Source organism: Sphingomonas sp. SORGH_AS_0789, from assembly GCF_031453055.1.
Lineage (GTDB): Bacteria > Pseudomonadota > Alphaproteobacteria > Sphingomonadales > Sphingomonadaceae > Sphingomonas.
The window spans coordinates 3,508,067-3,565,737 of the sequence record NZ_JAVIYV010000001.1 but is presented as its reverse complement, the minus strand read 5'-3'; the positions used below and the strand labels follow the sequence as shown (position 1 = coordinate 3,565,737).

At 65.8% G+C, this 57,671-nt stretch carries 39 protein-coding genes and 1 pseudogene (1 of these 40 cut by a window edge); 31 read left to right on the top strand and 9 right to left on the bottom strand.

Annotated elements, in window-relative coordinates; translation table 11 throughout:
* Window positions 1-426 precede the first annotated feature (426 nt).
* Window positions 427-832, top strand: a pseudogene (locus QE360_RS19150) (transposase); the annotation flags it as partial.
* A gap of 183 nt (window positions 833-1,015) precedes the next feature.
* Here QE360_RS19150 and QE360_RS16095 read toward each other — a convergent pair.
* The 3 genes from QE360_RS16095 to QE360_RS16085 all read right to left on the bottom strand — a co-directional run bounded on the left by QE360_RS16095 (window position 1,016) and on the right by QE360_RS16085 (window position 7,541).
* Window positions 1,016-2,176, bottom strand: coding sequence for a serine hydrolase domain-containing protein (locus QE360_RS16095; RefSeq protein WP_309703170.1), 1,161 nt, complete (start codon window positions 2,174-2,176; stop codon window positions 1,016-1,018).
* Window positions 2,173-4,440 carry a penicillin acylase family protein gene (locus tag QE360_RS16090; protein WP_309703168.1) on the bottom strand — a complete coding sequence of 756 codons (2,268 nt, stop codon included), beginning with the start codon at window positions 4,438-4,440 and terminating at the stop codon, window positions 2,173-2,175. Before QE360_RS16090 ends, QE360_RS16095 begins: the two co-directional genes overlap by 4 nt.
* 149 nt (window positions 4,441-4,589) lie before the next feature.
* Window positions 4,590-7,541: a TonB-dependent receptor domain-containing protein gene (locus tag QE360_RS16085; protein ID WP_309703166.1), complete on the bottom strand. Its 2,952-nt coding sequence runs from the start codon at window positions 7,539-7,541 to the stop codon at window positions 4,590-4,592.
* A gap of 293 nt (window positions 7,542-7,834) precedes the next feature.
* Between QE360_RS16085 and QE360_RS16080 the strand changes: the two genes are divergently transcribed.
* The 7 genes from QE360_RS16080 to dacB all read left to right on the top strand — a co-directional run bounded on the left by QE360_RS16080 (window position 7,835) and on the right by dacB (window position 17,402).
* On the top strand, window positions 7,835-10,171 hold the full coding sequence (locus QE360_RS16080; RefSeq protein WP_309703164.1) for a penicillin acylase family protein: 2,337 nt from the start codon (window positions 7,835-7,837) through the stop codon (window positions 10,169-10,171).
* Complete coding sequence (locus QE360_RS16075; RefSeq protein WP_309703162.1) at window positions 10,168-11,754, top strand: amidohydrolase family protein; 1,587 nt, start codon at window positions 10,168-10,170, stop codon at window positions 11,752-11,754. The genes QE360_RS16080 and QE360_RS16075 overlap by 4 nt, the downstream gene beginning before the upstream one ends.
* A 71-nt stretch (window positions 11,755-11,825) precedes the next feature.
* Complete coding sequence (dgcN, locus tag QE360_RS16070) at window positions 11,826-12,872, top strand: N-acetyltransferase DgcN (RefSeq protein ID WP_309703160.1); 1,047 nt, start codon at window positions 11,826-11,828, stop codon at window positions 12,870-12,872.
* The gene (dgcA, locus tag QE360_RS16065) at window positions 12,830-13,828 is read left to right on the top strand and encodes an N-acetyl-D-Glu racemase DgcA (protein WP_309703158.1); all 999 of its coding nucleotides are present in this window, start codon (window positions 12,830-12,832) and stop codon (window positions 13,826-13,828) included. The genes dgcN and dgcA overlap by 43 nt, the downstream gene beginning before the upstream one ends.
* On the top strand, window positions 13,819-15,087 hold the full coding sequence (locus QE360_RS16060; protein WP_309703156.1) for a dicarboxylate/amino acid:cation symporter: 1,269 nt from the start codon (window positions 13,819-13,821) through the stop codon (window positions 15,085-15,087). The genes dgcA and QE360_RS16060 overlap by 10 nt, the downstream gene beginning before the upstream one ends.
* Before the next feature lie 9 nt (window positions 15,088-15,096).
* Window positions 15,097-15,981 (top strand): LysR family transcriptional regulator, encoded by an 885-nt coding sequence (locus QE360_RS16055; protein ID WP_307098271.1) that lies wholly within the window; start codon window positions 15,097-15,099, stop codon window positions 15,979-15,981.
* A complete protein-coding gene (dacB, locus tag QE360_RS16050) occupies window positions 15,978-17,402 on the top strand; it encodes a D-alanyl-D-alanine carboxypeptidase/D-alanyl-D-alanine-endopeptidase (protein ID WP_309703153.1) in 1,425 nt (474 codons plus the stop codon). Before QE360_RS16055 ends, dacB begins: the two co-directional genes overlap by 4 nt.
* 11 nt (window positions 17,403-17,413) lie before the next feature.
* On the opposite strand, the gene QE360_RS16045 is transcribed toward dacB, so the two are convergent.
* The 5 genes from QE360_RS16045 to dld all read right to left on the bottom strand — a co-directional run bounded on the left by QE360_RS16045 (window position 17,414) and on the right by dld (window position 22,693).
* The gene (locus QE360_RS16045) at window positions 17,414-17,557 is read right to left on the bottom strand and encodes a hypothetical protein (protein WP_309703150.1); all 144 of its coding nucleotides are present in this window, start codon (window positions 17,555-17,557) and stop codon (window positions 17,414-17,416) included.
* Window positions 17,554-18,438 (bottom strand): BadF/BadG/BcrA/BcrD ATPase family protein, encoded by an 885-nt coding sequence (locus tag QE360_RS16040; RefSeq protein ID WP_309703147.1) that lies wholly within the window; start codon window positions 18,436-18,438, stop codon window positions 17,554-17,556. The genes QE360_RS16045 and QE360_RS16040 overlap by 4 nt, the downstream gene beginning before the upstream one ends.
* A gap of 19 nt (window positions 18,439-18,457) precedes the next feature.
* A complete protein-coding gene (locus QE360_RS16035; RefSeq protein WP_309703146.1) occupies window positions 18,458-19,522 on the bottom strand; it encodes a beta-N-acetylglucosaminidase domain-containing protein in 1,065 nt (354 codons plus the stop codon).
* A complete protein-coding gene (locus QE360_RS16030) occupies window positions 19,513-20,691 on the bottom strand; it encodes a serine hydrolase (RefSeq protein ID WP_309703143.1) in 1,179 nt (392 codons plus the stop codon). Before QE360_RS16030 ends, QE360_RS16035 begins: the two co-directional genes overlap by 10 nt.
* 241 nt (window positions 20,692-20,932) lie before the next feature.
* Complete coding sequence (gene dld / locus QE360_RS16025; protein WP_309703141.1) at window positions 20,933-22,693, bottom strand: D-lactate dehydrogenase; 1,761 nt, start codon at window positions 22,691-22,693, stop codon at window positions 20,933-20,935.
* A gap of 116 nt (window positions 22,694-22,809) precedes the next feature.
* Between dld and QE360_RS16020 the strand changes: the two genes are divergently transcribed.
* From QE360_RS16020 to QE360_RS15910, 23 genes are all read left to right on the top strand, one after another.
* A complete protein-coding gene (locus QE360_RS16020; RefSeq protein WP_309703139.1) occupies window positions 22,810-23,667 on the top strand; it encodes a protein phosphatase 2C domain-containing protein in 858 nt (285 codons plus the stop codon).
* Window positions 23,649-24,767, top strand: a complete 1,119-nt coding sequence (locus tag QE360_RS16015; RefSeq protein ID WP_309703137.1) for an anhydro-N-acetylmuramic acid kinase — start codon at window positions 23,649-23,651, stop codon at window positions 24,765-24,767. The genes QE360_RS16020 and QE360_RS16015 overlap by 19 nt, the downstream gene beginning before the upstream one ends.
* A gap of 118 nt (window positions 24,768-24,885) precedes the next feature.
* On the top strand, window positions 24,886-27,624 hold the full coding sequence (locus tag QE360_RS16010; RefSeq protein ID WP_309703134.1) for a TonB-dependent receptor domain-containing protein: 2,739 nt from the start codon (window positions 24,886-24,888) through the stop codon (window positions 27,622-27,624).
* Window positions 27,625-27,723: 99 nt separating this feature from the next.
* Window positions 27,724-29,304, top strand: a complete 1,581-nt coding sequence (locus tag QE360_RS16005; protein WP_309703132.1) for a sodium:solute symporter — start codon at window positions 27,724-27,726, stop codon at window positions 29,302-29,304.
* Complete coding sequence (locus QE360_RS16000; RefSeq protein ID WP_309704205.1) at window positions 29,304-30,197, top strand: N-acetylmuramic acid 6-phosphate etherase; 894 nt, start codon at window positions 29,304-29,306, stop codon at window positions 30,195-30,197. The genes QE360_RS16005 and QE360_RS16000 overlap by 1 nt, the downstream gene beginning before the upstream one ends.
* 2 nt (window positions 30,198-30,199) lie before the next feature.
* On the top strand, window positions 30,200-30,928 hold the full coding sequence (locus QE360_RS15995) for a GntR family transcriptional regulator (protein WP_309703130.1): 729 nt from the start codon (window positions 30,200-30,202) through the stop codon (window positions 30,926-30,928).
* A 210-nt stretch (window positions 30,929-31,138) separates the two neighbouring features.
* Entirely contained in the window at window positions 31,139-32,104 is a 966-nt protein-coding gene (locus QE360_RS15990; RefSeq protein ID WP_309703129.1) for a LysR family transcriptional regulator, read from the top strand.
* 278 nt (window positions 32,105-32,382) lie between these two features.
* On the top strand, window positions 32,383-34,701 hold the full coding sequence (locus tag QE360_RS15985; RefSeq protein ID WP_309703127.1) for a TonB-dependent receptor: 2,319 nt from the start codon (window positions 32,383-32,385) through the stop codon (window positions 34,699-34,701).
* Between the two features lie 17 nt (window positions 34,702-34,718).
* On the top strand, window positions 34,719-36,503 hold the full coding sequence (locus QE360_RS15980) for an ATP-binding cassette domain-containing protein (RefSeq protein ID WP_309703125.1): 1,785 nt from the start codon (window positions 34,719-34,721) through the stop codon (window positions 36,501-36,503).
* Complete coding sequence (locus tag QE360_RS15975) at window positions 36,500-37,852, top strand: metallopeptidase TldD-related protein (protein WP_309703124.1); 1,353 nt, start codon at window positions 36,500-36,502, stop codon at window positions 37,850-37,852. Before QE360_RS15980 ends, QE360_RS15975 begins: the two co-directional genes overlap by 4 nt.
* The gene (locus tag QE360_RS15970; protein WP_309703122.1) at window positions 37,849-39,294 is read left to right on the top strand and encodes a metallopeptidase TldD-related protein; all 1,446 of its coding nucleotides are present in this window, start codon (window positions 37,849-37,851) and stop codon (window positions 39,292-39,294) included. Before QE360_RS15975 ends, QE360_RS15970 begins: the two co-directional genes overlap by 4 nt.
* 52 nt (window positions 39,295-39,346) lie before the next feature.
* A complete protein-coding gene (locus QE360_RS15965; protein WP_309703120.1) occupies window positions 39,347-39,694 on the top strand; it encodes a thioredoxin family protein in 348 nt (115 codons plus the stop codon).
* Complete coding sequence (locus QE360_RS15960; RefSeq protein ID WP_309703118.1) at window positions 39,691-40,299, top strand: hypothetical protein; 609 nt, start codon at window positions 39,691-39,693, stop codon at window positions 40,297-40,299. Before QE360_RS15965 ends, QE360_RS15960 begins: the two co-directional genes overlap by 4 nt.
* 273 nt (window positions 40,300-40,572) lie before the next feature.
* On the top strand, window positions 40,573-42,597 hold the full coding sequence (locus QE360_RS15955; RefSeq protein WP_309703116.1) for a glycoside hydrolase domain-containing protein: 2,025 nt from the start codon (window positions 40,573-40,575) through the stop codon (window positions 42,595-42,597).
* 91 nt (window positions 42,598-42,688) lie between these two features.
* Complete coding sequence (locus QE360_RS15950; protein ID WP_309703115.1) at window positions 42,689-45,208, top strand: TonB-dependent receptor domain-containing protein; 2,520 nt, start codon at window positions 42,689-42,691, stop codon at window positions 45,206-45,208.
* 5 nt (window positions 45,209-45,213) lie between these two features.
* Window positions 45,214-46,296 carry a YdcF family protein gene (locus QE360_RS15945; protein WP_309703113.1) on the top strand — a complete coding sequence of 361 codons (1,083 nt, stop codon included), beginning with the start codon at window positions 45,214-45,216 and terminating at the stop codon, window positions 46,294-46,296.
* Window positions 46,297-46,444: 148 nt separating this feature from the next.
* The gene (locus QE360_RS15940; RefSeq protein ID WP_309703111.1) at window positions 46,445-47,305 is read left to right on the top strand and encodes a substrate-binding domain-containing protein; all 861 of its coding nucleotides are present in this window, start codon (window positions 46,445-46,447) and stop codon (window positions 47,303-47,305) included.
* A gap of 211 nt (window positions 47,306-47,516) precedes the next feature.
* Window positions 47,517-48,602, top strand: a complete 1,086-nt coding sequence (locus QE360_RS15935; RefSeq protein WP_309703109.1) for an ROK family protein — start codon at window positions 47,517-47,519, stop codon at window positions 48,600-48,602.
* Between the two features lie 212 nt (window positions 48,603-48,814).
* The gene (locus QE360_RS15930; RefSeq protein WP_309703107.1) at window positions 48,815-49,777 is read left to right on the top strand and encodes an ROK family protein; all 963 of its coding nucleotides are present in this window, start codon (window positions 48,815-48,817) and stop codon (window positions 49,775-49,777) included.
* Window positions 49,770-51,146 carry a sugar porter family MFS transporter gene (locus tag QE360_RS15925; protein ID WP_309703105.1) on the top strand — a complete coding sequence of 459 codons (1,377 nt, stop codon included), beginning with the start codon at window positions 49,770-49,772 and terminating at the stop codon, window positions 51,144-51,146. Before QE360_RS15930 ends, QE360_RS15925 begins: the two co-directional genes overlap by 8 nt.
* Window positions 51,143-52,642 (top strand): glycoside hydrolase family 32 protein, encoded by a 1,500-nt coding sequence (locus QE360_RS15920; protein ID WP_309703103.1) that lies wholly within the window; start codon window positions 51,143-51,145, stop codon window positions 52,640-52,642. The genes QE360_RS15925 and QE360_RS15920 overlap by 4 nt, the downstream gene beginning before the upstream one ends.
* Before the next feature lie 106 nt (window positions 52,643-52,748).
* A complete protein-coding gene (locus QE360_RS15915; protein ID WP_309703102.1) occupies window positions 52,749-55,553 on the top strand; it encodes a TonB-dependent receptor in 2,805 nt (934 codons plus the stop codon).
* 126 nt (window positions 55,554-55,679) lie between these two features.
* Window positions 55,680-57,311 carry a glycoside hydrolase family 32 protein gene (locus QE360_RS15910; protein ID WP_309703100.1) on the top strand — a complete coding sequence of 544 codons (1,632 nt, stop codon included), beginning with the start codon at window positions 55,680-55,682 and terminating at the stop codon, window positions 57,309-57,311.
* Window positions 57,312-57,573: 262 nt separating this feature from the next.
* Here the strand turns inward: QE360_RS15910 and QE360_RS15905 are convergent, their stop codons facing one another.
* Window positions 57,574-57,671 carry the 3' end of an FAD-binding oxidoreductase gene (locus tag QE360_RS15905; protein WP_309703098.1) on the bottom strand. It continues 1,228 nt past the right edge of the window, so 98 of the gene's 1,326 nt are visible here — the last part of the coding sequence; its start codon lies beyond the right edge, outside the window; the stop codon is at window positions 57,574-57,576.

Here is a 57,671-nt window from a genome sequence, read left to right as displayed (position 1 = left end):
GATCCGGAGCGGGCCGAAGCAATGCTCACGCTACGAAGTGGCGATGCGGAAACCATATGCGCGTCAATGTCATATGTTAGTTAAATTCTGCTTATTGGTTTATCCTTTCCGTGGACGCGTGCAGTTGGATGTATCATGATTGCCAAGTGATTGGCTAAATACGATTTTTATTGATTGCTGTATATGATCTCATGAAATCGCGGTCTGATACCTTCCTTGAAATGGAAGAACGCCCGATGGGACGAGTTTGTCACGGGAATGACACATTAATTCATCCTACCCGAGAAGCGGTGCGGAAGGTCAAGATCAGTCCGCGACGCTGAGCCGAAAGCTGGGGGTCAACCCTTTGACATGCATCCCGTTTTTTAGACCGATCTGAGCAGGACTTTACCGGCCCTTTGAAATATACGGGCAAGGATCTGGGATCTGAGGAAGTCGTGGTATTCGGAAGAGCAGATCACTTTTGCGCTGAACCGGGCAGAAACCAGCACGCCGGTGATCAAGGTCATCCGCCCGATGGGGATTTCCGAGCAGACATTCTATCGCTGGAAAAAGGGGTACGGCGGGCTCGAGGCTGGTGGGTTGCGACGCGTGAGGTAACGCGAGGAGGAGAACCGGACGCTGAAACAGCCGTCGCGGACCTGAGTTTCGACAGGCATATCTCGCAGAATGTTCTGACAACAAAGCTCTGATGGCCGGACGGGCGCGGGACCGTCTCGCATGTTCGGGCGTCCCACGGCGGCATCCGCGCATCCTGCTGAGCGGGGAAGGATGGGGCGCGAACCACGAACGTGCTCACCCACTGTATCGGAAAGGCGGCCAGGATTGCCGCCGAATAAACGCCGGATGTTCCCCCCCTCAGACTGGATGAGACACTGGAGGGAACCTCATGCCTTAAGTGCCTCCTTGTGAAAGGCATATTGGCCGGGGAGGTTCGCGACGTCGCCCGCTTCCGATAATCTCGGCAAATGCGATGGCACATGTCGCACATCATGCGATGAGCGATCGTCCGGGATCAACCGACGTGGCGCTGGGGGGCCAGTCCATCGATCGCCGCCAGGATAGCGGTGTGGATCGCGATCCGCGCTTCGCCGATGCGCTTGTTGTCGCGGGTGGGGTTCACGCGATTGGTCAACAGAATGATGAAGGCATCGCGCTTGCGGTCGATATAGATGGACGTGCCGGTAAAGCCGGTATGGATCAGCGCGTCGGGTGAGGCGCGCGGCCCGGCAAAGCTACCGGAGGCATCGGGCATGTCCCATCCCAAAGCGCGCGAAGTGCCCGGCGGTTCGGCCTGGCGAGTGGTGAAGGCAGCGATGGTGGACGGCTTCAACAGGCCCTTGCCGTCGCGAAGATAGAGTTCCGCCAGCTTTGCGAGGTCCCGCGCGGTGGAGAATAGGCCAGCATGCCCGGAGACCCCGTCCAGCACATAGGCATTTTCGTCATGCACCTCGCCCCGGATCAGTCGGTGCCGGAATACCTTGTCCTGCTCGGTGGGCACGATCCTGGGCAGGTTGCGAGAGGACGGGTTGAAGCCGGTATCCTTCATTCCCAACGGTCCGAACACAGCGTCGTGCAGGAAGCGGTCGAGCGGCTTGCCCGATAGGCGCGCGACGATCTCGCCCATCAGGATCATGTTCTCGTCGCGATACTGATAGTGCGAACCGGGTGTCCATGCGACCGGCATATGATCGATCAGGGCGAGCAGCTCCTGCCGGTTGCGGCTATGCCGCCAGAGAAGATCCGTGGAGAACAAGCCCGAGCTGTGCCCTAGCAGGTGACGCACGGAAATCCGCTCATGCCCGGGCGTACCGGCGAAGGTCGGCAGATAGTCGATCACCGGCCGGTCGAGGTCCAGCAGCCCCCGGTCATAGAGCAACTCGGCCGCGGTCGTCGTACCGACGACCTTGGTCAGCGAGGCGAGATCGAAGATCGCATTGCGGGGCATGGGCGGCGCATCGGGCGCGGACGACATCCGCCCGAAGTTGCGCAGCGCCACCAGCCGACCATGGAGACCGATCGCGACGACCGCGCCTGGAAAGGCCTTGCCGACCCAGGATTGGATTTCATCAAAGGCTTCGGCGAAGCGTGGCGGCCGTGCCTGGGCAACGACAGCCTGGGCGAATATTGCCCCCACGGTCATCCCCTGCACGAAGCGCCGCCGGTCGATCGTCATGGGTGAAGCTCCGTCACCTGGCGAATATGTGCGTCGACCGCCTTCCTGCCAAATGGAAAGGGGCGGGGCCGACCGGCCACCCACGTCGCATAGCCGTCGCGGTAATGCGGGGAGCGCGGATCGATCGACTGGCCGGGCAGGGTCAGGATACAGCTCCGATCCCAATCGCCGACATCGCAGACCATCAGGACGCTCGCGCCGTGACTGACATGATAGTCGCGGGTGGCGACATAGCCGCGCGCCATCACGGTGAAGGTGTCGCCTCCGGACCGCCCGCCCTCGATGACGGGTAGCGCGGCGTCGATCGCGGGCAAGCCGGACAGGGGATGGCGAAGGACGACGCGGTGAATGTCACCCCAACGCCAGGCGGCCGGATCGGTGCCCAACGCCTCCGACGCCGTCTCCCAGGCCCGGCCGAGCGCCTTCGCCAGCAGAGCGTCGCGCGCTGCCTCAGGGTCGGGGCCGAAGCGCGTATCGGGATGAGTCAGCAGCGCGAGCATCGCTCGCGGATCGATCGATGTCACCAACTCGCGCGCCCTGTCGGGCACGATCGCGGCGAGGCAGGCTTTGCCGAGTTCGATCCACAGCATTTCGAACAAAGCGGCGGCGGCGCTGTCCGCACCCAGCCGGGCATCCCAGTCGCTGAGCATGGCTGCCGCCCGCCCCGCCATGCCGTCGAGCGCCTTCGGCAGCAACGGCAGAAGGGCCTGCGCGGGCAGCGAGAGATCGTCATGCTGTAACGCCACGCTGTCGGCGACGGAATGACGGTCGGCTTCACCGAGCACGTGCGCGACCCGGTCGTAGCGATAAGGCGCGTTCCAGGTGAAGCTCGTCATTCCCTTGGTCGACGACCATTCCGGTGGAAGATTGAACTGGTTGGCCGAGGCGAACCAGCCCTGCGCCGGATTGAGAAGCGTCGGCATCTGCTCGGCGGGAAGAATACCCTGCCAGTCATGGCGTCCGTCGCCCGGCACCGGCAGCAGGCCGTCAGCCTGGTTACGGATCGGAACATGGCCCAGTAACCGCCAGCCCGTGTTGCCGTCGATATCGGCATAATGGAAGTTGGTCGGTGCCACGTGCAGCCGGGCGGCCTCGGCGATTTCGTCCCAGTTCCCTGCCAGGTTGAGCGCGATGATGGCAAAGGTCATGTTGGCACCGGGAAGCAGCGAGGCCGACGCCATGGCCGTGGCACGCAGGCGGGAGGGATCGTGGAGCAGCACCGGCCCGTGTTCGGCATGGCGGAGCGTCACCGCCACGTCATTGGCGTCCTTCACGCGGATCGTTTCGGTCGCCCTTGCGAACCGCTTCCACTGGCCCCGATGGCGATAGCATTCGGGATCGTCCGGGTTCAGCTCCAGGATGTACAGATCCTCCTGATCGATATGCGAATTGGTCCGCCCGAACGCATAATGGTCGGTATGGCCCTGCATGATGCCAGGCATGCCGGGGCTCCCCGCGCCGATCACGTCGAAACCCGGGGCGGTGAGATGGGCAAGATGACGTGGGGAAAAGCCTCCGATACCGAGATGCGGATCATTGGCCAGGATCGGGCGACCGGTGGCCGACCGCGCAGACGAGATTGTCCAAGCATTGCTGCCATGCGCATCGCGGTCGAGGCGGTCCTCGACCGGGTCGTAACCGGCAGGTGAGGTGCCGCTCCACGGCAGCGGCTCTTCGGTCTCGCCCAAGATACCCAGATCGGCCTGAGAGACGGCTGCCAGATCGAGCCCCTCGGGTAGCTGGGGCGTGCGGTCCCCGGCCAGCGGTGCGACCAGCGTGTCGAGGTCTAGCAGGCCAAGCGTTGCGAGCCGGGCCCGCCGTATTTCGTCGGTAACGCTGCCCATGTCGCCACGGCGGACGCGGACCAGGTCGGCAATGTCCCACCGCAGCGGTTGCAGCTTCGGCACGTCATATTCCGGCGGCAATAGAGAGGGGTCGCCCTCCAGCTCGGCGATGCGGGCGTTGATCCCGTCGACATAGGCGCGGGCGCAAGCGAAAACGTCCGGGGGAAGCCCCGTCAGTTCGCTCTCGACGTCGCCGCGATAGAGGAGCAGGCGCGCGGTATGGTCATGGGGCACGAACCGCGCGCCGAACGCTTCCGCCAGCCGTCCCAGATCGCGCCGCAGCTGGAGATCGATCTGGAACAGCCGGTCGCGGGCGACGACATAGCCCTGACCGAAATACGCATCGGGGATCGAGGATGCGCGAATATGCGGCACGCCCCATTCGTCGTCGGCGATGGTTACGGATGCCCGCAGCGGCACGGCTTTCCTCCTTTCCTGGATCGGGCAGTTCGCTTCGTGCCGTCGTCGCGCCGCCCACCCTGCCGGCCTGATGGCGGCACCGGACGGGAGGGGGACGGCGGGGACGGATCACGGCGATCCCGCCGCCGTGAACGCTCCGCTGCGCCGGCTCAGCGGGTCTGGAACCGGATGCCGACCCGGAAAGCGCGGCCGAGCAGGTCTGAATAGGTGCTGTTCGCCGCAAGCCCGGTTTCCGGCAACAGGATCGGATCGCGATCCAGCAGGTTCGTGATGTTCAGGAACAGCTCGGCGCGACCTCCGCTATGCGTCTTGATCTTGGCGGTCAGGTTCAGGTCGAGATACATCGCGCCCGAAATGGAATTGTCGTCGATCGTCGGGAATTGCGAAACGGTCGCGGCGGGGCGCCCGGTCGGGCAGTTGCCATTGCAGACTATGTAGTTGTTGCCATAGGTCCCGCTGCTCACCCCGCGCGCCGTGCCGGTGACCGAGAAGCCGTCATCGTCATAGGCCAGGTTGAAGCGATAGATCCATTTGGGCGGACTGGTGCCGTTCAGTTGGCCGACGATGTCGACCGGCACCACGTTCGGCACGCCGCTGTCGGTGATGTTGTGGATATACCGCGTCGCCAGCCCGTGAAGCGTCACCGCGCCGGGGGCTTGACGGACGAGGTCGCTCAGCGGCACGCGGTAGTTGGCGTCGAAGTCGATGCCACGCACCCATTGTCGCGCGAAGTTGAACGGGCTGGCCCGGAAGAACAGCTCCCGGTCGCCCGAGGGATCGGGGCCATAGGCGGCACAGAAGTCCTTGCGCCCCTCATAGCAGCGATTGATGATGTCCTGTGCGAAGAATTGCCCGATCGCGTCTCTCAGCTTGATGTCGAAGCCGTCGACCGAGGCCGAGAAGCCGGGAAGGAAGCGGGGCTGGAGCACGACGCCGATCGAGATCGAATCGGCCTTTTCGGGCCGCAGATTGGGGTTGCCCGTCGTGATTTCGCGGAAGGTGACGGTGGTCCGCCCGGTCGCGGGATCGGTCAGCGTATTGGTCCGCGACGTGCCCGATGCGTACAGCTCGCTGAGATTGGGGGCACGGATGTCGCGTGAACGGGTGGCGCGGAAGCGGATGTCCGGAATGGGCTGCCACGTCGCGCCGAGCTTCCAGGTGGTGACGTAACCCGAGGTGGAATAGTTGGTCCCGCGAACCGCGCCGTTGAACTCCAGGCCGAGGCCCAGCGGGACCACCGTTTCGAGATAGGCTTCCTTGACGTGATAGCTGCCGAAGGTGGGCAGGAAATTGCCCACGGACCAGCCGGTCTGATATTGGCTGGGCACGAAGCCGGATACCGACTCCCGGCGATATTCGCCGCCTACCGCGACGCTGACGTCGCCCGCCCAGGTTGCGAACGGGGTCATCGACAGATTGGCACCGGCGACCGTCTGTTTCAGTTTCTGGTCGCGATAGGGATCGCCCAGGACATAGTCGATCGCGGCCGGATTCGCGACGCCGATGCCCAGCCGGTTGAGCGGCACGCAGCCATTGGTCGGCGCGGTCAGCGAGGATCGGCATACGATCGTGCCCGCTGCCACACCCAGCGCATTCCCCGCCGGTGCGGCGACCGCGTCGGTCGCTGCGGCCATGTTGGCGGTGTTCATGATATCGCGCAGCTGTTCATGCGCATTCGTTTCGCCATATTGGCCGTAGATGTTCCAGAAGGCCGTGTGGCCGAATGCCTGAAACTCACCCTCGCCGCCGATCGCGTAACGCTGAACGTCACGGCTGCTGTTGTTCTTTCGGTAGGGCAGGTCGACGGCGGTGCTGCCGACCGTCACCGAGGTGACGGCGGACCGCTCCGCCGAGGTGATGAGCCCGGCGGACACCGCATTGGCCAGGGCGGCCTGCAGATAGGGATTGGCCGCCGTGAGGGTGATGCCGGTCGTCGATTGCGGCCCGGCGTTGAACAGCGTCTTTTGCCAATTGTACGATGCCTCGGCGAACAGCGTCACGCCATTGGCGACTTCGTAGCTCAACCGGCCGAATGCGCCCCGGCGATCGTCGTCCGCATCCAGGCCGATATTGCGGCCCTGATCGTTGACGCGCCAGTCCCCGCCCTGGGTCAGCGAGGGGGCGGTGGCGCCGCCCGGCGCCGGGAAGCTGAGCGCGCCATATTGATACTGACTCGCTGCGCCGCCTTGCCCGAAATAGAGACCGCGTAGCCGGTTCGCCACGCCGCCGCTGGAATTCAGGATGATGCCACCGGGGGTCGTGTTGGAGACGCCGACCGGCTGGCGGATCAGATATTGCGGCTGGCCATTGGTGTTGGTGTAATTGGGATTGGTGATCCGGACCACGCCGCGCGCGTTCCATGCGCGGTCGACCCGGAAGATGCCGTCGCGATGCGCCCATTCGCCGCTCAGCAGCAGATGACCGCGATCATCGCGGCCAAAGGTCGTCCCGACGGCGGCGCTGAATGAGTAATTAGCACCATCGCCCCGTTCGGTGATCCCGCTGTCGGCCAGGACCTTGATGCCCTGATATTTCTTGTCGAGCACGAAGTTGACGACCCCGGCGACCGCGTCCGATCCATAGGCCGCCGATGCGCCACCCGTGACGATCTCGACGCTCTTTACCAAGGCCTGGGGGAAGGTGTTGACGTCGACCAGACCGGTAACGCTGGACGACACCGTCCGCCGCCCGTCGAGCAGCACCAGCGTGCGGATCTCGCCCAGTCCGCGCAGGTTGAGCGCGTTGATGCCCGCCAGGCCCGAACTGATCGCCAGCCGCGAATTGGAGGGGCGGGTGGAGCCTGCCAGCGCGGGCAGCTGGTTGACGAAATCGGCAATGTTGTTCGTCGGTGAGGTGTTGAGGATATCCTCTTGCGTCGCCACGGTCAGCGGCGTCGGCGACTGGAACCCGCTGCGGATGATCCGCGTGCCGGTGACGGTGATGTCGTCCGGGTCGAGTTGCGTCCCGTTTATGTCCGGTGGGGACGGGGTCGCGCCGGGTGACGGCGTCGTCTGGGCAAAGGCGGGGAAGGCAAGCGCCATCGACAAGGCTGTCAGGCCCGTGCCGGCGCTCATCAGACGGCGCCGAGATCCGTCGGTCATATGCAATCCCCCTATTCACGATCTTTGGAGCGTGATCTCCCTGCGGCCGGTCATGATCTTTTCGCTGATCCGTGCTTCCGGAATGGTGCAGGCGAGACGCGACCCAGGTCAAGGGTCGTCCGACTACCGATCGTTGGGTGGGCCATAGCCTTGGATTATGGCGGCATTGCACGCGCGTCGGGCCGCCCTATGGTCTGGCACCGGCCGTCCTGTCGACAGGGGCATCACCGAGTTTGCGGAGGGTGCGCCACGGGATGATCCGACACACCGCATGGTTCGAGAAGGGGGAAGCCATGGTCTCTCGCCGTACATTCCTGCTCGGCGCCACCGCGTTGGGTGCGCTTGCGCCCTGGCGAGGGATCGCCCGGCCGGTCGGCTCGACCGCCTATGCGACGGTGCCCGGCCTGTCGCGACCGATCGAGATCGTGGACGATGGCTGGGGCATCCCGCATATCCGCGCGCAGACCAAGGCGGACGCCTTTTTCGGTCAGGGCTATGTCGTTGCGCGTGACCGGCTGTTCCAGATCGACTTCGCCCATCGCCGGGAAATGGGGCGGATGGCCGAGGCGTTCGGCGCGGCGTTCGCGACGTATGACGCCAAGGCTCGGCTGTTCCATTATCGCGGCGATCTCGATGCGGAGCTGGCCCGCATCCCGTCGCCGGTCCTGGACTGCGTGCGGGGCTATGTCGCGGGAATCAATGCCCGGATCGCCGAAGTGGAGCGCGATCCGACATTGCTGCCGCTGGAATATCGCATTCTGGGCGTGATGCCGATGCGTTGGGAATTGCGCGATCTGGTGGTGGCGCGGGGCGGCTCGGTCGGCAATGTCGACGACGAGATTCGCCGCGCCATGCTGGCGGCAATGGGGCGGCTCGACCTCGACCAGCTGGTGGCCCCGCTGCGCCCCGCGATCGCGATGACCGTGCCGGAGGGACTGGACCCGGCACAGGTCAGCGAGGCGGACATGGGGGTGTTGCAGCTTGGGCCGCTGCCGTTCGGACGCGAAACGCCGACCCGGGAGCGGGACGAGATGTTGAGCGCCACCAATGCCGGGTCGAACGCGTGGACGGTGGCGGGAAGCCGTACCGCGACGGGGCGTCCGATCCTGGCCAATGACCCGCATCTGGGCATTGGCGGGTTCGGGCCGCGCCACGTCGCCCATCTCACCGCGCCCGGCCTCGACGTGATCGGCGGCGGGGCGCCGGGGCTGGCGGGCATCATGCAGGGCCATACGGACCGTTTCGCCTTCGGTCGCACGAATTTCCATATCGACCAGGAAGACCTGTTCGTGCTGGAGCTCCATCCGGACGATCCGGAGCGTTACCGCCATGACGGCGGCTGGAAGCGGTTCGACCGGGAGGTGATCGACATTCCCGTGAAGGACGCGCCGCCGCACCGGGCGGTGCTCCGTTACGCGGTGCAGGGGCCGGTGGTGTCGCACGATCCGGCCCGTTCGCGCGCGACTGCGATCGCCTCGGTGGGAATGCAGCCGGGCGGATCGGGTGCGTTTTCGATGGTGGCCATCAACCTGGCGCAGGACTGGGCGGGCTTGCGCGAGGCGTTCAAGCTTCACCCGTCACCCACCAATTTCCATTATGCCGATGTGCGCGGGCATCATGCGTGGCAGGCCATCGGCTTCTGGCCGGAGCGCAAGCGCGGCCATGGCCTGCTGCCGGTGCCGGGCGATGGCCGTTACGACTGGGTGGGGATGCGCGATTTCCGTGCCTTGCCCGGTGTGTTCGATCCCGCTGCCGGCTGGTTCGCCTCCGCGAACCAGAACAACCTGCCGCCAGGCTGGCCGATCGAAAGGAGCCCGGCCTTCTCGTTCCGCGATCCCGCACGCTATGATCGCATTGCCGACATGTTGTCGAAGCAGACCCGGCACAGCCTGGCCGACAGCGTGGCGCTGCAGCACGACACATCGTCGTCGCTCGCCCGGCGCTTCCAGGCGATGTTACCGGGCCAGCCTTCGCCCGGAGCGGCGGCGGCGGTCGCGATGCTGGCGCGCTGGGATGCGCGGATCGACGGTGCGAGCGGGGCGGCTGCACTGTACGAGATCGTGCTGCGCGCGCTGAATGTACGGATGCTCGGCGCACTGGTCCCGGAAAACGCGCGCAGCCTGATTTCCTCGATCGAGCCGCCCGAACTGCTCCGTGTGGCCTCTGGCCGGCCCGACCTGATCGACGAGTCGCTCGCCGTCGGCTGGGCGGAAGCGGCCAAGCTGCTGGGGCCCGATCCCAAGGCCTGGCGGTGGGATATGCTGCACCGGGTCCGGATCACGCATCCGCTTGCGCGGCTTCCGGCGATCGCGGCGGCCTTCCCCGCGATCGAGGTGGGCGGCTCCGGCGGCGATGGCTTTACGGTGATGGCCCGCTGGCTGGGCAACGGACCGGACTGGCGGGTTGGCGGCGGCGCGAGCTATCTCGAGGTGATCGATGTCGGTGACTGGGATCGTTCGCTGATGCTCAACCTGCCGGGCCAGTCGAACGATCCGCGCTCCCCGCACCGGCAGGATCAGGGTGGCCCGTGGAGTGCGGGCCAGATGCTGCCCATGCCGTTCAGTCGCGCCGCGGTCGACGCGGTCACCACGACCGTCACCCACCTGCAACCCGAGAGGAGCCCGAGATGAAGCGTCTTGTCCTGACCGCCCTGGTTTGGTGCGTCGCCACGGCGTCGAGTACGCCACGCGTCGATGTCGTGATCCGGGGCGGCACCATCTATACGGGTGCCGAGACGCCGCCCTTTGTCGGCGATGTTGAGTTGGCGGGCGATCGCATCGTCTATGTCGGCCGCGCCCGCGGCACGGCGGCGGTTGACGAGATCGACGCGCGGGGGCTGATCGTCGCACCCGGCCTGATCGATGCGCATACCCATCCGGACAGCTATATCCGCTCGGCCGATGCCAAGGCGCGGCTCAATCTTCCCTGGCTGGCGCAAGGCGTCTCGACCGTGGTGATCGGCGTCGACGGCTATGGTACGTTCGAGGTGGCGAAGGATGCGCGCGCGCTGGAGGCCAGCGGGATCGGCACCAATGTCGTGCCTTTCGTCGGCTTCGGGGCGATCCGCGAGCGCGTGCTGGGACAGAATGCCCGCGCGCCCACGGCCGCGGAACTGGCGGAAGAGAAGCGCCTTGCAGCCCGTGCGATGTGCGAGGGCGCCTATGGCCTGTCCACCGGCCTGTTCTATCCGCCGCAAAGCTTTGCCAAGACGGCTGAAGTAGCGGCGGTCGCCCGTGAAGCGGGCAAGCGCGGCGGTATGTACGACACGCACCAGCGCGACGAGGCGCATTATTCGATCGGCCTTCTTGCCTCGACCCGCGAGGCGATCGAGATCGGCCGGATTGCTGGTACGCCGGTCCATTTCGCGCACCTGAAGGCACTGGGCGTCGATGTGCAGGGCCAGGCGCCCGCGCTGATCGCCACGATCGAGGCGGCGCGCAGCAAGGGGCAGGCTGTCACGGCGGACCAATATCCCTGGCTGGCCTCGGGTTCGAGCGTCGATGCCGCGCTGGTGCCCGGCTGGGCGATGGACGGCGGCTATCCCAAGCTGCTCGCCCGGTTCGACGATCCCGCGACGCTCGCGCGGTTGAAGACCGAGATGGCGGAGAATCTGCGTCGGCGGGGTGGGGCGGATTCGCTGTTGCTGACCGCGCAGGGCCAGCCCTGGAGCGGCAAGACGCTCGCCGCGATGGCGACGCAATGGGGGCTCTCACCGATCGACGCGGCGATCCGCATCCTGCGCACGCCCAATGCCACGGGCACCGGCCCGGCGGGCAGCAGCGTGGCGAGCTTCAACATGGCCGATCGTGACGTCGACCTGATCATGAAGCAGCCCTGGGTGGTGACGTCATCGGACGGATCTGACGGCCATCCCCGCCAATATGCGACCTTCCCCCAGCTTTATCGCACCTATGTCGTTGCGCGGAAGGTGATCACCCTGCCACAGTTCATCCGCCGGTCGACCGGCGCGACGGCCGACATGTACCGCATCGCGCAGCGCGGTTATCTGCGGCGAGGTTATTTTGCCGATGTCGTGGTGCTCGATCCCAGAACCTATGCGCCCCGCGCCGATTATATGCATCCGCGCGTGCCTGGCGTCGGCGTTACCGCGCTGTTCGTCAACGGGCGACGGGCGGTGTCGGATGGGGCGGCGACCGGCGTGGCGGCGGGACGAGCGCTGCTGCGGGCCCGGCCCAGCGGCTGCGGCCAATAGCCGCACGTTATAGGCGGCGATGCGAGCGCGATTGGCGGCACCTAGGACGTTGCTCCTATCATGTTCGCATCATGACCATTCCCGCCCCCTACCTCCTCTATCTCGGCCATTCCGATGACGAGATCGGCCTCAAGACATCGCGCGGTCTGGCCGCCTTCCGCAGCGACGACTGTGTGGGCGAATGGCGGCACGACGACTGCCCGTTCACGCTCGGCCTGCCCCGGATGGATGCCGCTGCTGCACGCGCCGCAGGGGCAAGGACGCTGGTGCTGGGCATTGCCAATCCGGGGGGGCGTTTCCCCGATTGGATGATAGGCGACGCACTGTCAGCGATCCGCGCCGGGCTCAACATCGCCTGCGGGCTTCATCAGCGGCTGCGCGACGTGCCCGTGCTGGTCGCGGCGGCAGCGGAGGCGGGCGTTACCCTGTTCGACGTACGCGACGCGCCCGAGACACTGCCGGTCGGCAATGGACGTAGGCGTACGGGCAACCGGCTGCTGACCGTCGGCACGGATTGTTCGGTCGGCAAGATGTATGCCACGCTCTGCCTGCGCGATGCGCTGCGTGCACGGGGTGTCGTGGCTGATTTCCGCGCGACCGGCCAGACGGGCATCCTGATCGCAGGGAAGGGCGTGCCGCTCGACGCGGTGGTCGCCGATTTCATCGCGGGCGCGATCGAGACGCTGGCCCCGGCCCGCACGGACCAGGGCTGGGATCTGATCGAGGGGCAGGGGTCGCTGTTCCACCCCGCCTTTGCAGGGGTTTCGACCGGCCTTCTCCATGGCGCACAGCCGACCGCGCTGGTGATGTGCCACGATCCACTGCGCCCGCATATGCGCGGCCTGCCGCATTTCCCGATGCCGGGGCTGGCCGAGTGCCTGGATGCCAATCTGCGCGTTGCCCGGCTGACCAGCCCGGACGTTCGTGCGGTCGGCGTGGCGCTGAACACCGTCAAGCTCGACGAAGCGGCCGCTCAGCGTCTGTGTTCCGAGACCGAGGATGCGCTGGGCCTGCCCTGCACCGATCCCTATCGCTTCGGTGCCGAGGCGATCGTCGACCTCCTGCTGGAAACGTCATGCGCCGCATCCTCGCCGTTCGTCACGACCCTTTCCCGCTAAGGGCGCCGTTCCGCATCGCGCGCGGGGTGAAGACGGCCGCCGATGTGGTGACGGTGACGATCCGTGAGGGCGACGCGCAAGGATGGGGTGAGGGCGTGCCCTATCCCCGCTATGGCGAGACGATCGAGGCGGCGATCGCGGCCATCGAAGCGGTCCGCGACCTGATCGAGGGCGGCGCGACGCGAGCGGACATCGCCCGGGCGATGCCAGCGGGGGCCGCCCGCAACGCGGTGGATTGCGCGCTCTGGGACTTGGAGGCGCGACTGACCGGAACCAGCGTCGCGGCGCTCGCGGGTCTCCCGCCGGTGGCGACGCTCGCCTCGGCGATCACCATCGGTATCGACACGCCGCAGGCCATGGCGGAGGTCGCCCGAACGGTGGCGCGGGTGCCGCTTCTCAAGATCAAGGTGGATCGCGAGGGCGCGGCCGAACAAATCGCGGCGGTCCGTGCCGTCGCGCTCACGCCCCGGCTGATCGTCGACCCGAATGAAAGTTGGCGGGTGGCCGACATCGCCGATCGGTTGCCGATGCTGCTCGCCCAGCGCGTCGACCTGCTGGAACAGCCGGTGCCTGCCGCAGAGGATGAAGGACTGGCCGAGCTGGCAGGGACGATCCCGATTTGCGCCGACGAGGCATTGCACACCCGCGCCGATCTCGATCGGCTGGCCGGGCGCTATAGCCATGTCAACGTCAAGCTCGACAAGACCGGCGGCTTGACCGAAGCATTGGCGCTGGCGGCAGAGGCCAGGGAGCGGGGGTTCGGCGTGATGGTGGGGTGCATGGTGTGTTCGTCGCTGGGGATCGCGCCCGCGATGCTGGTGGCGGGCGACGCGGACTTCGTCGATCTGGACGGCCCGCTGTGGCTGGCGGCCGATCGTCCCGGCGGCGCGCGGGATGAGGGCGGCATTCTGACGGCGCCCGCGCCCGGTTTCTGGGGAGCGCCGGCTTGCGCCTGATCCGGGGGTGGTTCGGCATCCCGCTGTGGCAGCGGGTGATCGGCGGGTTGCTGCTGGGCGTCGCGCTCGGTCTGTTCTGGCCCGAAGGGGCCGGGGCGATCCGGTTGGTCGGTGAGCTATTCGTCCGCCTCATCAAGATGCTGGTGGTGCCGGTGGTGCTGGTCACCATCGCAGGCGGGATCGCGACGTTGGGCGATCCCCGGCGGCTGGGGTCGATCGGGCTGCGTACGGTGGGACTATTCGCGGCGACCACGCTGGTGGCGGTATCGATCGGCATGGCGATGGGTCTCATCCTGCGGCCCGGCGCGGGGATGCAGCTGGCGGACGTCGTTCCCCATCCGCTCGGGGCGCCGGTGACGCCGGCTGACCAACTGCTGTCGATCGTGCCGATCAACATCGTCGAGGCATTGGGGCGCGGCGAAATGCTGGCGATCATCTTTGTCGCCGTGCTGCTCGGCACCGGCAGCGTGATGGCGGGCGAGGCGGGGCGGCCGGTCGTCGCCCTGCTCCAGGGGCTGTCGGCGGTACTGTTGCATATCGTCCGCGCTGTCATGGAGGTGACGCCGTTCGGCGTGCTGGCGCTGATCGCCCAGGCGGTGGCTATGAACGGCACGGCGCTGTTCGTCCATGTCGGCTGGCTTGCGCTGGCGGTCATAATCGCGTCGCTGATGCAGATGCTGGTCGTTCATGCCGCACTGGTCGGGCTCGTCGCACGGTTGCCAGTGGTGCGATTCTTCCGGGGGATCGTCGATGCACTGATCGTCGCCTTTTCGACCGCCTCGTCCTCGGCGACGCTGCCCGTCGCGCTGCGGGTGGCGCAGGACAATCTGGGTGTGTCGCGCGGCGTCGCCTCGACGGTGCTGCCGCTGGGCGCATCGATCGGCAAGGACGGCACGGCCATGTATGTCGGGCTGCTCGGCCAGTTCGCGTTGCAGGCGTTGGGGATCGTCCCGGACGCGACCATGCTCGTCGTCATGCTGGTGACCGGCGCGCTGGCGGCCTTCGGTACGGCACCCGTCCCTTCGGCTTCGCTCTTCATGCTGGCGGCGATGTTGTCTGCGGTGGGCGTGGGGGCGGAGCAGACCGCCCTCGTCGTAGGGTTGGTCCTGCCGTTCGACCGACTGCTCGACATGACGCGTACCGTGCCATCCGCTTCGGCCAATCTGGCGGTGGCCACGCTGGTTGCGCGCGCCGAGGGGGAACTGGACGCGGCGCGTTTTCGCGGGTCGATGGTGGAACAGGCACAGGACAGGGCCTAGGCTGCACCCATGAACCTTCGCCATATCGAGATTTTCCACGCCGTTTATGTCAACGGCTCGGTATCCGCCGCAGCCCGGGCGCTCAACGTGTCGCAGCCGTCGGTGTCCAAGACGCTCCGCCATGCCGAGACCCTGTTGGGGTTCGAGTTGTTCCAGCGTTCGAACGGGCGGCTGCTACCGACCGAGGACGCCCATGCGCTGTTCGCCGACGTGGCCGATATTCAGGAGCGGGTGCGTGCGCTGCGTGAGGCGGGGCGCAACCTGCGCATGGGCGCGGGCACGACGTTGCGCATTTCCGCGTTGCCCAGCCTGGGGCTGGGGGTGCTGCCCGATGCGGTCTCGCGGTTCCTCGCGCGGCGTCCTGATGTCCGCTTCGACTTGCAGACGGTCCATCACGACGATTTGCTGCGCAAACTCTATGAACGCGAAAGCGACATCGCCATCGCCAGCGAGCCGCCGCGTGGCGTGGCGCTCACCCATGACTGGCTGGGCGAGGGCGAGATGGTCGTCCTCTACCGCGAACGCGACATGCCCGATGCGCCGCCCCGGCTGGAATTGTCGCAACTGGTGGGGCGACCGCTGATCTCGCTCAAGGGCAGCGGCCCGATCGGCAAGCTGCTGTCCGAAGAAATCGACCGGCACGATCTGGTCCTCGACGAGATCGTGGTGGCGCGGACCTTCTATATCGCCGCAGCCCTGGTCCGTGCAGGGGTGGGGCTGGCGATCGTCGACAATTTCACGGCGGCGGCGTCGATGGCGCCGGGGCTCGCGATGCGGCCGCTTCGCCCCTCGATCACCTTCGACGTCCACGCCATCCACCTGCTCGATCGGCCACCTTCGATGCTGGCCGCCGAGTTCCTGACCCTGCTGAGCGAAGAGATCGAACGCCGATGATGGGTAGCCTGTTGCTGCCGCTGTTGCTGGCGGGCGCGCCGGTCGGGGCGCCGCTGCCGCCCGCCGCCGTCGAAGCGCTGGCCAAGGCGCCGCCGGGCACGCGGATCGGGCTCGTGGTGGTCGATGCCGAGGGACGCGAGATCGTCGCCCTGCGCCCCGACGAGCGCTTCATCCCGGCGTCGAACACCAAGCTGTTCACCACCGCCGCCGCCTTCGCAACGCTGGACGTGACGACACCCGACGTGCCGGGTGGGGCGACCGTCCGGCTGGAGGGGCAGCACATACCGACAGTGATCCTGGCCGGACATGGCGATGCCCGCCTGTCCTCCGCTCCCGATTGCCGTGTCGACTGCTTGGGCGAATTGGTGGCGGCGGTCGCCCGACGCACGCGTGTCGTGGGCGATGTGGTCGGCGACGACACGGCATTCTCAGACGAGCGCTGGCCGCAGGGGATGAGCTGGAATAACATGGACAGCGTCTATGGCACCGGCATCTCGGCGCTGACCCTGGATGACAATGTCACGATATTGACCGTGTCCCCCACGGCACCGGGCGAACCGCTCCAGGTCGTCGGGGACGGCTATTACCGGATCGAAAACGCCGCGACGACCGGTGAGGCCGGTAGTGGGAACGCGCTGTCGGTCCAGCGCATGCCGGGCAGCGATCTGCTGCGCGTGACCGGCAGTCTCGCGGCCGGGGCGACTCCGGTGGTCCTGAAGCTGGGCGTTGACGATCCGGCTCACCGGGCGGCCTGGCGGTTCGCGCAGCTTTTGCGCGCGGCGGGTGTGACGGTGAAGGGGCGCATTGCCGTGCGTCACCGGCCCTTGACGGACGCGGATGATCCCGCGCGCCGCGGCCGCGCTCCTGTTGCGGTGGCCGCACCCATTCCGGTACTGGCGGCCCTGACGCCGCCACCGCTGGCCGAGGATCTATACCAGACCAATAAGACGAGCCAGAATCTCCATGCCGAACTGCTGCTACGCCGACTTGGGGCTAGCGGCTCGGTCGCCGATGGTCATGCCGTCGTCGATGCGGTTCTGGCACGTGCGGGCATTGCCCGCGTGACCTACGACTTTGCCGATGGTGCGGGCATGTCCAATTACGACCGGGTCACCCCTCGCACGACGGTGGCGCTGCTGCGCTGGGCGGAGACGCAGCCCTGGGGCGCCGACTGGCGCGCGACCTTCCCGGTCGCGGCCACCGACGGGACGCTCGCGCGACGGTTCGTCGGCACGCCGCTGGCGGGTCGGCTGATGGCGAAGACCGGCACGCTCAACGCCGCCAATGCGCTGGCTGGCACGATGATCGCGGCGAGCGGTCGGATGCTGACCTTCGCGGCCTATGCCAACGACATGCCGGGCGACATGAGCGCGACCCCGGCGATCGACGCGGCGCTGGTGGCGATCGCCGGAGCGAATTGAGCGCCCGTTGATCAGCCCCGCATGAGCGCGAGGACGTTGGAGGCGAGCAGCGTCGGGGCGGGCGGCTGGGCCGCCAACGCCTTGGGCAACGGTACGATGACCCGGCCTAGCGCGGCCAGACCCGTGGCGGCGAGGAACCGGCGACGCTCGATCATATAAAAGTCTCCGTTGCGCGGGCGGGCAGGCCCGCAAGATAGAGCGCGCCGCTCAGTGCATCGCCCAGCGGTTCGCTGAGCCGGGCGACGGTCCGGGCGCGCAACCAGGGGCGCATCTTCGCCGACAGGCCGCCGAGCAGCGCGCATCGAGGTGCGCCGCGTTCGTAGATCGTCTCGATGAACCGCTCGATATGGCCTGCCGCGTCCTCGACGATCGAGCGAGCGATCGTATCGTCCGCTTCGGCATAGTCCATCACCAGCGGGGCGAAGCTGCCATAGTCGCGCGGGGTCGCCTGATCCATCCAGGCGATGGCGCGCGCCGTGTCATGGCCAAACCGCTCCGTGACTGCCGTGCTGAGCGGCGTCGCGCGCGTCCGTCCGTCCAGCGCGCGCAATGCGTGGCGCATCGCGCTGAGGCCCAGGGCCGCGCCGCTGCCCTCGTCGGAAATGGGGAAGCCATAGCCGCCGATCCGGAAGCTCCGCCCGGCTACCCGCACTTGCGCGATGCTGCCGGTGCCGATGATCAGCACGGCCCCGTCGCCGCCGCCATGCGCTCCCAGATTGGCGATGACGGCATCGGTGTCGAACACCGTCGAGGCGAAGGGAAAGACGAAGCCCTCCAGCGCCGCCCGAACGCCGGGGCGCGAGATGCCTGCGATGCCCATCGCCGCCCGGACGCTCGCGACCTGCTCCGCGTCGAGTCCGGCCGCGCGCACCGTATTCTCGGTCACTTGGCGCAGCGTCGTATAGAGCGCGTCCAGCCCCAGTCCGGCATTGGCGGGACCGGCCTGTTCGGTGGCCAGCATCCGACCCGCGCTGTCGACCAGGCGGCAGCGACAGGTGCTGCCGCCCGCATCCACGCCGAGAAAGAACTGCGTCATGTTCTGTTCTGCCCTTTCGTTATTGCGTCTGCACCTCGTCCAGCGTGGTGCGGAAGCGTCCGTCCAGCCAGTCGGTGATTTCACGGGCGGCGGGATGATCGATCGCCCCATAGCGTTCGCGTAACTCAGCGAAACGCGGACCGAGATTGTCGAGCCCGGTATCCTGGAGCGGCAGGATGTCGCGGTGCAATAGGGTGGCGAAGTCGGCGCCCAGCACCTGCTTCGCTGCCGCCAGAAATGCCTGGCCATAAGCGTAGCGCTCTCCCTCCCGATAGCTGGCCGCGAGCGTCAGCGCGGGAATGCAGGAGAGGAGCGGTTGCGATGAGGGGTTGATCGCATGACCCGCGACATGATGGCGGATCGCGGCCGGGCGACCGGTGAAGGCGCGCAGGTGCAGATATTGCGACATGCGCACACCGTCATTGACGGGGTAATTGTCCCAAAGACACACTTTGCGGCCGAGTTCGTGCTGTATCCGTTCCAGATGGGCAACACCGATCTCGCGGGACACGACTTCCTCGCCGGTCCAATAGACGCGCACGTTGCGATCGAGATAGCGCCCCAGCTCGGGCAGATAGGCGGGCGGCCGCTTTCCCCAAGCACGCTCGAGAATGGGATCGTCCGAATAGAAGCTGGGGCAGAAGAAGACCTGGGTCGCGCGGCTGTTGCTGGCGCAGAAATCGACGAGTTCGGCCTGGCCGCGCGCCAAATCAGGCAGTTCGGCGGGTAGGTCGTCGAACAGGATGGCGAGGTCCTGGATGCCCAGCGCGTCGAGCTGCCCCAGCTTCCGCTTCAGGGCGTCGCGCGATTCCTGGCTGAAGGGATGGGTGCTGCCTACCGGGGTCAGCGCGACACCGAAGCGCACGCCCAGCCTTTTGCACTCGGCGGCGAAGGCCGCGAGGGCTGCGAACTGTTCGGGCGGATGCGGCTCGCGCCAGCGGCGGCGCAGGAACGGGTCGGCCTTGGGCCCGTAATGATAGAAGCGATAGCCTGCCCCTGCCAGCGTCCCTAGCACGGTCGTTCGATCGGCCCAGCTCCATGGCTTACCGAAAAAGCCTTCGATCACGCCCAGGTTCAGCGCCATGTCTTCTCCTTTTTCCGGTTTTCGAGCACCGTCGTCACCGCTTGCCGCAGCACCGTCTCCCGCAGGGCGTCGAGCGTGGGATAGGGTTCGCCGTCCGGCCGGTGGACCCGGTTGGTGAGGAGGACGACGGTCACGTCCAGCTGGGGCGAGAAGGCGAACCAGGTGCCGGTGAAACCCGAATGCCCGTAAAAGGGGGCCGCGATCCCGGCGAGCTGCGTCTTGTGGAAACCCAGTGCCTGATCGGCATCGAAGGGCGTATGCTCGAACGCTGCGATCGTCCGGGCGGGCGCGAGCCGCCAGCCGCCGTAGCAGCCGCCGTTAAGGAGCAGCTGGGCATAGCGGGCTAGATCGGTCGCGGTCGAGAACAGCCCGGCATGGCCAGCCACCCCCCGCCAGCCGAGCGCGGCATTGGCATCATTCGCCTCGCCGACCAGCATCCGGTTCCGATATCCGTCGAAGGGCTGGGCCGATGGGAAAGGCGCGGCGGGGTAGGGCTTGCCGGTCTCCGCCATGCGCCGCTGATAGGCGTCGCCCTGCGACGTCGTGGCCGCGCGCCGACGCAAGGACGGTGACGGCAGGAAGCCGGTATCGGTCATGCCGAGCGGGTGATAGATTCGTTCGCGGACATAACGGTCCAGCGGTGTGCCCGTGACCCGCTCCACGACGGCCCCCAGCAGCATGAAACCGATGTCGGAATAGGCGAAGCGCGAGCCCCGCGGATAACGGCGCGGCAGCGCCGCCAGATAGGGCAGCACCTGGCCCGAGGCGTCGCGGTGCAGCCAGGTCGGCTGCCATTCCCAAAGCCCTGCTCGGTGGGTCAGTAACTGACGGACGGTGATGTCCGCCTTGTCGGTGCTCCGAAACGCGGGCAGCAACATACCCAGCCGGTCGTCGAGCGACAGGCGGCCGGTACCGACGAGATGGAGGATCGCCGCGGTGGTCGCCTCGATCTTGGTGATCGAGGCCATGTCGAAAAGCGTGTCGACCGCCATTGCGCGCGGCGTGGCGAGCGTCCGCAGCGTGCCGTCGGGCGCGCTGGTCAGCGTCTGTGCATCGCCGAAGGCCGCCTGATGAACGATCCGCCCCCGATCGGTGACGATCAGTACCGCGCCCGGATAGAGTGCGCCGACGCCGTCGCGAATCGCCGCATCGATCGGTGCGAAACGCATGTCGTCAACGCGAGCGGATGTGGTGTTCAGGATCGGACAGGCGGGGGAAGCCGCGAGAACCGGTGCCGCGCATAGGCCGAGGCACATGAAAAGCGGGGCGATGCGGGCGCGGCGGGTTCGCGCGGCTCGAATCGTCATGCGCTTCATCGTTCCGTCATAGCATGGCGGCCAATGGTCACCCATTCCACCATGGCGGACCGCCATAACGGCCGGCCATGCCCTTGGCGACGGTGACCGGTTCTCAAACCCGATTCTCCGATGGTGGTTGGGGCCGTTCGGCACTTTCCGGGCTCTCGCAGCTCCAGTGGCGCGCACGCGGCGTGTGGCCGATCCCCGGATTGAGCTGATTTCGCGGATCGATGTGGCGATAGAATTGGGCCAGTGCGGGCGGCGCGACATAGAGGTGGCCGACATTGTGCTCGGCCGGATATTGCGCGCCCCGCGCGTCGAGCAAGGCCCATAGCGCATGTTCGAACGCCACGGGATCGGTGCCTTTGCGCACGATATAGTCCTGATGGAAGACGTGGCAGAAGAAATGGCCGTAATAGAGCGCATGGATGACCTGGGCATCCAGCGCCGGCGGCAATGTCTCGGTCCATATCCCGGCGTTGCGGGGCAGCGCGACGTCGAGCGCGACGATGTCGGCGACGTCGTCGGCATGTATCGCCCGATAACGGACCGCCGCTCCCGCCGCGACGAACCGGTGAAGGAACGCCTTGGCGCTGTCCGCGGCGCTGCATTCGACATAGTCGCCCGCGTCGTCACCGGGGAGCAGCCGGGTCAGCAGGGCGCGGGTTTCGTCGATCTGATCGATCGACACCTTCAGCATCAGGTGATGGGCGAAGCGATCACGATAGCCCCGCATCCAGCCGGGCAGCGGATCCGGGATGAAACGTCCCGCCGCCTGGAGCAGACGATCACTCAGGCCCCTGGACAGGCGACCCGCGAGCGCATCGAACCGTGCCTTGGCAGCGAAGAGGGCGGGTAGCCGTTCGGTGCCGAGCCGCTCGATCGCGAAGAAGGTGTCGCGCCCATAGCGATCCGCCACGTCGAAGGCGGTCCGGTGCATATATTCGGCCGCAATCGGTAGCCTGTCGAGATCGCGCAGCATCGTGCGCCGCAGATCGGTGAGACGATCGGCCTCGTTGGTGCCGATATAGAAGGTGGCGGCGCCCGCTTCGCGTGGGAAGGTGTCGAGGCGCACCGCGAAGACGATCAGCTTGCCCGCACTTCCCGCCGCCTCGAACAGGCAGCGCGGGTCGGCGTTGAAACGGGCGGGGACAGGGCTGTCGATTGCCCGGACATGTTCGGCATAGCGATGGTCGTGCGCCCATCGATCATCCACGTCTTCGATGCATGCGTCACTGAATTCGCCGCGATCGAGGCGCGACAGGATCGTCTCCGGTTCCTCGCCCAGCGCCATGCCCAGGTGATTGACCAGGTGCAGTCGGCCATCGGGCTGGACGGCCGCGAACAGGGCCAGCTGGGTATAGGCGGGCCCGCGCCGGATCAGTGATCCACCCGAATTGTTGCAGATGCCGCCGACCACCGACGCGCCGAAACAGGATGATCCGATGACCGAATGCGGCTCACGCCCATAAGGCCGCAGGGCCTGTTCGAGCGCATATAGGGTCGTGCCCGGCAGGCACAGCACCTGCTTGCCGCCCCGGATCACGCTCAGCCGCGACAAGCGCGTGGTGCTGATGATGACGAGGCCGCCGGGATAATCGTCGCCATCGGGGGTGGAGCCGCCGGTGAGCCCGGTATTCGACGCCTGAAGCAGGATCGAGACATCGGCGGCGACGCAGGCCTGGGCTACGCGCCACATCTCGACCAGGCTTCCCGGACGCACCACGGCGATCGCCGCTCCCTCGCCGGTGCGATAGCCCTTGCGAAACCGTGCCGTGGCGCGTGGCGCGGTCAGGACATGACGGCGGCCGACCGCGTTGCGCAGCAGGGCGAGCAGCGTGGCAGCGTCGTTCGGGGCCGTAGGACGTGTCATAACCTGAGTAAATACCACTATGCACAGCGGTGCAAGTGGCATGCTATTGGTTTGCATGTTGGGGAGGATCGGGATAGCATTTCGCATCGCATGAGGATCGGCTCGAGGAGCATGGGATGCTGAGGATCGACGTCGCGCTATCCGATGCCGGGAGCATGGTGAACGAGGATGCGATCGGCCATTTCGGCGATGCGGCCTGGGTGATCGACGGAGCCACGGGGATCGGTACATCCCTGCTGGACGCGCCCAGCGACGCGGCATGGCTGGCGCAGACCGCCAATCGGCTGATCGCCGCCGCCCTTGCCGAAGATCCGGACTGTACCACAATCGAGATATTGCGCGATGTCATGACGCGCTGCGCGACCGCGCTTGCGGATGCGCAGGTTCGCGCTTTCGATGGCACCCACGAACTGCCCTCGGCGGCTTTTGCCATGATCCGGTTGCGTGGTGATGCTGCCGAGATCACCGCGCTGGCCGACTGCCGCGTAGCGGCGGTGGACGATGCCGGGGTTGCGCGATTGTTCGGCACCTATGCGCTCGATGTCGTCGAGGCGCGGACGCTGGCTGCGGTCAAGGCGATTCGCGAGGAAAACCCCTCGATCGACTCCGAGGCCTTGAAGAATCTGCTGTTGCCGGGACTGAGCGCCAATCGCCATCTGAAGAACCGCGACGGCGGCTATTGGGTGCTCGGGACGGAGCCTGCCGCCGCCGACCATCTCTGGCAGGCGACGGTTCCGCTCCATCCCGGCCAGCGCTTCGCCATTGCCAGCGACGGGTTCCTGCGACTCGTGGAACTGTTCGATGTGGCGACGCCCGACGATCTGCTGGCTATCGCCACGCCGGAGGACGGTGCCGCCTGGCTGGCGCGGTTGCGCGATATCGAAAGCGAGCCGGATTCGCTGCGGCGTCATATCCGGGTGAAGCGGCACGACGATGCCAGTCTGATCGTCTGCACTTGGGACCCGTCCTGCTGATGCTGGTGATGGGCTATATGAGCGGGACGTCGCTGGACGGCGTCGACGTCGCACTGATCGAGACGGATGGCGAGCGGATCGAGGCGTTCGGCTCCACGGCGATGACCCCCTTTACCGACGCCCAACGCGTGAGCATCGAACAGGCGACGCGCGATGCGCTGGCATGGAACGGCTATGGTGCGATGCCGTCATCGTTCGATACGGCGTCAACCGTCATTGAGCGGGTGCATATCGAGGCTGGCGAGCGGCTGATGGCGGAGGCCGGGCGGCGTCCGGACCTGATCGGCTTTCACGGCCAGACGCTGCTCCATCGGCCCGAGCGCGGCCTGTCGGTCCAGATCGGCGATCCCCAGATGCTGGCGGATGTCCTGGGCGTGCCGGTAGTCGCGCAAATGCGGCAGGATGATCTGCAGGCCGGCGGGCAGGGTGCCCCGCTGGTGCCTGTCTATCACGCCGCGCTTGCCGAGTATCTTGGCATCGCGCGGCCGGTCGCGTTCCTCAATATCGGGGGCGTTGCGAACCTGACCTGGATCGGGGCGGACAGGAGCTTGATCGCGTTCGATACGGGACCGGGCAACGGCTTGATCGACCAGCTCGTCCAGTCGCGCGGGGCGGGCCGTTATGACGATGGGGGCCGTTTTGCCGCTGCGGGCTGTGTCGCCACGGACATTCTGGCCCGTCTGCTGACGCACGACTATTTTCAGGGAGAGGGAGCGAGATCGCTCGATCGCTATGACTTTCCGCTCGACTGGGTGGCGGCCTGTTCGATCGAGGATGCCGCCGCCACACTGACTGCGTTCACGGCGGAGGCCGTGGCCCTGGCGGCGCGGACATTGCCCGCCCCGCCCGAATTGTGGATCGTGTGCGGGGGCGGGGGACATAATCCGGTATTGATGGCGGCGTTGCGCGATCGCCTCGGGGGCTGCCGGACGGCGGACGAGATCGGTCTGCGCAGCGATTTTATCGAGGCCGAGGCGATGGCCTTCCTCGCTGCACGTAGCCTGCATGGTCTGCCGCTGACCTTTCCGGGCACGACCGGTGTCGTCGAACCCTTGACCGGCGGTCGCCTTTGGCGACCACGCAATAATACCAAAATATAATACCACCTGTTTACATATTGAGGAGAGGTATACATGATCGCGGTGGGGCCCCAGGCCTGCCACAGGTCGTGATCCATGATCGGCAGACTGGGTTCGGGCATATCAGGGAGGGACTGCAATGATGACGTCGTACCGACATAGCGTAGCCGCAGCCGCACTGGCGGTAGCCCTTGTGCAGGCACCCGCAGCCTTGCAGGCCCAGACGGCCTCTGCGACGCCCGCGACCCAGGACGGTTCGACGTCCAGCGGCGAGGTCGTGGTTACGGGGACGCGCATTCCCGCCACCGGCCTGACCTCCAGCAGCCCGGTCGCCTCGACGAACGAGGCGCAGATCAGATTGCGGTCCGCGCTGACGATCGAGGATTTCTCCACCACCATCCCGCAGCTTTCGGGCGGTGTGCGCCAGGGCTCGCAGGGCAGCGATGCGTTCGGCGCGCAGGTTCTCGAACTACGCAATTTCGGTCAAAGCCGCTCGTTGGTGCTGATCGACGGCACTCGTGCGGCACCGTTCAGTTTCCGGAACTCGGTCGACGTCAATGCCATTCCCGCATCGCTCATCAAGCGCGTCGATGTGCTGACCGGTGGTGCGGCGGCGGTCTATGGCGCGGATGCCGTCGCGGGCGTCGTGAACTTCATCCTCAACGACGAATATGAGGGCATCCGCGGCACCGCAACCAGCCGGTTGTCGGTCCATGGCGGTGCGCAATATGGCGGCTCGCTGATGCTGGGAACCGGCATTGGTGACCGTGGCAATCTGGTGATCGCGGCGGACTATACCCAGCGCGACGGTGTGCGGGCGGGACAGCGCAGCTGGGCCGCGACGCCCAACCAAACCATTCCGAGCATCGGCGGCGTCTTCACCGACGTCGCGAGCGGTCGACGCTTCGGCTTCACGGACGATGGCACGTTCACGACCACTCCTTCCGCCGCCTCCAACATCTCGGCCACCTACCCCCTGATCTCGCCGCTCAAGCGGATCAACGTGGCCGCGCTGTACAAATATGAGATCACGCCGCAGATCGAGGTCTATGGCCGGGCCATGTATACCAATGCCCGTACCGAGGAGACGGGTACCCCCGGGGCGGCGCCCGCATCGGTCAACCGCACCGTTGGGATCAGCGCGACCAATCCGTTTCTGACGGATGCGATCCGCAACCAGTTGACGTTCGTGAACGGCACCGCCCAGGTAAACGTGTCCCGGTCGCTCAGCGAACTGGGGCTGATCCGCTATGCCACCGAGCGTGACACATTGCAGATCCAGTCGGGCCTGCGCGGACCATTGACCGATGCGGTGCGGTGGAACGTCTATGCGCAATATGGCCGTTCGACGGAATCGTCGCTGATCTCGGGCGATGGCCTTATCACCAGCCCGGCGGGCGCGAACAATTTCGCGTCGATCGTCAATACGGTCAACATCTTCGGGCCCAACCGGCCCGGGCTGGCCGCCGCGCTGGGCAGTACGATCGACGGCTTCAACCGCAAGCGTGACCAGTTCGTCACGGCAGGGACGGTCAGCGGCACGCTGGCCGAGCTGTTCTCCCTGCCTGCCGGGCCGATCGGCTTTGCCGGCGGCGTCGAATATCGGCGGGAAACGGCGAGCATCAATCAGGATAGTGCGTTGCTGACCGGCAACACCTATCGCCAGGGCGTGCAGGCCGCCTATCGCGGCGCGTTCGATGTCATCGAACTCTATGGCGAAGTCCTTGTCCCGCTGATCCACGACACTCCGCTGATCCGAAAGCTCGACGTCGGCGGCGCCTATCGCCTGTCGGATTATAATCGGTTCGGCACGCACGGTACGTGGAAGGTCGAGGGTAACTGGGAAGTCGACCGCAACCTGCGGCTGCGGGGCACCTATCAGCGCGTTTTGCGGACGCCCAATTTCGGGGAATTCGCCGCCAGTACCTCGTCGCTGCCGCTCAACAGCCTGGTCACCGTCGATCGCCTGAAGCCGCGCTATGGCGGCGATCCTTGCGTGATCGGCACCGGCAATGCGGCGCAATGCGCGCGGTTCGGCGCTCCGTCGGTGGGATCGGCCAATTCCACCGCCCCCGGCTACCTGACCGGCAACTATTATTATGGCGGCAATCCCGACATCAAACCGGAAACCGGCTATACGACGACGGCGGGCGTGGTGTTCACGCCGACTTTCCTGCCGGGCCTGAACGTGACGGTCGACTATTACAATCTCGACCTGCGTGGAGCGGTCGGCGTGATCCAGCCGATCGCGGCGATCACGAGCTGCTACATCACCAATCCGACCGCGAACAATCCGCTATGCGCGCTGGTCACGCGCAACTCGAACGGCACCTTCGCCGATGCCTTCGTCAACAACCAGAATCTGGGTCGCCTGCTGCAACGCGGCTTCGACATCTCGGCGGCCTATACCCTGCGACCGGACTGGCTGCCGGGCAAGGGCCTTCGGGCGAGCTATCAGGGCAATATCGTCACATCCTACCTGATCCAGGCGAACCCGACTGTGTCCGCAGTTCAGTGCAAGGGGACGTTCGGTGCCACCTGCTCCAGCGACGGCACGACGCTCGTCCAGCCGGATTATCGCCACACGGCCGGGCTCGGCTGGCTGTTGGACGGGGGCGTGATCCAGTTCGACTGGCAGCGCATCGGCAAGGTCCGGTCGAGCACGGTCGGATCGACCGAGACGCTGAAGGCGCAGGATGTCTTCGACCTATCGGCCTCCTACGACTTCACCGATGTCGTCACGATGAGCGCCGGCGTCTACAACCTGTTCGACAAGGCGCCGCCGCGTGTGTCGACGGGCGGTGTGTTCAACACCTTCCCCGACACCTACGACATTCTGGGGCGGACGATCGGCTTCTCGCTGACCGCGCATCTCTGACCGGATAGCCTTGCCACGGCGTCCGGCCCGATCGGTGGGCCGGACGCCATCGCCTCATGCCTGCGGGCCTTTGGTCCGGGGCGATCGGAGTATGCTTCGATGATGCTGCCCTTCTCCATGGCCGACTGGCTCGTGATCGTTGGCTATCTGCTGCTGCTGGTCGCGGGCGGGTGGCTCTTGACGCCGCGCCAGACGGCGTCGGCTCGCGAATATTTCCTGGCGGGCGGCACCGTTCCCGCCTGGCTCGCGGCGCTGTCGGTCCTGTCCGCCACCCAGTCGGCGGCGACTTTCCTCGGTGGGCCGGACTATGGCTATCACGGCGACCTGACCTATCTCAGCGCCAATATCGGTGGCGGGCTGATCGGGGCGATCTTCGTGGCCCATGTCCTGATCCCACGCTTCTACGCGATCCGCGCGAATACCGCCTATGAGTTGCTGACCCTGCGGTTCAGCGAGCGAGCGACCCGCTGGGCGGGTGGCATGTTCCTGGTCGGGAGGGTCTTTGCCGGTGGCGCGCGCGTGTATCTCGCCGCCATCGCGCTGGCGATGGTCGTTACGGGCGGCGTCGGCGTGCAGGGCATCGTGATCGCCGCCGCCGCGCTGGTCGTGGCGAGTGTCGCGTTCACCTTCGTCGGCGGTCTGAAGTCGGTTCTGTGGAACGACCTGATCCAGTTCGTCGTCTATGTCGGCTCGGCGGTCGCGGTGCTGGCATTCCTGCGCCTGTCGATCCCCGCCTCCAATGCCCAGATCCTGCAGGCGCTGGCCCATACCCCGCAGGGTGTCGACAAGCTGCGGCTGTTCGATTTCTCCCTGGACCTCTCGCGGCCCTTCTCGATGCTGGCGATCGTTACCGGGCTTGCACTGCTCTATATCGCCAATGCGGGCATGGACCAGGACACCACGCAGCGCCTGCTTTCGTGCAGGGATGCAAAGACGGGCGCGCGTAGCCTCTATCTGTCGGTGCTGGCGACGGTGCCGACCGTCGGCATGTTCATTGTCATCGGCCTGTTGCTGTACGTGTTCTATGACCGCCCCGACCTGATGGTTGGTTCCGGCGCCATCGCCGCCAGCGAGTTTGAGGGGCAGAAGATCAGCATTTTCATGCACTATATCCTGACGCAATTGCCCGGCGGCCTGCGCGGCCTGGTGACGATCGGCATCTGCGCGGCGGCGGTGGCGACCACCAATTCCGCGCTGAATGCGATGTCGTCGGTGCTGGTGCAGGATTTCTATCGCCCCTGGCGAGAACGGCGCGGGCCGGTCGAGGAGCATCACTTCGTCCAGGCCGGGCGCGCAGGCATGGGGATCATCGGCTTCGCGATGTTCCTGATGGCCGTCCTCTCCTTCTATTGGCAGCGCCACAGCTCGATGGGCCTGCTGGAGTTCGCGCTGCAGGTGATGGTGTTCAGCTATGCGGGGCTGCTGGGTGTCTATTTCACCGCCTTGTTCACCACGCGCGGGACGACCGGTTCGGCCATCGCCGCGATGTTGATCGGTTTCCTGACGATCATCCTCCTGCAACCTGCCATCGCGCGCGCCATCGGCCTGCCTCTCCAACTGAGCGGGCTCTCCTTTCCTTTTCAGCTTTGCATAGGAACCGCCCTGGCGTTCCTGGTCTGCGCTGCGCCATCGGGCGCGGGCCGCTCCGCATCGAAGCTCCCATCGGGATCGACGCTATGATGAAAACCGAAACGCTCGACGCACGCTATCTCGACCTCGATAAGTGGCCGACGGAATCGGCCGTCCAGGCGATGCTGGAAGGCCAGATGGCGGCCATTGCCGCCATCCAGTCGCAGACCGCTGCGATCGCGCGGGCCGCCGAAGCGGCGGCGGCACGGCTCGGCCATGAGGGACGCCTGATCTATGTCGGGGCAGGCACTTCCGGCCGGCTCGCCGTGCAGGACGGGACGGAGCTGAACCCCACGTTCAACTGGCCTATGAAACGCCTGATCTTCCTGATGGCGGGCGGTTATGGCGCGCTGACACAGGCATATGAAGGGGCGGAGGACAATACCGAGGCGGCACGCGCCGATATCGATGGCTGCGCGATCACCCCGTCCGATGTCGTCATCGGCGTGGCAGCCAGCGGCTCAACGCCCTACACCGTCGCGGCAATCGAGCATGCCAGAACGCTCGGTGCGCTGACGATCGGGATTTCGAACAATGCGGGGACTCCGCTGATCGCACATGCCGAGCATCATGTGCTGGCCGATACGGGCAGCGAAGTTCTGGCGGGGTCGACCCGGATGAAGGCGGGCACCGCGCAAAAGGCGGTGCTGAACCTGTTGTCCACCGCACTGATGCTGCGCCTGGGATTTGTCTATCGCGGGCGAATGGTGGCCATGCGCGTTTCCAACGCGAAACTCTTGCAACGCGGTCGCCGCATGATCCAGGAACTGGCCGGTGTGGAGGCAGAGGTGGCGATCCGTGCGCTCGACGTGGCAGACAATGATATAAGGCGTGGCGTCCTCGTCGCCATGGGGGTCTCCCTGGGCGAGGCCGACGCGCTGCTCGATGCGCATCATGGCAGCCTGCGCGCGGTGCTGCAGGCGCTGGATGCACCGGAGGCGTGACGATGCGCGACATCGCCTGGACGCGGAGCGACGAAGCGACGCCCCTGTATCTCCAACTCGCCCAAAGCCTGCGCGAGCATATCGACGGCGGGGGGATCGATCCGGGCAGCGCGCTGCCCTCGGAACGGGAACTGAGCGAAATGGTGGGCCTGTCGCGCGTCACCGTTCGTAAGGGCATAAGGCAGTTGATCGACGAAGGCGTGCTGGTCAGCCGCCACGGGTCGGGCACCTTCGTCGCGCGGCGGATCGAAGCATCGGGCGCGAAGCTGAATAGCTTTACCGATGACACCCGGTCGCGAGGGCAGGATCCCGGCGTTGTATGGATCTACAAATCCTACGCGCTGCCTACCGAGGAGGAAGCTGCGGCGGTGGGGGTGGCCCCCAATGTCCGCGTCGCCCGGCTGGGTCGCGTCCGTCTGGTCGGCGACGAGCCGCTGGCGATCGAGCATGCGGTGATCCCTGCGATCTTCATGCCCGATCTCGATGCGCTGGGCGACTCCCTCTATCAGGCGCTGGAAACCCATGGCTTTCGCCCGACATCGGGCACGCAGCGCGTCCGCGCCTCGCTCGCGACGCAAACCGAAGCTGGAATCCTGAATGTACGACACAATTCCGAGGTTTTGCGGATCGAGCGCTGCACTCGCATTCCTGATGGCCGCATCGTGGAATTCACCCGTTCGGTCTATCGTGGGGATCGATACGAATTCGTAACCGATTTGAACGTCGTCTGATCAGCCGGTGCCTTGCGAAACCCTGATTTGCCGTTCGGCCCCGGCAAATGTTATGCTGGGAATGACCATGATGTCTCCAGGTCGGCACCTTTACGGCTATTCCGGGCGATCCTGTTCGCGACAACTGGCGGGCAGACAGGAGAAATCTTGCCAAATGCGCTGGGAGGCGGTCATCTGGTAGCATCGGAGGGCAAGCGATAGGGGTATTAGTTGCAGGATTCGGGCGATCCAACACCGCTGGCTGAAGGGCGAACCCGGTTGCGTCGCCTGAACATAAACCTGCTCTACGCGCTCGACGCGTTGCTCCATTCACCATCCTTGACCGCCGCGGCGCAGTCCATCGCGATCAGCCAGCCCGCGATGAGCGTCAAGCTGCGCCAGTTGCGCGATCAATTCAAAGACGAGTTGGTCGTGTTCGGTGAGCGTCGTCAGTTGACGGCCTTGGGCGAGGCGCTGCGCCAACGGGTCGGTCGCTTGCTGCGCGAGGTCGATGACACGTTCCACTTGACGTTGGATTTCGATCCGGCAACGGCGCGGCGGACGATTACCATGACGGCACCCGAGGTCGTGGAACTGATGTTCTTCAGTCGCGTCGTGCCGCGACTGCGTGCGGTGGCACCGGGCATCGAACTGAAAATGACGCCTTTCGTTCATGGCTCCGTCCGGCGTTTGTTCGATGCGGGCGTGGATATTGCCGTCGTTCCGCAGGCAATGGTCGACAAGGATCTGTGTGCCGCGCGCCTGATCGATCACGCGCCGAGTGCGCTGGTACGTGCGTCGCATCCCCTGGCGGGCCGTCGCGTCGGCGAAAAGACCTATCTCGAAGCGTCTCATGCGGGCGTGCACGCGGACATGGAACGTGCCATATTCGGCGACTTTGCGAATGACAGTCCGCTTGCACGGCGTAACGTCGCGATACGGACGGGCCTCCATTCGATGTTGCCGGTGCTGGCGATCGGGTCCGATCTGATCGTCACGACGAGCAACTGGTTCGCGCAGCATCAGGCCGCATTCCTGCCCGTCACCATTCTCGAACTGGATTTCCCCGTCACATCGACCGATCTCGTCGTCCAGTGGCAACCCTATCGCGACAAGGAGCCTGTCATTCGCTGGCTGGTCGCCGAATTGGAACGCGCGGCGGCGGGGCTCGGCAAGCCGCTCGATCTGGAATTATAGGGGCATAACCAAATACGATTTGATGATGCCTGTGGTTGCGCGCAGTTTCTTCACGACGAAGGACAGGATCGCACCGGGCAAGCTCCGTGACAATCGGCGGCCGACTTCGCGACTGCAGAGTGAACCGTCGATGGTCTTGGACGACGTCGACGATCGACCGTCTCGCCCTAGGGTGGGGCTCGCTGTCATCGCTGTAAAGCGTGGCGTGGCCAACGCTTCCAATGGGTGTCCGACAGGGCATGGAGACGTGTGGCCGCGACGCGGGGAAGGGGGCTTTCATGCTGAGTCGTCGTGCGAAATTGCAAATTCGGGTTGCGGCCATCGCGATGGTGCCGATGATCGCCTGGGGGATGCCGGGGCCCGCCTCGGCGCAAGGCCAGCGCACCACGGTGCCGGCGATGCCGCTGGAGGACACCCTGGCGCGTATTCATCAGCAGACGGGGGTGACGATCAACGCCGATCCCGATGCGGTGCGCGGGCTGAGCGCCCGGTCGGTGAAGGGCGCGCGCGACGCGATGGCGGCGGTCAGGCAGGCGACGCGGGGCCTGCGCCTTGCCGTCAGCCATGAGCGTGACGGTAGCATCCTGGTCGTCAATGACATCATCGTCATCGCGCATCGCGATGAAGCGGAAACCAATGTGACGGTGCGGGGGGCGACCAGTTCGACGCGGACCGGGGAAACCTTGCGCGATCAGCCGCGCAATGTTCAGGTCCTTTCCGCCAAGCTCCTGGCCGAGCAGCAGGCGCAGAGCCTGCCCGACGCGCTGCGCAACGCGGGTGGTGTGACCGTCAACGCCGCGACCGTTCAGGGCGGCGTCGGCTATACCGTGCGCGGTCTTTCGTCGGGCGGGGCGGTCAACGGTCTGCCGACGCCGTCCAACAGCAGCTTCGCAGCGGGCAGCACCCAGCCGATCGCCAATGTCGAGCGACTGGAAGTCCTGAAGGGGCCCGATGCCATCCTGCTCGGCGGGGACAGCCTGGGCGGGACGGTGAACATCGTCACCAAGAAACCGAGCGCCGACGAGCGGCTGTACGTGTCGAGCGAGGTCGGCTCCTTCGGTTCGGTGCGCGGAACGGTCGATGCGAACCGGTCCATCTCCGCCGACGACAGCGTCAGCGCCCGTATCATCGCGACGGCGGCCACCGCGGACCATAATTTCGGCGGCTATCGCGGCAATGAGGATTATCTGTTCGCCCCTTCGATCCGCTACAAGAAGGGCGGGACCGACATCATCGCGAGCATCACGACCGGGAACCAGATTTTCGGCATGGTGCCCTATACGCTATACGATACGACGACGAAGCGGCCCGTGCCGATCCGGGCCGGGGTGCCCCTGATCGGTGGGCAGAACCAGTATTCGCAGATCAAGAGCACCATCTACGATGCGCAGGTCAATCAGGCGGTCGGAAGCTGGCTGACGATCGTGGGCCACTGGCAGCATCAGAATACCGACCTGTTCATCAGCCAATATTCGCCCTTCGTCGTGCTCGCCCCGAACCTCGTGCTCGTCAGCACGAGCGGCGTGAAGCAGCACGCCACCAACAACGCGGTCGACGGCTACGCCCGCATTGCGGTCAAGACCGGGCCGGTCGAGCACAAGCTGATCGCCGGCGCGATGGCGACGAATTTCAAGACGTCCGCGGACGATACCGGCTCGGGCGACATGTTCCCCTATGATTACGTCGCGGGCGATCCACCCCTGCCGCCCCTGCCAAGGGATTACTTCACGACGAGCACCGGCACCGGCAAGCAGACCTCCTATTATGCCCAGTATCTGGTGAAATATTGGAAGTTCGCCTTGCTTGCCAGCGTACGCAAGACATCGTCCGACGCCATATCGAGCTTCCGCGATGGCCCCACGGCCCGCTATACGTCCAATGGCGCCGTCACCCCCAGCTATGGCGCGGTGGTCGCGGTGACGGACAATGTGTCGGTCTATGGCCAACTCGCCTTTGGTTTCATCGCCAGCTTTCAGTATGACCGACGCCGGAACCTGTTGCCCGACACGCGGACGCGCAATGCCGAGACGGGGATCAAGCTCGATCTGCTCGACAAGCGCGTGTTGCTCAATGCGTCCTGGTTTCGATTGAGCCAGAGCAACTACAAGGTCCCCGATCCGCTCGACCGGCTCTATTACATCAATCTGCCCGCGCAACTGGCGGAGGGTGTCGATGTCAGCGTCTCGGGCGAACCCCTCAAAGGACTGATGGTCAGCGGCGCGTTCACCCGCACCCGATATTCCATGCTGACGTCGGGCAACGCGGACGTCGGGAGCACGGTGGTGCTGCAGCCGCGCGACCAGTATAGCGCCTATGCCTCCTATCGCCACCGCGTGGCCGATGACGTGACGGCGGGTCTCGGCGCGGGCATCTATGGGCGATCGAGTGCCGCCATCGACAGGGCCGGGCAATATTGGGTGGGCCCGTCGGTACAGACCGATCTCAACGGCTTCCTTACGATCGGCAAGCTGGACCTGAACCTGGGCGTCCGCAACCTGTTCGACCGCCGGAATTACGGTCCGACGATCACCACAAGCTATGTCCCACTCGGCGAACCGCGCACATGGCGGCTGACCGTCGGTTATCGTTTCCGTTGATGAAGGCTGGCTGATCGATGTTGCCACAACCCGTTCCATCCGGTGAATCCCGTCGTGAAACGGGGCTCGCCCGGCCACAACCGGCGGGCGAGCGGTGGCGGCATGCCTTTGGCCTGTTGCGCGATTACTGGACGTCGAAGGACTGGAAATTCGCGTGGAGCGCCTTGATCGTCCTGCTGGCATTCCAGTTCGCGGGCGCATGGCTCTTCGTACTGATGAACCGTTGGCAACAGCGTTTCTTCGATGGCGTCGAAAATCGTGACGTTGCGGGCTTTGCCTCGCTGCTCACTGCGTTCATCGGCATCCTGGCGTTGCAGGTCGCCTTCGAGACCATCGAACCCTATGTCCGCCGCATATTGTGCCTGCGCTGGCGCGTCCATCTGACCCGGACCTATCTGGACCGCTGGCTGGCGCGCAACCGCTATGCGGAAATCGAACGGCTGCGGATGATCGACAATCCCGACCAGCGCATCGCCGACGACGTGAAATTCGTCTCCGATCCCGAGGTCGGCACCTTGTCGATCCTGCTGAGCCTGGTCAGCGCGGTCGTGTCGGCTGCCTCATCGATCATGATCCTGCTCGAAACCGCCGCACCGATCCGCTTCGCGCTGTTCGGTCGGCATGTGGCGATGCCGGGTAGCACGGTGGTCTATGCGGTCCTGTACGTGCTGGCGAGCAGCGTGGTGATGGTGCTGCTGGGCAGGCCGTATATCCGGGCGATGATGGGGTGGCAGCACCGCGAGGCGGATTTCCGGTCGAACCTGATCCATGTCCGCCGTAACGCCCCTCAGATCGGGCTCGCCAATGCCATCGGAGCCGAGCGGCTCTCGCTTCGTACCGCCCTGCAGAACATCTATCTGACCTCGCGGTCCGTCATCCGGTCGCTGATCGGCCTCAACGCCGCCAACAGCCTGTATGATCGGATCGGATCCATCATCCCGCTGTTCATCCTCGTTCCGCGCTATTTCGCCGGCGCGATCAGCTTCGGTCAGGTCATGGGCGGCCGGGACGCCTTTCAGGCACTGGTGCCGCAACTGGGGTTCTTCGTCCACCTCTACCCCCGGATGGCGACGCAGATCTCGTACATCAACCGCTTGAAGGCCCTGGACGATGCGATCGATTACGAACGTCCGGCAGGCATCACGGCGACCGTCGGCACCTCGGCGGCGATCGCGGTGGAAACCGCTGGCCTCGTCATCCGCCGCCCGCATGGCGAGCCGCTGGTCGATGTCGGTGACTGGCAGGTGCGCGCGGGCGAACGCTGGGTGATCCGTGGACCGTCGGGCGCGGGCAAGAGCACGTTGTTGCGCGCACTCGCCGGGCTGTGGCCCGATGGCGTGGGGCGGGTCGCATTGGCGGACCGGAGCACGGCCATGTTCGTGCCGCAGCGCCTTTATCTGCCGCTCGGCACGCTGAAGGCAGCGATCTGCTTTCCCGATGCGCCGGAAGATCATGCCGATAGCGAGATTGCCGCGATGCTCGACACGGTCCATCTGCCGCATCTCGCCGATGACCTGCACGCCCTGCGCATGTGGTCCGAGGAACTGTCCCCTGGCGAGCAGCAGCGGATCGCGCTGATACGGATACTGCTCCAGAAGCCCGACCTGCTGATCCTGGACGAGGCGACGAGTGCGCTCGATCCGGCGAACACGCAGCATTTCCACGATCTGCTCGGCCAGCGTCTGACCGACGTCACGATCATCAGCGTCGTCCATGACGAGCGGCTCCACCGCTATCACGACCATGCGCTGATCATTGCCGACGGTCGTGCGGTGGCAGGACCTCTGGAGTCACGATCATGACCAGACTGCTTGCTGCGGATGTCGCGGACATGGAGGACGTTGCCGGACAGGCGGTCGCGATCGCGCGGCGGATCGGGGCGGATCATGCCGTCGCCTCGGCGAGCGCCGGGGCGGGCGTGCGGGTGACGGCCCGCGCTGGGACCACGGACACGGCGCTGCGCGATGCGGGGCAGGGGCTCAGCGTCACCGTCTATCGGGGGACGCGGGGCGGAACGGCAAGTACGGCGGCGCTCGACCGGCACGCGATCGCCGAGGCGGTGGACGAGGCCTATGCGATGGCGGCATTGGTCGGCGAGGACCCCGACGCGCTGCCGCCTCTCCTGGCCGACATGGCCGTCGATACGCCGCTGCCGCCGCTCGATGCGCCGTCGGGGGTCGATATCGCCCGGCTGCGAACGATGGCGCTGGAGGGCGATGCGCTGATCCGCGCCGCGTCGGGGCCGGGCATGACGCTGGAAACCGTGTCGTCAGGTGTCTCGTCCAGCGAGGGCGTCCATGCGCTGGCGACGAGCGCGGGTTTCTGTCGCGGGCAGGCATATTCCAACCATGGCTTGTGGCTGGTGGCGCTGGCCCGCGATGCGGACGGTGCGGTCAACGACAGCGCCGACAGCTTCGATCGACGCTTCGACCGGCTGATCCCGGTCCCAGTACTGGCCGAGCGCGCGGTGGCACGGGCGGCGGGCCAATTGGGAGCGCGCGCGGTGGCGGGGCAGAGGGCACCCGTGCTGTTCGAGCCGCGCGCTGCGATTGCATTGATCGGCAGCCTGGTCAACGCTCTGTCCGGCAATCCGCAGCTACGCGGCGCGACCTTCTTGCCTGATGCGCTGGGCAAGGCCGCCGCAGCGCCCCATCTCGACGTATACGAGAACCCCTATGAACCCTTCGGTCCGGCAAGCGGCGGCTTCGATCGCGAAGGGATTGCGGGTCGGTGCCGCACCATCATCGGGGGCGGAACGGTCGAGGGGCTGTTTCTCGGCACGCGGTCGGCGCGGCGGCTGGGCATGGCATCGACCGGCAATGCCGATGGCCCGTGGAACCTTGTACTGACCAGTCGGGCCGAGCGCGGATCATTCGCGGACCTGTGCCGACGGATGGGGCGGGGGCTGATCGTGCGCCGACTGAACGGGGGCGCGGCTGATCCCGTGACCGGCAACTGGACCTATGCCGTCGCGGGCGCGTGGGTGGAGGACGGCTCGCCGGTCCACGCCGTCACCGACGTCACGGTCGGCGGCAATCTTCGCGACATGCTGACCGGCATCGTCGCGGTCGGTGACGATGTAGAGCGGCACGGTGCCTTTTCCACCGGATCCATCCTGATCGATGTCATGCAGATTGGAGGAGCGCCATGACCCCCAGCACCCCGATAGATAGCGCCATGGCGCGCATTCTGGCGCCCGCCGGGCTGGACATGGGTGACCTGTCCCGCGCGCTGGGCCAGCTGGCGAGTGCGGGTACCGACCTCGCCGACCTTTTCTTCGAGACGAAACGCACGCGGACTTTCTGGCTGGAGGACGGCCGCGTCGCGGGCGGATCGTACCAGATCGGACAAGGAGTTGGGGCGCGCGCGGCGCGGGGCGGCCAAGTTGCCTTTGCCCATTCGGCGGACATGGGTGCGGAGGCGCTCGCGACGCTGGCGGCAGCGGTTCGGGCGCTGGACGGGGGGGAGGGTGGTGAGGTCGCGGTGCCGATGATCGGCACGCCGCAGGTTCACGATCTCTATCCGCCGATCACGCTGAACGCGCCGGGCAGCGCTGGCCCGTGGATCGCCTTGCTGGAGCGGATCGACATGGTCGCCCGCGCGGCGGACCCGCGGGTCTCCAGGGTGGATGCCTTTTTGCGGATCGTCGACCAGACCATCTTCGTCGCCGATCTCGACGGGCGTGTCGCGGGTGACGTTCGGCCGACGATGCAAGTATTCGTCACCATCGTCGCGGAAAAAGCAGGTCGCCGCGCGCAGGGGCAGGCAGGGCTGGGCGGACGTCATGGGGTCGAGGGTGTGAGCGAGGCCCGGATCGACGGGCTCGTCGCACAGGCGGTGGAGATGGCGTGTATCAATCTCGATGCCCGGCCGGCGCCGTCGGGCATGATGCCGGTCGTGCTCGGGCCCGGCTACCCCGGTGTCCTGTTCCATGAGGCGATCGGTCATGGTCTGGAGGGCGATCACCATCGCAAGAAGCAGTCGGCCTTTACCGGGCGGATCGGCGAGCGGATCGCGGCACCGGGCGTGACGGTGGTCGACGATGGCGGCTTGCCCGGCCTGATCGGCTCGCTTGGCGTCGATGACGAAGGTTCGGTGGCGATGCGCACGACGTTGATCGAGGATGGCGTGCTGACGGGGTTGATGCAGGATCGGCTCAACGCCGGGCTGATGAACGCCCGGCCGAGCGGAAACGGGCGTCGGCAATCTTATGCCCATCTGCCGATGCCGCGCATGACCAACACCTTCCTGCTCGCCGGGCGCCACGCACCCGACGACGTGATCGCCTCGGTCAAGAACGGCATTTACGCCACCGCCTTTGGGGGAGGGCAGGTCGATATCGTCAGCGGCCGGTTCAACTTCACCACGACGCAGGCCTGGCTCATCGAGAATGGCCGGATCACCGCCCCGGTCGAGGGCGCGACGCTGATCGGGGTGGGGCATGAGGCCTTGAAGCAGATTTCGATGGTTGGCCAAGACCTTGCGCTCGACGATGGGGTCGCCAGTTGCAGCAAGGACGGCCAGCATCTCGACGTTGGTGTCGGCCAGCCGACGATCCGGATCGATGCGATGATGGTCGGCGGCGCGTCGTGATCATCGTGCCCGGCACCCAACCAGAAAATCCCAGAAAAGTGAGATACCTAACGTGACCACGATTCTTCCCGGCCATGAAAATCGTCCGGAAACGGCCGACCCCGTCTCGAGTGAGGCGCTGCAACTTTTGGTCTTCAGCGCGACCTGGTGCGGGCCGTGCAGGGCCATGGCGCCGGCCATCGAAGATATCGCCCAGGATTATGCCGGTGATCTCGTCGTGGTAAAGATCGATATCGAAACATCGCCGGGCCTTGCAAAAGAATTCGACGTGCGCGGAGTGCCCACGGTGATCACGCGCCGCAGGGGCGCGATCATCGACCGCCATGTCGGTGGCATGACACGGACACGGCTTGCGCTCATGATCGAGGACGCCTTGAAGCGCGGGGACGCTGCGGAATGAACGGCACGACGACCGTGCCCGCGATGGAGACGCTCCGCCACGCATTGGGGATGGAAGAGCCCGATCCCGTGACAGCCGGAGCCGATGATGCGACGCGGCTGGCCTGCTGGATGCTGAACGCCATCCAGCCATGGCCCGAGGCGGCACGGAACGTCATGCAGGCTCTGCTCATGGCGCATCGCGAAGGTCGGACCGGTTCCGCCGAATGGCGAAATCTGCGCAGCGCCGCCGTCGCGCTGAGCGATGACCGCGATGCCGAGGTTCGGGCTTTTGGCCATGTCGCGGAAGCCGCGGCCTGGCCGCTCGCGACCGCGCGGGCGGGGCTGGTCGAAATGATGCAGGCGATCTGCCAGCTCCGCGCCCAGCAGATGGCGAGGGCGACCGGGTGGACGGAGGAGGACGAGCAGGCCGCCCATGTCATCCTGGCGGAGATCGAAGCGGGCGACGGGAGGATGCAACCCCGGCGTGAGGACATCCCCGCTCTTTTCATGGCCGCAAACCCGGCTCTGGAGAAAAGATTTTGCGTGAACCTGACGGCCGCGAACGCCGCCTTTGGCGCTTTTAAAGCGGAGGTCGCGGCTTGGATCGAGGGCGCAACCCGATAAGGGATTGGCGGCGCAGGTCGGGCAGCACGCGCCCGGTGTCGAAGACCGGTGTGCCCAGGAAATAGCCCCAAGCCTTCGTCTCAAGGTGTATTCCGTTCGGTCAAAACGGGCTCCATGCCGCTTCTGACGTTTGCCACGGTACCACATGAACGCAAAAGGGCTTTTACCCGCTAAAACGGGCTCATAGCCGATCGGCAGGTCATGGCGGCGTCAAAAAAGGCGCATAGGGAATGGCCCTTTCGCTCGGCGGAGCGACGAACGGGGAAGCAAGGAATGAAATTCATCATTGCGGCTGGGCTGGTCATGATCGCGACACCCGCATTCGGGCGCGATGCTCCTGCCGATCTGGTCGATCCGTTTGTCGGGACGCTGGCCGATTTCGGGCAGTTGACGCCCGCTGCGGTGGCGCCATTCGGTATGGTGCAGCTGGGGCCCGATACCGATCCCGCCAACCATGCGGGCTATGATTTCGCGGCGGATCGACTGCACGGCTTTTCGTTGACACGCGGCGTCGGGGTGGGTTGCGGTGGCGGGGGTGGAGACCTGCTCGTATCGTTGCGGCCCGCAGGGACAAGCGGCCCGGCGGTCATGGACAAGCGCAGCGAGCGCGCGAGTGCTGGCTTCTATCAGGTCGCGTCCGACGATGGTGTCACGGCACAGGCCACCGCGACCCGGGGGGCGGGGCTGCTGCGCTTTCGGGTGCGCCGGCCGGGACGCGTCGTGCTGTGGATCGATGCGGGGCACAGCTATGCCAAGCGGGCCTCCGCCGCATGGCGAACGGCGGACAGCGACGACCTGCGCGCCGAGATGGTGGCGGGGACGGTGTGCGACAAAGGGCTCTACCGTCTCTTTTCGTCCAGCCTGGTGACATTGAACGGTCGCCCGCTCCACCGCACGCTGACCGTGAAGGAGGGCCTGGCGACCCTGGACCTCGATGTGCGGCGCGGCGACGTCGTGGAACTGGCGACGGGCCTGTCGAGTGTCGACGTCGATGGCGCCGCGCTCGTTCGCAAGCGGGAATTGGGAAATCGCCGGTTCGACGCGGTCGCCGCCGAAACGCGCGCCGCCTGGAACAATGTGCTCGGCCGGGTAAGGCCGGAAGGGTCTCGTGCCGAACGCGCGCTGTTCTACACCTCGCTGTTCCGGGTCTTCCAGACCCCCGTCGCGATCGACGATCCTGATCGTTGCCATCGGGAGAATGACGGCACGATCGCCCGGTCGGCAGTCGGCCAGACCCGTTATGCGAGCTGGTCTCTATGGGACAATTACCGGACCCAGCTACCCCTGCTTGCGCTGCTGCAACCCGAACGCAGCCAGGATATCGCCCGGTCGCTCGCCGATCTCTATAGGCGCGGCAAGGCGCAATGGGCGACGATGAACGAGCCGTTCCTGACGGTTCGCACCGAACATGCCGGGATCGCGCTGCTCGACATGCGGCGCAAAGGCATCGCCGGGTTCGACGCCAGGGCGGCCCTTGCGGGCATGGTGGCCGACAGCGCCACGCTCCAGCGCGAGACGCCCGACCAGCAGATCGAGGCCGCCTATGACGACTGGGCGACCGCGCAGCTGGCACGGGACCTGGGGGAGGCGGCGACGGCGCACCGTTTCTCCGCGCAGGCCTATGGCTATCGCCCGATGTGGCGTTCGGTCTTTCAGACGCAGGGCGCGGATGGCGATACCGTCAAGGCGAGGGGGCTGTATCAAGGGACGTTGTGGCAATATCGCTGGGCGCCGGTGTTCGATCTCGACTGGATGATGGCGACGGTCGGCCCGTCCGAGTGGCTGGCGCAGTTGCACCGCTTTTTCGACGCGGGCCTGTTCAACATGACCAATGAGCCGGACATCCAGGTCCCCTGGCTGTTCGCGGCGGCGGGGCAGCCCCAGGCGACCGCCGATCTGGTCCGCACGATCCTGACGCAGCCGATGGCGCATCCCTATACCAATGCGGGCAAGTTGCCGCAGCCCTTTGTCGGCCACAGCTTTGCGCTGGCGCCGCAGGGATTTGCCGACGGAATGGACGACGATGCCGGGGCGATGACCGCCTGGTATGTGTTCGCCTCGCTGGGGCTGTATCCGCTGGTGCCGGGCGAGCCCTGGTATGTGGTTACGGTGCCGGCATTTGCGCGCACGAGCATCGATCTGGGGCAGGGGCGACGGATGACAGTGCGGCGGATCGGCCCCCGCGATGGCGTGGTCCTCCGCGCGGACTGGAACGGACGGACGCTGGCGGACTGGCGGGTCGGGCATCATGCGTTGCTGGAAGGGGGCATTTTGACCGTCACGACGCGGCCGCGTTGATCCAGGTTGATGCATTTCCCTCAAAAGCTTCACAAATCTGTCGCGAACAACGGGCATCGGAGCCGCCAATTCATCCGAAACGGGGGAAATCATGACCTTTGCCAAAGCCGCGCTGCTGCGCGCGACCGCCCTGAGCGCGGCCCTTCTCCTCACCCCGCAACTGGCGAGTGCGCAGACGGCCAACGAGACGGCGAGGACCGATGCCGCGCAGGCGGATATGGCGGCGCAGTCGGCGACCGGCGAAGAGGTGATCGTCACGGGTTCGGCGCGGCGGCAGCGGCGCTTCGACGTGTCCTATGCGGTCAACTCGCTGGGGCAGGACGATGTGAAGCGGCTTGCCCCGCTGAACTTCGCCGATCTTCTCGGCAAGCTGCCCGGTATCCAGGTCGAGGCGACGGGCGGCGAGGTGCAGAACGTCACGCGCATTCGCGGCATTCCGACCGATGACGGCTATGCCGTGTTCCAGCAGGACGGCCTGCCGCTGTTCCACGACATCAACGGCAATTTCTTCCGCGGCGACAGCCTCAACCGCTATGACCTGATGACCGAGCGGGTCGAGGTGGTGCGCGGCGGCCCGGCGCCGATCTTCGCCAGCCAGGCGGCGGCGATCGTAAACTCGATCACGGCGACCGGCACCGACACGACGCGCGGCAAGGTTCAGGTGACGGTCGGCACCACCGATCTGTATCGCCTGGATGCAATGCAGGCCGGGCCACTGGGCGAGCGGACCTATTATGCGATCGGGGGCTATCTGCGGCGGGATGGGGGGCAGCGCGACAATGGCTTTCCCAATGATCGCGGCGGCCAGATCCGCGCCAATATCAAGCGCGACCTCGACAACGGCACGCTCAAGATCAGCGTCAACTATTTGAACGACCATAACAGCTTCTACCTGCCGATCCCGATCGCCGATCCGCGCAATCCGTCGGTGTCGCTCAATCCCTATATCGATTTCTTCCACGGCACGCTGAACTCGCCCGCCTTTCGCGGGGTGACGCTGAAGTACCGCGACTCTGCCGGGGTCGTGCGCAGCGAGACGCGGGATCTGGCCGATGGCCGTCATATGGAATATGGCAACATCGGCCTGCAATATGACGCCGAATTTGGCGGCTGGCAGTTCTCGGCCAAGACCGGCTACACCCAGGGCAAGCTGCGCTTCGACGCGCTCTATTCGACCTCCAATCCGGTCGACGCCAACAGCTTTGCCAATGGTTTCCAGAGTGCGGCGACCGCCGCGTTCGGGCCCGTCGCGCGGCTGGGCTATGCGCTGTCGGGGACCAATGGCGCGACGGCCTATGACCCTTATGCCGCGTCGGGCTTGGTCGTGCAGGGCCAGTATCGCGGCGTCGATTCCAGCTTCTATTCGGGGCAGGGCGATGTCAGCGTCACGCGCAAATTCGAGACGGGCTTCGGCACGCATGACGTGCGGCTGGGCGGCTATGCCTCGGCCTATGGGCTGACCAACAAGGCGGTCTATCAGGATTATCTGATGGAGGTGCGCGGCCAGCCCCGGACGCTGGACCTCGTCGCCTATTCGGCGAGCGGGGCCGTGCTGGGCTCGGTGACCGACAAGGGCGTGCTGCGTTACGGCACGACGCTGAACCAGGGCGATGTCGATTCCACCGTCTATGCGCTCTACGCCAACGACACCTGGGAGGTGACGCCCGGCCTGCGCATCGATGGCGGCATTCGCCATGAATGGTACAATATCAGCGGCTATGGCCTGACATCGACCTCGGTCAATCTGGGCGATCCCGCCACGCTCGCCGACAACAGCGTCCGCAGCTTCGATGGCGGGCGCCAGACACGCAAGGACAGCCCGGTCGCGACCAACTGGACGATCGGCATCAACTACGACGTCAGCACCCATTTCGGCGGCTATCTGCGTGCGTCGCATCTGGAGGTGCCGCCGCAGTCCGCCAGCTATTACAATATCAACCCCGTGCTGGTGAAGACGCAGGCCGACCAATATGAGGCCGGGCTGAAGGCATCCTTCGGGCGCAACTACCTCTATATGACGGGCTTCTATACGAAGTTCGATCCGTTCAACGCCTCGTTCGTGGCGTTCAACCCCACGACCGGCCGCAACGACCAGTCGGTGCCCTTTATCGGCCAGGCCGAGGTCAAGGGCGTCGAAGTCGACGGCACGCTGGCCCCGGCGCCTTGGTTCTTCGTCTCCGGCTCGTTCACCTATCAGGAGCCCAAGTACAAGAATCTGCAGAACAGCTCGGGCGCCGACCCTTCCGCCGTCAACGGCAAGCAGATCATCCGCGAGCCCAAGGTGTTCGGCAATATCCGTCCGACCTTCGCCTTTGATGCAGGTAGCGATCAGGTGGAGGTCTATGGCCGCTACGAGTTCGTCGGACGTCGGTATGTCGACCTGTTCAACAATACCGGCCTGCCCGCCTATAACACCTTCGGGCTCGGCGCGACGCTGACCCATGGCGGGTTCCAGTTCCAGGTCGTCGGGGACAATATATTCAACAACAAGGGGCTGACCGAGGGCAATCCGCGCACCGACCAGCTCGACGGGCAGACTTCGCGCGATGCGATCTATGGCCGCCCGATCTTCGGGCGCAGCGTCCGCTTCGTCGTCAGCAAGGCTTGGTGAGGCCCATGGGGCGGCTGATGGCGGCGGCGCTGGCGATCTCCATCGCCCAGCCGCTGCCCGCCGCCGCGCCAGCGGTACGGGATACCCAGCTGGCGGCGATGGCGGCGCGGCTGTTTCCGGCGCTGCACGGGCCGCTGGCGGGAGATGCACGGGATCGGCGCGTCGCCGCCTGCGCGGGAGTGCCTGATTGCGTCGTCGCGGCCGCGATCCTGCGTGACGAGGAGCGGGAGGCCCTGGCCGCGCGCTCCCCGGATCATGGGGATGATGTGCGGCGGCAGGTCGACGGGCTGAACGACATATTGCGCGTGTACGGCGTCGGCAAACTGCCGCGCTATCCGCTGATCGACGGGTCCGACGCGCCGTTCGGGAGCGAGGCCTTTGCGGCCAAGGTGGCCGATGCGGTCGTCATGGCCGGGGCGCAGTGCGGCGATCCGGCGGTCGGCGGCGACATCAGCCTGTCGCTGGCGCTTGCCCTGCTCGATGCCAATGACAAGAACGCGGCCGTCGCCTTCGAGCCCCTGGATCAGCGGTATAATGCCGCCGCCATCCGGCGGGCGCGGACCATGGCGTGGATCCGCTATCGCTACACCGCGATCCTGGTCCTCGGGGTCGGGCCGGATGACCTGGAAACGCCGCTCAGCGCCAAGAACAAGGTCAATGTGCGCGTCGCCGCCGAGCAATTTGCCATGGGCGCAGCGCCGTTTCTGATCGTCAGCGGCAGTGCCGTGCATCCACGCGACACACCGCATGTCGAGGCGCTGGAGATGCGGCGCGCCCTGATCGAACGCTATGGTATTCCGGCGGACGCGATCGTGGTCGAACCCTATGCGCGGCATACGACGACGAATGTCCGCAACGCGACGCGCCGCTTGATCGCGATGGGCGCGCCGCTCGACCGGGACATGCTCGTGGTCAGCAACGCCTCCCATATCGATGCGGTCGCCAGCCCGGCCTTTGTCGAGCGCAACCGCCGCGAACTCGGCTATCAGCCCGCCACCGCCGATGGGCGTATCGCCCTTACCGCGATCGCCATGAAGCCATCCCGCGAGGCGCTGCGCATCGATCCCGCGGACCCGCTCGATCCGTGAACGGGCATGCCCAACAATGCGGCTTCGTCGATAGAGACACGCAGGCCGAATGCCAGATTTTACGAGCAGGCGGCCGAATTCGGTCTGCGTCAACGGGGCATCGCGAAGATGGATGGCAACACCAAGCCGGGCAGGGTGACGATCCTCGATGTTGCGGCCGCGCTGGGGGCAGACGATGACGATCGGTGTCATCGTGCCCAGGCTGACCGACACGGTCATGGCGATGCTGTACGAAGCCATTGCCCGGGCATGCGGGCGAACCGGTCGTATCGCACTGGTCGCGACGACCGACGAGCAGGTCGAGGGCGAGCTAAGGGCCGCCGAGTCCCTGTTGCAGCGTGGCGTGGATGGGCTGATCCTGGCCACCGCACGCGACGATGACGATCTGCCCGACATTCTGGCCAAACGCAGCGTGCCGTTCGTGCTGGCGCTCAGGACCGACGGCAAGAGCCTGTCCTCCATCGGCGACGACCGGCTGGGCGGGCATCTCCTCGACCTGGGCCATCGGCGGATCGGTATCATTGCGGGGCCGGGCTATGCCTCCAGTGCAAGGGGGCGGCAGGAGGGATATCTTCGGGCGCTTGGCGAACAGGGCATCGGCCCCGACCCCAATCTCATCGTCGACTCGACGTTCAGCATTGATGCCGGCACCGATGCGGCACTGACCTTGATGCGTCTGTCGTCGCCACCCACGGCGATCTTTGCGGTCAACGACAATACGGCGATCGGGGCCATGTCGGCGCTGCTCAACCTCGGGCTCAGGATGCCCGAGGACGTATCACTGGTCGGATATAATGACATTCCCATCGTAGGCTGCCTTCCAACACCGCTCACGACGCTCCGCGTGCCCTTCGATCAGATCGCCATGACCGCACTCGACCTGCTCATTTCGGGCCGCAGTCGGCCATGCGAGCCGATCCAGATGGCAGCGCCGACCCTTATTCCGCGACGCTCGACGATGGCCAATGCGGGGAAGGAGCGGACGGCGGATGTCACGACGCGCGGGTAGCCGAAGCGACCGATCCCCGCCGTCAGGGGTGTCCGGCGTCGTAGCGATATGCGTGCCGCCACCCATCACGCTCTGACTTCGCCCGCACCATGAATGCGCGCGTGAAGCGGTACTTTCTGCCGAATCCCGTGTATCACAGGGTGATAACGATGGTTCGATAGGAGCGGATGCCCATATGCATGGGGTGCGAAAGGGCACGAACGCGAGCGGAATGCGGCGGTATAACGAGCGGCTGATCCTGTCGGCGATCCGGCGATTAAACGGTGCATCCAAGGCCGAACTGGCGCGGGTGACGGGACTGTCACCCCAGGCCGTGGTCCGCATCATCGACGAACTCGACAGCGACGGATTGCTGTTCCAGGCCGAGAAGCGCACGGGCGGCATGGGGCAGCCCGCCACGGTCTATCGTATCAACGGGGCGCGCGGATACACGGTCGGCGTGGAAATCGGCCGGAACGCCATGACGCTGGTCTTGCTCGACTTCGACGGGCAGCAAAAGGCGGTGCATTGCGATGCCAGCGCCTTTCCGACCATCGACCTGGTCGTGGAACGGATCGACCGGTTCCTGCACGAGCAACTGCCGGCGTCGCTGCGCGATCCCAGCACCTTTCTGGGCATTGGCATAGCGATGCCGTGGTTCCTGGGCGAATGGCGCGACGAGCTCGGCATTTCCGAGGATCAGGCCGAGGAGTGGCGGCGCGGCGATGTTGCCAGCCGCCTGCGCGCCGGACTGCACTGGCCGACCTTTTTCGACAATGACGGCAATGCGGCGGCGCTGGCGCATCTCTTGTGCGGGGCGGGGGCCGACCTCCAGAGTTATCTTCTGATCAACCTCGGCACCTTTGTCGGCGGGGGGCTGGTCCTTGGCGGGCAGGTGGTGCAGGGGCGGCATGGCAATGCCGGGGCGCTGGCGTCGATGCCCGTCATGGCCGATGGTCGGCGCGATTCGCTGATCCATCATGCCTCGCTCTACGATCGGGATCTCGCGGCGACGCCGGCCGAACTGGAGGGCTGGCGACGGCGCTGTACCGAAGCATTGGCCTTCGCAATCTCGGGTGCGAACAGCCTGCTCGATCTCGAAGCGGTCATCCTCGACGGATCGTTGGCAGCGGAGGAGATGGCCGACATCGCGGCGGCGGTGGAACGGCAGCTCGCCGAACATGCCCCGCCCGATTTCTTCGCGCCCGAACTGCGCATTGGCACGCTGGGGCGGCAGGCCGCAGCGATCGGTGCAGGACTGTTGCCGCTGCACGCACAGTATTCGCCTGATCTCAGCAGCTTGTTCAAGCGCAACTAGTCGACTTTCGCTTGAACTGACCGCGTGAGGGGTGCCTGGTATCGCTAACGGCAAACGATTGCTCTGCAAGCCCCTGAAAAGCCGCAAAATTTGTCCTTGACCAACTAAATCACACTAGTAGATTTAATGGCATCGACCGCAATAGCGGCAGGTGATGGGAGGATGACGATGGCGACCGTATCTCGGCGTACAAGGCGGACGGGCTGCTCGTGGTGACCGAACCGCTGCTGCTTGGCGGGATCGAGGCCGGGGGCACCAAGTTCCTGTGCGCCGTTGCCGATCGTGATGGGACGATCCTCGCCGAAACCCGGATCGCGACCACGACCCCGGCCGAGACTTTGGGCACCGCCAGCGCCTTTTTCCGCGAGGCGCAGCGCGTCCATGGCGATCTGTCGGCCTTTTCGGTCGGCAGCTTCGGGCCGCTCTCGCTCAATCCGCTGTCGGCCGATTACGGCAGCATCACCTCGACCCCGAAACCCGGTTGGGAAAATGTCGACCTGCTCGGCCATCTGCGCCGGATGACGGACGCACCGATGTCGCTCGACACCGACGTCAACTGTGCGGCGGTGGGCGAGCGGCTGTTCGGCAGCGGACAGGGGCTGGACAGCTTCTGCTATGTCACGATCGGTACGGGGATCGGCGTCGGCTTGCTGATCGGTGGCGCGCCGCATGGCGGGGCGAACCACCCGGAGGCCGGGCATATCATGGTGCCGCGCGCGCCCGGCGACGATGCGTTCAAGGGCATTTGTCCGTTTCATGGCGATTGCCTGGAGGGGCTGGCCTCTGGTCCGGCGATGCGTGCACGCTGGGGCGTACCGGCCGAACGCCTGCCCGCCGACCATCCGGCATGGGATATGGAGGCGGACTATATCGCCGCACTCTGCGCCACGCTCACCTATGTCATTCGCCCGGACCGGATCATCGTCGGCGGCGGGGTGATGCAGCCGCAAATGTACCCGAGGGTGCGATCCGCGCTGGTCGCGAAGCTCGCGGGCTATGATGCCAGTATGCGGGCGATCGACATGGACCAATATCTCGCTGCGCCGACCGCCGGGGCCTCCGCCGGGCTGACCGGCGCGCTGGCGCTCGCCTATCGCACCGCGACACGGCAATGGCCGATGCACTGGCGCATGGCCGAACCCTTTCACGCGAACAAGGAGACGGTCGATGCATAGCATCACCATGCCGGACGGTCGGCAGGATGTGGACGATGCACGGGCGACGATCGCGATCGTGCTGAGCGCGGCCGGGGCGGCGCTGGGCGGGTTGCTGTTCGGATTCGATACCGCCGTCATTTCGGGGGCCACGCAGGCGTTGCAGGAACGCTTCGCCCTCACCGATGCGTCGCTGGGGTTCACCGTCGCCTCCGCGCTGATCGGAACCGTCATCGGATCGCTGGTCACCGGCGCGCCCGCCGACCGATATGGGCGAAAGGCGATCATGCTGTCGGTCGCCATCGCCTATGTCGTTTCCTCACTCGGCGCCGGGCTTGCGCAGAGCTGGCCGATGCTGATCGCGTTCCGGTTTCTGGGCGGCCTTGCGATCGGCGCGGCATCGGTGGTGACGCCGATCTATATTGCCGAAGTGTCGCCCGCGAAGTTCCGTGGGCGGCTGGTGGCGATGAACCAGCTCAACATCGTCCTGGGCATCCTGATCGCGTTCCTGAGCAACTATCTGATTGCGCAGGCGCTGCCGCCGGAAGCGGCGTGGCGGTGGATGTTCGGCATCGTCGCGGTGCCCTCGGCGCTGTTCCTAGCCGTGACCTTCCTGCTGCCCGAAAGCCCGCGCTGGCTGGCGGTGCACGGGCAACAGGCGAAGTCGGTGCAGGTCATGGCGCGCCTCGGCTTCCTGGACCCTGCGGCCGAACTGACGCGGATCGAGGCCGCGGAACGCCGCGATGCGGGGCAGGGCGATGCCCGGCTGTTCCAGAGCGCGCACAGCTTCCCGGTCGCCTGCGCAATCGCCATCGCGCTGTTCAACCAGCTGTCGGGCATCAACGCGCTGCTCTATTATGCGCCGCGCATCTTCGAACTCGCGGGGGCGGGGGCCGACAGCGCACTGCTCCAGTCGATCGCGGTCGGGGGTACCAACCTGCTCTTCACCGTCGCCGCCCTGTTCTTCATCGATCGGTTCGGGCGCAAGCCGCTGTTGATCGTCGGGTCGGTGGTGTGCGCCGCCGCGCTGCTGCTGGTCGGTTGGCAGCTCGAACGCAGCGCCCCGAACGGTACGCTGATCCTGGGCGGCCTGCTGGCCTTCATCGCCGCCTTCGCGATCAGCCAGGGGGCGGTGATCTGGGTGTTCATCTCTGAAGTCTTCCCCAGCGCGGTACGTGGCAAGGGACAGGCGCTGGGGTCCACCACCCACTGGGTCGCGGCGGCGGCGATCACCTGGCTTTTCCCGATCGTGGCGAGCGCGGTCGGCGGCTGGGTCTTCGCATTCTTCGGCGCGATGATGCTGCTGCAACTGCTCTGGACGCTGCGCGTGATGCCGGAGACCAACGGCGTCGCCCTCGAAGACATGAACCTGAAGGGGCAGGCGGCATGAAGACCATCGCCCTCCTCGCGATGACCGGGATCGCGCTGGCCTCCGCCGCGTCGGCGCAGCGTCCCGATCCGCGCCCGACCTATCACTTCGCGCCGCAGCGCAACTGGATGAACGACCCCAACGGCCTCGTCTATTATGACGGCGAGTATCATCTGTTCTTCCAGTATAATCCGCATGGCGATCGCTGGGGGCATATGAGTTGGGGCCATGCGGTCAGCCGCGATCTGGTCCATTGGCAGGAACTGCCGATCGCCATCCCCGAGACCGCCGATGTCATGGCCTTTTCGGGCAGCGCGGTGGTCGACTGGAACAACACGACCGGCTTCGGCCGGGACGGCAAGCCGCCGCTGGTCGCCATCTATACGGGGCATAATCCCAAGGCGAAGCTGCAATCGCAATATGTCGCCTATAGCAATGATCGCGGCCGGACCTGGACCGTGCATGGCGAGGTGCTGAGCGTCGGATCGCCCGAGTTCCGCGATCCCAAGGTGTTCTGGCACGCCCCCACGAAGCGCTGGGTGATGGTGGCGGTGATGGCGCTGGAGAACCGCGCGGTGCTGTTCACCTCGCCCGACCTCAAGCAATGGACCTTTGCCAGCAGCTTCGGGCCCGCTGGCGGGCGGGGCAAGAACTGGGAATGCCCCGATCTGTTCGAACTGCCGGTCGAAGGCGGCGCACCGGGCAAGAAGCGCTGGGTGCTGGGCATCAATCTCGGCGACAATGCGGTCGGCGGGGGTTCGGGCGGGCAGTATTTCGTCGGCGATTTCGACGGCAAGCGCTTCACCCCGGTGCCGGGCTGGCCCGGCGAAGCGCAGTGGATGGACTATGGCGCGGACTTTTACGCCGCCGTGTCGTGGAACGACCTGCCCAAGGATGACCCGCGCCGCATCTGGATCGGCTGGGCGAATGACTGGCGCTATGCCGAGGCCATACCGACCTGGCCCGCTCGCGGCCTGATGACCGTCCCGCGCGAGGTAACGCTGAAGAAGACGCCCGCCGGTTATCGCATCGCCCAGGCACCGGTGCGCGAGGTGGCGAGCCTGCGCGGCGAGCGACGGGATTTCGCCGCGCCGCTCGGCGAAACGCCGGTCGATCTGCCGATCGCGGGCGGCTCGGCCGACCTGATGCTCGATCTCGACACCGGCACGGCGGAGCAGGTGACGATCGCCCTGACCGACGAACAGGGTTACCAGACGCTGATTGGCGTCAACCCGACCGTCGACGAGGTGTTCGTCGACCGCACCCGCTCGGGGCCGCATTTCCATGACGGTTTCGCCACCCGCCATATCGCGCCGGTCGACCTGAAGGGAAAGCGGGTGCGGCTGCGCGTGCTGGCCGATCAGTCGATCCTGGAGGTGTTCGTCGGCGACGGCACGCGCACCATTACCGACCGCTTCTTTCGCGGTGGCGGCCCGCTTCGCTGGAGCGCGAGCGCAAGGGGCGGATCGGCGCGGCTGACGATGCAGGCGTGGCCGATGACCGGGGGCTCGCGCTGACATGAACGGCTTCGTCATGACGGTGGAAGCGATCGCGCCGGGCTGATGCCCACCCCGTCGATCTTTTGAAAATCAAAAAAAACATAACGGAAATCTGGGAGGATTTATGCCGAAGACCTTGCTCGCCCTGCTGACATCCAGTGCGCTGGTGCCGCTTGCCGCCAATCCCGCCGCCGCACAGGACAGGAGCGCCCAGGCGCAGGCCGATGCCGCGCCCGAAAACGATGCCAGCGCCGATATCGTCGTCACCGGCTATCGCGCCGCGTTGGGATCGGCGCAGGAGATCAAGCGCAACTCCGCGTCGATCGTCGATGCGATCGTGTCGAACGACATCGGCAAGCTGCCCGACAACAATGCCGCCGAAGCGATTGCGCGCGTCACCGGCGTCACCGTCCAGCGCTATAACGACGAAGCCGGGGTGATCCTGGTGCGCGGCCTGCCCGATGTCGCGACCACCTTCAACGGCCGCGAATTCTTCTCGGCCGAGGACCGCGTGCTGCACCTTCAGGATTTTCCGGCGGGCGTCGCGGCGGGGATCGAGGTCTATAAATCGGGGACGTCCGACCTCATCGAGCCGGGGCTTGCTGGGCTGGTCAATCTGCGATCCCGCCGCCCGTTCGATGTCAAGGATACCGAGATCGCGGGTGAATTGCGCGCGTCCTATAATGATCAGGCGCGGGCGTTCGACCCGGCGGGCAATCTGCTGCTGACCAAGCGCTGGGATACGCCGATCGGGGAGGTCGGCGCGCTGATCAACGTCAGCTATGTCCGCACCACCTATCGCAACGCCGATCGCTATGCCGATTCCGCGATTATCTCGCCGCGCGGCTTCGGGGCGAACGACGCCGCCGACGACCTGACCGTGACCACGCCGGGCGTGGGCATGGATTTCCGCTTTCCCGCCAATGCGGGCAATTTCTACGAAAAGGGCGTGCGCCACCGCCCGGCGGTCAACGGCACGATCCAGTGGCGTCCGACCCCCGATCTCGAAGTCTTCGCCGAAGGGCTGTGGCAGGCCTATCGCGGCCAGGTGCTGCGCGATGCGTTCAACGTCAATTTCGAACGCCGCGATGCGAGCGGCGTCGCCCCGACGTTGAGCAATGTCGTGCTGGTGCCCGGCGAGCCGGACAAGGCGGCCAGCTTCACCAAGACCGGCGGTTACGTCCCCGAATTCTATCGTTCGACCCAGAATGACCGCACCGATACGTGGCAGGCGGCGGCGGGTTTCAAATGGACCACCGGCCGCGCGACGCTGTCGGGCGACTTCGCCTATACCAACAGCAAATATCAGGCGTCGGAATATAGCCTCGACGCCCAGCTCGCCAGCGCGCCCACCATCAATGTCGACTGGGACGTGCGCGGATCGGCGGTGTTCGATCTGGGCGGCTATGCCATCGACAATCCGGCCAATAGCCGTTGGCGCGGCTATTATCAGCGCGACCTGGTGACCAAGGGCGATGGCGTCCAGGGTCGCATAGACCTGGATCTCGAAACCGACTGGGACTGGCTGCCGCGGCTGCAATTCGGCTTCCGCGCCAGCGATCGCAACGCCTATTCGCAGAACAACAATCGCTATGCCTATACCGCCGGGCTGAACATCCCGCTCGACAGCCTGCCGACGGGGGCGCTCGGGCTTATCACCGACGGGTTTCGCGACGATCCGCAACGCTTCAAGAACTGGCTCGCCCCCAGTCGCGATGCGATCCGCGACAATGGCGAGGCCCTGCGCCTGCTGGCGCTGCAATCGGTCCAGCGCGCGACCCTGTTATTCCCCTCGGACAATGGCATTCGCGGGGCGGTGACCAAGTTCGCCACCGCCGAGATCCCGTTCGATCCGCTGGGCGGCTTCACCGCCAGCGAGGCGAGCTATGCCAGCTATGGCCAGGCGAAATACGACATCGACCTGGGCGGGGTGCGGCTCGACGGCACGGTGGGCGCGCGCATCGTCAACACCGACGGCACCTATCGTGGGTTCAGCCGGGTGCAGGCCGCCGACGGTACAGTCGGCATCGTCCCCAGCGTCACGCGCCAGAATTATGTCGATGTGCTGCCCTCCGCGATCGCGCGGATCCGCTTCTCGAACGAATGGCAGATACGGCTGGGCTATACCCAGACGCGGACCCGGCCGGGCTTCGGCCAGCTCAATCCGTCGATCAACATCACCCGCAACAGCCCCGGTCCCGACGGCACGCCGCCGGTGTTCGACGCGAGCGGTTCGGGCGGCAATCCCGATCTGCGACCGCTGACGTCGAAGAATTACGATGCCTCGCTCGAATGGTATTTCTCGAAGAACGGATCGGCATCGGTCGCCGCCTTCTATCGCGACCTGAATGGTTTCATCGGCTATTATACCCAGGTCGTGACCGATCCTATCTATGGCCGCGTCCAGCTCAACCGGCCGGAAAATGCCGGTGACGGGCGGATCAAGGGGATCGAGGCGTCGCTCCAGACCTTTTTCGACTTCCTGCCCGGTGCGCTGTCGGGCTTCGGCGTCCAGGGCAACGTCACCTATCTCGATGGCACCAATCAGTTGCCCCGCGTGCTGGGCGAGGGCGACCGGCAGGTGGAGATTACCGGCCTGTCGAAATGGGCGTACAATTTGACGGCCTTTTACGAGAAGAGCGGCATCTCCGCGCGGCTGTCCTATAACTGGCGATCGCGCTACGTCACCAGCTACAACCGCAATATCAACGAAGACCAATATGCCGGTGAGCTGGTGCGGCCGGTCTCCCGGCTCGATTTTTCGGCCAGCTACGACGCGTTCCGCAATATCTCCCTGGTCGCGAACGTCAGCAATATTCTGGCGCAGCCGTTCAAGAACTATCGCTTCTACAACGAGACGCAGTTCTTTGGCCGCGATTTGCGGGTGGAGGGGCGCTATTTCAGTCTGGGCGTCCGCTTCAAGATGTAATCTGGGCGGCGGACGTGCCTTGCCGCGTCCGCCGGACGATCCCGATGCGAATATCGCGCGATCGCTTGAAGAAGCGAGGCGCGGAGGATGACGTGCGGCGGCTCGTCGCACGCGGAGAGGAAGCAGATGGCATCGATATTTTCGCGTCGTCAGACGCTCGGCTTCATCACGACCCTGCCCATGCTGTCCGCCTGTGGCGGATCGGGCGACGGGGGAGGGGGCAGCGCCTCGGCCGCCGGACTCGCTCCGGCCCCGACGCCGACCCCCAGCCCGACCCAAAGCCCCGCCCCGGCGGCGGTCGGCGGCCGTCCGCGTTATCATATCGCCGCGCCCGATGGCGGCTGGATCAACGATCCGCAGCGCCCGGTGCGGATCGGCGACAGCTGGACGATGTGGGCGCTCTACAATCCCACATGGCCGAATGGCGGCACCGAATGGCGCCGCTGGACCTCGACCGATCTCGTCACCTGGACCGATCGCGGCGTGTCGATTCCACGTCGGACGACGGCGTTCGGCGATGTATGGAGCGGCAGCGCGGTGATCGACACCGACGACACCGCCGGTTTCGGGGCGGGCACGCTGATCGCGCTGGCGACCATGCCCGCCGACAATGCCGCCGGACAGAACCAGTCGACCGCGCTGTGGTATTCGCGCGACGGCGGGGCGAGCTTCGCCTTCCACGCGATCGTCCATCCCAATTTTCCGGGCAATAAGCCGTTCCGCGACCCGACCGTGTTCTGGCATGCACCCACGTCGCGTTGGGTCATGACCTTGTCGGAAGAGGGCAAGATCGGGTTCTACACCTCTCCCGACCTGAAACAGTGGAGCTATGCCAGCGGCTTTGTCTCCACCTTGGTCGGCGGGGTGATGGAATGTTCGCACCTCTTCCCGCTGCACCTCTACGATGCGAACGGGGCCACGGGCGTCGACAAATGGGTGTTGCTGGTCGGCGGCGACGGGACGGGCGGCGGCTTTACCGGCGGCAGCTATTATTGGGTGGGCAGCTTTGACGGGACCGGCTTTACCGCCGACAGCGCGACCGGCCGCTGGCTCGACGGCGGGGCCGATTATTATGCCGCCATGGTGTGGCAGGATCCGCGAGCGGCCGATCCGCGTGCCGCGGCGTGGACGATGGGCTGGATGAACAATTGGGCCTATGCCAATCAACTGCCCGCCACCGCCGGCTATCGCGGACAGTTGAGCATCGTCCGCCAGATCCGACTGCAGCGAAACTTCGACGGCACGCCCAGCCTGCGCATGACGCCGATCGCAGCCCAGAATAATGCGTTCCAGAGCGTGATGCTCGGGACGGATCAGACTATCGCCGAGGGACGCGACTATGTCTGGCCCGCCGATGCCGGAATGATCGCCGAGCGGATCGACTTGACGCTCACGCGCGTCGGTGCCGAATGGCCGGGCGGGGTATGGCTGTCGGTGCGCGGCGGCCAAGGTTACTTCACTCAGATCGGCTTCGAACTGAACAAAAGCCATGTATTTGTGAAACGGGACACCAGTGGTCCTTACCCGCCCGACCATGGTGCATGGCGCGAGACTCGCAGCGTACGGTGCGAAGCCGCTGGCGGAAAGGTGACGGTCAGCATCTTCCTCGATGCCGGTTCGATCGAGGTGTTCATCAACGACGGTGACAGCGTTCTTTCCGAACTCATCAATGCGCCAGGGAATGCGACCAGCTTGAACCTCAACGCAAGCGGTGGTTTGGTTCGAGTATCCGAGGTTCGGGTTCTCGGGGGGGCCTAGGGCGGATCGACATTCAGCATTGCTTCTTCTTCCCCTCTCCCCTGGACAGGGGAGAGGGTTAGCGAAGCTTACCAGCCTGCTGGCTAGCGCAGCTTGGGTGAGGGGGTGAGCGAACCCAGAGGCTCGCGCGCTCGCGGAGCGAGCGCCCACCCCTCACCCAGCTCGGACTAAGCCTTTGCTTTCGCAAAGACCAAGTCTGCGCAACCCTCTCCCCTCTGCGAGGGGCGAGGGAAGGAAAGGCATCGATGAATGTCGATCGGCCCTAGAATTCCGCGACCTTGCCCCAGGCGGAGTCGCGAAAGCGGTTTGGATGATAGGGTTTGGGGTCGACGATGGGTGCGGCGCCGCTGACGATATCGG

Coding starts and splice junctions, on each gene's coding strand:
- QE360_RS15935 (WP_309703109.1), top strand. CDS start 47,517: ATGCGGCGGTATAACGAGCGGCTGATCCTGTCGGCGATCCGGCGATTA.
- QE360_RS15985 (WP_309703127.1), top strand. CDS start 32,383: ATGCTGAGTCGTCGTGCGAAATTGCAAATTCGGGTTGCGGCCATCGCG.
- QE360_RS16005 (WP_309703132.1), top strand. CDS start 27,724: ATGATGCTGCCCTTCTCCATGGCCGACTGGCTCGTGATCGTTGGCTAT.
- QE360_RS16000 (WP_309704205.1), top strand. CDS start 29,304: ATGAAAACCGAAACGCTCGACGCACGCTATCTCGACCTCGATAAGTGG.
- QE360_RS16055 (WP_307098271.1), top strand. CDS start 15,097: ATGAACCTTCGCCATATCGAGATTTTCCACGCCGTTTATGTCAACGGC.
- QE360_RS15940 (WP_309703111.1), top strand. CDS start 46,445: ATGTTGCGGCCGCGCTGGGGGCAGACGATGACGATCGGTGTCATCGTG.
- QE360_RS16020 (WP_309703139.1), top strand. CDS start 22,810: ATGCTGAGGATCGACGTCGCGCTATCCGATGCCGGGAGCATGGTGAAC.
- dacB (WP_309703153.1), top strand. CDS start 15,978: ATGATGGGTAGCCTGTTGCTGCCGCTGTTGCTGGCGGGCGCGCCGGTC.
- QE360_RS15995 (WP_309703130.1), top strand. CDS start 30,200: ATGCGCGACATCGCCTGGACGCGGAGCGACGAAGCGACGCCCCTGTAT.
- QE360_RS16095 (WP_309703170.1), bottom strand. CDS start 2,176: ATGACGATCGACCGGCGGCGCTTCGTGCAGGGGATGACCGTGGGGGCA.
- dgcN (WP_309703160.1), top strand. CDS start 11,826: ATGACCATTCCCGCCCCCTACCTCCTCTATCTCGGCCATTCCGATGAC.
- QE360_RS16030 (WP_309703143.1), bottom strand. CDS start 20,691: ATGCGTTTCGCACCGATCGATGCGGCGATTCGCGACGGCGTCGGCGCA.
- dld (WP_309703141.1), bottom strand. CDS start 22,693: ATGACACGTCCTACGGCCCCGAACGACGCTGCCACGCTGCTCGCCCTG.
- QE360_RS16075 (WP_309703162.1), top strand. CDS start 10,168: ATGAAGCGTCTTGTCCTGACCGCCCTGGTTTGGTGCGTCGCCACGGCG.
- QE360_RS16085 (WP_309703166.1), bottom strand. CDS start 7,541: ATGACCGACGGATCTCGGCGCCGTCTGATGAGCGCCGGCACGGGCCTG.
- QE360_RS16045 (WP_309703150.1), bottom strand. CDS start 17,557: ATGATCGAGCGTCGCCGGTTCCTCGCCGCCACGGGTCTGGCCGCGCTA.
- QE360_RS15960 (WP_309703118.1), top strand. CDS start 39,691: ATGAACGGCACGACGACCGTGCCCGCGATGGAGACGCTCCGCCACGCA.
- QE360_RS15925 (WP_309703105.1), top strand. CDS start 49,770: ATGCATAGCATCACCATGCCGGACGGTCGGCAGGATGTGGACGATGCA.
- QE360_RS15945 (WP_309703113.1), top strand. CDS start 45,214: ATGGGGCGGCTGATGGCGGCGGCGCTGGCGATCTCCATCGCCCAGCCG.
- dgcA (WP_309703158.1), top strand. CDS start 12,830: ATGCGCCGCATCCTCGCCGTTCGTCACGACCCTTTCCCGCTAAGGGCG.
- QE360_RS15910 (WP_309703100.1), top strand. CDS start 55,680: ATGGCATCGATATTTTCGCGTCGTCAGACGCTCGGCTTCATCACGACC.
- QE360_RS15955 (WP_309703116.1), top strand. CDS start 40,573: ATGAAATTCATCATTGCGGCTGGGCTGGTCATGATCGCGACACCCGCA.
- QE360_RS15950 (WP_309703115.1), top strand. CDS start 42,689: ATGACCTTTGCCAAAGCCGCGCTGCTGCGCGCGACCGCCCTGAGCGCG.
- QE360_RS16035 (WP_309703146.1), bottom strand. CDS start 19,522: ATGGCGCTGAACCTGGGCGTGATCGAAGGCTTTTTCGGTAAGCCATGG.
- QE360_RS15915 (WP_309703102.1), top strand. CDS start 52,749: ATGCCGAAGACCTTGCTCGCCCTGCTGACATCCAGTGCGCTGGTGCCG.
- QE360_RS16080 (WP_309703164.1), top strand. CDS start 7,835: ATGGTCTCTCGCCGTACATTCCTGCTCGGCGCCACCGCGTTGGGTGCG.
- QE360_RS16010 (WP_309703134.1), top strand. CDS start 24,886: ATGATGACGTCGTACCGACATAGCGTAGCCGCAGCCGCACTGGCGGTA.
- QE360_RS16040 (WP_309703147.1), bottom strand. CDS start 18,438: ATGACGCAGTTCTTTCTCGGCGTGGATGCGGGCGGCAGCACCTGTCGC.
- QE360_RS15920 (WP_309703103.1), top strand. CDS start 51,143: ATGAAGACCATCGCCCTCCTCGCGATGACCGGGATCGCGCTGGCCTCC.
- QE360_RS15975 (WP_309703124.1), top strand. CDS start 36,500: ATGACCAGACTGCTTGCTGCGGATGTCGCGGACATGGAGGACGTTGCC.
- QE360_RS15980 (WP_309703125.1), top strand. CDS start 34,719: ATGTTGCCACAACCCGTTCCATCCGGTGAATCCCGTCGTGAAACGGGG.
- QE360_RS15970 (WP_309703122.1), top strand. CDS start 37,849: ATGACCCCCAGCACCCCGATAGATAGCGCCATGGCGCGCATTCTGGCG.